Here is a 55,370-nt window from a genome sequence, read left to right on the forward strand (position 1 = left end):
TCCATACTCAACTGCACAAATGAGCGGGCCATTCCATCCTCCTGAAATCATGGCCATTATTGTCTTCGTTGCATTTGAAATTGGAATCTGCCCCCTTACACACGCAGATCGCATAATATGCATTATGGAACTCGCCGGCTTTGCTTCCCGCCACGAGAGCGTCGACCTCGTGGCGTTGCGCAGCTACAGCTACTTGAACCTGAAGACGTATGGCGATGCTTCGCGTTTTCGAGACTGCGCCCGCAATCGCGACGCAGCGCGCAGCTTACGGATGTAGGGAGCGTCATCCATCCCGCGGTACGATAATGTAAACATTGATTTGCTCTTAGCCGTTCCGGCCTTGTGATGGTTTCTCGAGGCCGGTTTCCGATTATCCCACGCGTCTGGCCCTTGAATTAATGGCTTCCTTTCAACCCTCGAGACGACATGTTCCCTCGCGCGCGGTCAAACCGACTAGCAGCGAGGTCGGGAACTTCTGGCCTGCGCCGATGTTAGTCGTGAAGTCCTATCGATTGAGAACACTATGAAGGCCTTCCTTGCATCAACATTAATTATCGTCGCAGCCATGCCCGCGATGGCTGCCGACGACGTAGCGACAAAACACGCCACCGACTTCGCCACGAAAGCTGCACTGTCTAATCAATTCGAAATGGAAGCGGCAAAGATCGAAATCGCCAAGGGCAAGGCTTCCGACGCCAAACAATTCGCGCAGGACATGCTGACAGACCACGGCAAGGCCGGCCCGCTCTTGGCAGAGGCTGCAAAAAAGGACGGCATCGCACTGCCGACGGAGCTTGATAGCGAATATCGCCTGAAGGTCGAAGCTTTGCAGAATGCCGATGCAGCCAACTTGGATCAAGCCTATCTGTCGACGCAGGTGACAGCCCACCAACAGGCAGTCGAGCTCTTCGATCAGTTTTCGAAGCAGGGCCCGGATGGCGAGCTTAAGAAAACTGCTATGAAAATTCTGCCGGACCTGCACATGCATCTGACGCGCGTTCAGGCCCTAGCTTCGAAATAGGGGGCATTGCCCGGGCAGAGCGGTCGTACTGTTCGATACCTGTCATTAACGCCCTGCTGCTGATCACACAGGTTCCCCTTTAGAGGACGGGCGTCGTGCTGGGGGGCTGAAACCTCGGTTTCATGGCTTTAAACTTAGGTTCCAACAAAGTCGCATGCGACGTCTGCCGACTACGATCGAAGGACGAACCGAACATGTCGGCTGCCACGAAATGTTGCATTGGCTCGAGCGCAGAAGGAACAATGGTGGGGCCCATCGGTTTGACCTTTCGCAATCCTGTCAGGAGAGATCGACAAATGTCAGAAGAAATCCGGCGCCCGAAGCCCCCGTATCCAGAACAGCAGCAACAACCGCCGGGCAGCACGGCAAAGATGCAGCCCGTTCCTGATCACGGCGAACGGTCCTACAAGGGCAATGGCAAACTCGAGGGCAAGGTCGCGCTGATCACCGGCGCCGATTCGGGAATTGGAAAAGCCGTGGCGATCGCGTTCGCCCGCGAAGGCGCCGATGTCGTCATTTCGTATCTCAACGAGGACGAGGACGCCCGCGACACAGCCAAGTGGGTCGAACAAGCGGGACGCAAGGCGGTTCTCGCACCCGGCGACATCAAGTCGGAAGACCATTGCAAGGCTTTGGTCGAAAAGGCCGTCAGCGGCTTGGGAGGAATCGACATCCTCGTCAACAACGCCGCCTTCCAGCGCACCTATGCGCAGATCGGCGACATTTCTGCTGAGGAGTGGGACGAAACCTTCCGCACCAACATCTATGCCCCCTTCTTTCTGTCGAAGGCTGCGGTTGCGCACATGCGACCGGGAAGCGCTATCATCAACACGACCTCGATCCAGTCGCGCCAGCCCTCGCCACAGCTTCTTGCCTACGCATCGACGAAAGGGGCAGTCCTGAATTTCACGGCCGGCCTGGCTGAAATGGTCGCCGACAAGGGGATCAGGGTCAATGCTGTGGCCCCGGGTCCTATCTGGACCCCGCTCATCCCCTCCACGATGCCGGCGGAAAAGGCGGCGAAGTTTGGCGAGCAAACGCTGATCGGCCGCGCCGGCCAGCCTGCCGAACTGGCGGGCGCCTATGTGCTTCTGGCGAGTGACCTCGGCAGCTATATGACAGGTGCTGTCATCCCGGTCACCGGCGGCGAAATGATGATCTAGCGGTCACGGCTCCGGTTGAACAAGCTGGAGCCTTGACGCAACTGCAGGGGCAGCGCGAAGATCCGATCTCCCATCATGGGCAGGGCGCGATCCGGAGCCTGCGCGAGCGTGGAATAAAGCGAGAAGTCCCACCGCTGCCAACCGCTCGATGGAAGACGTTACCGCAACCTCGGGCGGCGCTCGGTTGCCCCTCCGCCTTTCCCGCCAAGCCTCTCTTCGACGTCAGGAACTCATCATGAGATTCATTGCGATCAGCATACTATGCGTCGGCCTGCTGGCAGGTTGCACCTCTTCGACCGTCCAGGGCGAGGGACTTTCTCCTATCCCCGGCAGCATCATCTATAAGGGCCAGCCGCACAGCAGGCTGACCCGCTCCCCAGTCGGGTCGACTTTCCCCCATGGCTTTACCGACGAATGGGGACGGCGGGTTGAAGAAACCTATATCATTCGCCCCGACAGGACCCTGGCCATCGTCAACCGTCAATACCTGCCGGATGTGTCCCGAAACAATTAAGCATCAAGGGCTGAGGCACCGCTCTCAAGGCGAAGGCAAAACCGGGACAAGTGCGCCGTTCCCTGCCGTTTTATACAGGCGGCCCCGATAGGATCGGCGCTTTCCGTACGGTGGAGGACAAACACGCAAGGTGGGCTGTATCGTCGGAACCCCGGCGGCCGGCGGTGGTTAGCGCCCTGCAACGAGAACTGATTACTCGCTGCAACAATGACCAACCAAAGGTGATAGTCATGATTCTCAAAATCCTTGCAACATCGGCGCTCGCGCTCACGCTTGCTACGTCGGCCATGGCCCAGTCTTCGGGAGGCTCGGGAGGAGCCGGCGGCGGCACGTCTGGCGGCGCGTCGTCGGGTAGCAGTGCATCCGGCACCAATAGCGGCGGCGCGGGCAATGGCACGACGGGCGGCAGTAACATGAGCGGCAACTCGGCCGGCAGCAATTCGACTGGCTCCGGGGCGGATGCAGGCAATCCGTCGGACAATACGACCACGTCCGGTGCATCGGGTGGGGATCCAAACGACTGCCAGCGTACGACAGGCAGCGGCAACGGAAACCCTGCCCCCACAAGTTCCGCCCAGTCCGGTGCGGCCAACGCCTGCTGACCAGATAGCGGCAGCGCATTTTCTCCCGGCCCGTCACCCGTATTGCGGGCCGGCGGGTCGGCAAGTCAAGACGATTGCCCGGGACATCGCCGCCCGGCAAGCCGGCCATTTTCAACGCCCTCAGGCCAAGCGCGTCGCAGATCTTTCTCTGTCGCCTCGAACCAATCTCTTCCACTTTATCTCAGGAGCCGGGTGCCGTCTCCTCGAAGACCGGCCCAGCTGCTCCCTCTTTTGGTACGGTATCGGACGCTCGTCGAGGCCTGTTGCGGGTCTGGGAACAACCGCGCCATGGCGATGGAAAACCAGGCGCTGAGTATCATGAAGCCGCAGCTCAGCCGCATCGAAAATTATCCGGAAGTGGCCGAGAAGCTCGACCAGCACATTACCGAGACACAGGGGCAGATCCGCCGGATCGAGGAGATTCTGACTGGCCTTGGCGAGGACCATTCAACGCTGAAGGACGTGGCTCTGTCTGTGACGGGAACAATGGCCGCCCTTGGCCATACGGTGGCGGGTGATGAGATCCTGAAAAACGCCTTCGCCAACTTCGCCTTCGAAAACTTTGAAATTGCCGCTTACAAATCGCTGCTGACAGTGGCGGAAACGGGTGGTTTCATGGCCGCTGTCTCCGGGCTGAAGGCCAATCTCGCCGAGGAGGAGGCTATGGCAGGCTGGCTCGATGGCCATGTCACAATGCTGACGAAGAAGTTCCTGTCCTTGCGCATGTCGGGAAAGACCGCCAAGGTCTGATCAGCCTGCCATCCACCGTCACAGAGAGGTTTTTGCGAACGATCTCGCGATCATCCATAGCCGACGGCGCCTTGGGCCAAGCCGCGGCCTGCGAGGTAGGCGCGTCTGCGCGTCTATAGGACTGCCTGCGGATTATCAACGCTCTCCATTTCAAGGAAGGCGCGGATCGGCGCGCCCGTCGGCGAGCAGCTTGACGCGCAAGCCACGTTTCCGTCGGCGCGGAAGCGTAATTTCGCCGCTGGTGTGCAGCAATGGATCAGGGTGTGGGTAGGACCAACCACATGATCGTTCCAAAGATTGCGATGAAGGCAAGAGGAAGGGCGAGGAAACGAACCATTCCGAGGTTGGTATTGGTGCCGCCATCCCATGCGAACCACCAGTCTGGTCCTTGATTGCCATCTGCCATGGAAAACACTCCTTCGCTCGAATCATGTCCAGCCTGACGCCACGCGTCAAAGGCAACTGCCGGCGGAGAATGAGGCCGTCTGCCTTAACGCATGCGGCCCTCATTCGAGCTGGACGGATCGTAATCGAGATCCCATTCCTTCACGTGCTTGCCGCGCGGAGGCGTCTTGTGGGCGGTCGCGTCTTCCGAGCCGGTGATTACCGTTGGCTTGGCACTGGCGACGCCCGTCGCATTTCGGTCACCCTTGGACGGTGCGAACTGGCCCTCGGCATCCTTTCTTACATCAGGCATATCACTCGCCTTTCTGCTTGTAGCCGTCGGAAATCTTCTTGACCTGCGGATCTGCGTTGGTTTCGCCATTGGCATCTTCGGCCAAGTCCGGATTATCCTTTGCAGGCAGATACCCACGCGGCGTGTTTTCCTGAGGGCCTTCCCAGCGCGGTGACTGATCGGTCGTGCCGGGCGCGCCGTCCTTCGGTTTGGTCATTCCCATGAGCAATCTCCTTTCATCAAAGTCGTAACCTCGATCAAGCCATGATGTTCCCCATACGACTGTCGACTAACCGAGGGTGATCGCGGTGTGTGACATTGCTTCGCTCCGCAGGCCCCGAGCCGGCCCTACGGGCAGAACGGGAGGGATAGCGACGCATGGCCCCTCTGGAAGATCGCCGCGGTTTTGTCTCCTCGCCCTCCTGTGGCACCGCGTGATGCGCCTCCCGATCTATGGGATCGATCGTCGAACTCGTTTCGACACTTCAAGGCGCCACACATAAAGGGGTCATCACCGCTCAAAGGCGATTGGTGCCGGAACTTCGCGGGGCCCTCGTTGTTGGAAGCAGGTGAGGCAATGCCAAACAGGAGGATAGTATGCCAAACGCAGATCACAAACATATTGGTGCCGGCGCCAGGGGCAAGGGAGACGGATCGGGCGCAATGACTGATCTTGAGCCGGACGCGTTGCCCGAGAACATGGTCCTGTCCAACCGGGACAAGGCGCAGCACTCTCGCGAGCGCGGCCTAGATGACAAGGCGGTTCAGACCGAACAGTATCATGATCATGCCGCCAACCGAGATCCGGACTAGGAGGATAACATGAAGAGCAAACTTCCCCCCGTCCCGGCCGGCAACCGGTCCGACAAGGGTCCCGGCGACCACACCCGCATGGAGCAGGGATCGGTCGCAGAAACGTCGGCGAAAAACCCGGATAGGGTTGGACAACAGGGCAATAGCAAAGTCAACACGACCCATCAGGGTTATCAGCAGGACCGATGAAGCGAGGATCCATGTCGACATCATCGAAAAACCCGTCCACCATTCGCCAGGGTGGGCCGGGTGCATCACACGAAAACGGCAAGGCGCCGCTCCAGGTCAAAAGGCCGCCGGCGGCGGCCGACAGCAAGAGGCGAAGCGACGTGTCGGGAGGGGGTGGCGAACGAGATCGCCACCACACCCACGAGGACGCACGGAAGTGATCAGCCTTTGACGCGGGAAGCGTCCATGCCCCGGCTGTTCCGTTCTTCGCGCTCGACCGCGCCCTGGCCATCGTTCGTCGGCACGGCTATGGCCTTGCCAATTCAACGACCCCGGAGGGCCGCGCTGTAGCGGCTGCCGGGCTTGCCTTGGCGATTGCGAAGGCTCTGAGCGAGATCGCCTCGCGTGCGCCCGCTCGCGACCAGCCGCATTGATCGATAGCGGAATTGATCCTGCCTTATCGCCGCCGCGGCTACGCACTGTCACGCCGACGTTTTCCGCAAGCTTGCTCTGGAAGCACCGTGGTTGCCGCGAGTAGCAGGAACGTCACGCCGAACAGGCAGGTCATGATGGCCATGGGCAAGGTTAACGTGACGATGAATGGCAGGGCGATCATGAGTGCGCCAAGGACAGCCTCGATGCGCAGATGAAGGCGAAGCCGCAGAAAGGGCAGAATGCCAGCTCGGTAATCGGTCAGGACCGCGTTGAGAAGAACGAGAGTGCCAATGATCATCATCACGTGACGTGCGGGCTCCGGCTCCTGAACGACGACAGGCACTGCGAGTACGAGAGCGCCGGAACTGTAATCCGCAAGGCCGTGTACGAGTGAAGGAACAAAACGCATGAACACCCCGCATTTGACGCGTTCCAACCTGAGACGGTCGCGCGTGTTCCCCCCGAAGGGCAATCTTTCGCCGGCCAGACTGAAACTTTTGCCGCCGAAGCCTGTCTGGTGCCCAACACAGGAGAAATACAATGTCAGATGAACCCCATCACACGCAGCCAGCGCCCACACAGTTCAAGTTTCCCGGCGAAAGCCGGCGCGACGATCCGACAATGGGGATGATAAATGCCGAGCTGGCCGATAAGGGGTTTCTGGTGACAAGCACCGATGAACTCATCACCTGGGCACGAACCGGCTCGCTGATGTGGATGACCTTCGGGCTCGCCTGCTGCGCCATCGAGATGATGCAGATGTCGATGCCGCGCTACGATGTCGAGCGCTTCGGCGTCGCACCCCGCGGCAGCCCGCGCCAGTCCGATCTAATGATCGTCGCCGGCACGCTCTGCAACAAGATGGCGCCGGCGCTGCGCAAGGTCTACGACCAGATGCCGGAGCCTCGCTATGTCATTTCCATGGGCTCCTGCGCCAACGGCGGCGGCTATTATCACTATTCCTACTCGGTCGTACGCGGCTGCGACCGCGTCGTCCCCGTCGACATCTACGTCCCCGGCTGTCCGCCGACGGCCGAGGCGCTGCTTTACGGCATTCTGCTTCTGCAGAGAAAGATCCGGCGCAACGGCACGATCGAACGATAAGGCAGGCGGCCCTTGGCTGGCGTCAATGTCGACAGCTCGGTGGCTGGCGACCGAGCGATAGTGGGTCGACGGCTAAAGCCCGAGGCAACGAATGGCGACCTGATCGGTAAGCGCGCCCGTTTCTGCAAAAAGAAGCTGAGACCAAACTGGTCGCGTGGCGAAAAGAACGCCGAGGCCGAACGCGGCCCAAATAGACGCTGTCACTATTTCCTTCAACAGAGCCGCTCTGATGTCACGCATGCGTGCGCCTCCACAGCAACAGGCCGATCAGCAGCATCGCTGCGCCCCAGGCCAGAAAGCCGACATCCCAGTAGAGCCAGTGGGTTCGAGCGACGGTTTCATTGACATGATGGATCCCCAGCAACTGATGATCGACAAGGCCCTCGATCAGGTTGAAGGTTCCAAATCCCGTCAACATGGAGGCTGCCAGGCACCGCGTCGACCACCTGAAGTGAACAAGGCGCGCCGCACGCCATAAGCGGAAAAGCCCGCCCAGGATGAACAGATAGGCCGCAGAATGAAACACGCCGTCCCACAATATGTTGAACCGCAGGTTCTCGAACGACGTGATCGGATACCAGGAACTGAACAGATGGTGCCATTGCAAAAGCTGGTGGAAGACGACGCCGTCGAAAAATCCGCCGATACCGACGCCAAGGCAGAATCCGGCGAAGAAGGGAAAGACGGGCGCGATACGGGGGCTGACACTTGTCACGACAGCGCCAACATCAGGATGACGAGGGTGATAGAGGTCGCACCGATGACCATGAAACCAGCCATCAGCAGTTCGGCCGCATGGGTCGCGGCCGGATGCCTCACGCTTTCGTGGACGCCGAATATCGCCATCGCTCCGGCAGCCATCCAACTTGCTAAAGTGGCTACAGAAAAAATCGTCATCCAATCTGGCGCATGCATTGCCGCTCTCCTGTCATCTCGCCCTCGAACCTGCGTCGTCGTGACTGGTTCCCCGACACCTTCGAGGGTGCGCTAGCGTACACATGTCTCATCGAGGTCCGAACCTGATGTGAAGGGCGAGGCGGCTGCCGACACACTGCAGCTGGCTCCTTGACGAGATGGATGGCGCCCGTACCGTTGAGCCACAGGCCAGAGGGCCCGCTCGGTTCTGTGCATTAAACGAAGGGTCTGCGAGGGCAGAAGCCTTGGCCAGGAGAAAAGGAAAAGCAGCATCGAAACCAAACCGATGCAAGAGCTGCGAATAGTCAGGGCGTCCCGACAACTGCCGGATGGCGCGCACGATAGCGGTTCATAATTGCTGCAACACGGCGAACGACCGGATGTTTTTCCAGAGCCTCCAGATCCGACGAGAGCTTCGGCCTCCAGTTTGGATAGCTCTTGTCGGTGCCAGGAATATTAGTCGGCTTCTGCTCGTCCGTCAGGTCCGCCAGACGAACGGAGACAAGCATTGATGGCGTCATGGCAACGAATTCATGTGCCGCCACGGCCAGCTGTTCCGGCTTGTGGGTGCCCGGCTTTCGATCTGGTCGGGCGAGACCCAATGCTGCAAAAGCCTCGAGGACCCGCTTGCGCTCCTCGGTCCGGGTCTCTCGATGTTGGAGCGTTGTCTCTTCCGAGACAAGCGCATGTTCCAGACGAAGATCGATGTCGGCGCCCTTCCACCATCCGGTGAAGGTCTGATGATCGTGGGTGGAGACGCAGGCAAGCGCAAGCTGCGGGTAGTGTTGCGGAAGAACGAGACCATCGGCTGTCTGCTCATAGGAGAGGATGCGATAGGAAAGCACGCCGGCCGAGGCGAGGTCCTCGCGCAATCCGCTTGCGACCTCTCCAAGGTCCTCACCAATGACCAGGCATTTGAACTCGAGGGAGATGCTCGCCAGCTGCTCCAGCATGTCATCGGTTGGATAGCGAACATAGGCACCGTCTGCCGGGGTCGCATCGGTCGGAACGAGATAAAGTCTCGCAAAGGCGGCGGCATGATCGATCCTGATGGCGCCGGCATATTGCATCGAGGCGCTCATGAGGCGGGTGAATGGCGAAGGTTCGCCGACCGTGATCTTGTCGGGCCGCAGGGCCGCCAATCGCCAATCCTGTCCCTGAACGGCGAAGGGCTCGGGAGGGTTGCCAATAGCTGCTCCGCGCACGTAGGCGGGTCCCTCGCTCCAGGTAGCAGACCCGTCGAGCGCTTCCCCGACAGCGACATCAAGGTAGAGGCCGACCCGCATACCGGCCTTGCGACAGCACTCCTGTGCCTCGCATAGCTGCACGTGAGCCAGCCATTGCAGCCATTGATGGAAATCGACTTCGGCGCGATGATCCCGGGCGAAAGCGTTCACCGTCTCGCTGTGGGGCGATTGGTACTCCGAGGGCCAAGAGGCCCAGCCGGCGCCCAAACCGGCCGCTGACTGATAGTGTGACACCGTCTCGAACAACGCATGAAGCCGCAGGCTTTCACCGCCTTCCCTGACGAACCTCTCGAACGCCGGGTTGGCGGCTTTTCGACCCTCTTCCCAGAGCGAGGAAAGAACACCGAGCTTCAGGCGTGCCACAGCTTCGTAATCTACGAGCGAACTTGCGCGCAATTCTGAAAGCTGCGTGTCTACAGCAGGGTCGCTGACGAAACCACCTACCTCGTCCACGGCAATATAGAGGGGATTGAGAAACCTGCGATTGGAAGGCTCATAAGGGCTGCACCGACCGGCATCGTAAAGGAAACCGGCGTGCAGGGGGTTGAGGCCGACAAAGTCGGCGCCAAGACGACCGGCTATGGCGCAGACGGTCCAAAGATCCTTGAAGTCACCAATGCCCCAATTGCGGCTTGAAGGCAGCTCGTAGAGTTGCAGACTGAGCCCCCACGCCGGTTGCTTGACAAGATCAGCGGGTGCGTGACACCGGCTGACCTGCCCAGAGACGAAGCCATCGACATTCTCCCCGAGCGCGACAAGCATCCTGCGCAGGTTCTCGTCGGAAACCCGCACCGCACGCCCGTCGGGTGAGGGGCGGATGAGTTCGATGCCTTTTTGCCTTGCCAGGCGTCGGATCGATCCGACGGCTTCTCTCATGCTGGACCTCCAGTCGATACATACGCCTACCGTTCCGGCGGATCCTGATGGGCAGGAACGGTTGGCGGCCACAGCCCGCCTAGGCTCGGCCTTCAAGGGCCTGTCTCATCAAAAGCGTGTAGTCAGGCAGTGGCGATTTCGGTTGCTCTTGCGGCTGGTCAACCGCGGCGACCGGTTGGCAATCGGGACGAGCCACTTCAGAATAAGGCGCCGGAGGAATTTGCGGCCCGTATTGAGCTTTGCCCTTTGTCAGCTGGTTGTCAGCCATCGTTTCACTCCGAGGTGGGATCGCAGCTTAACTTCGGCCAACCCAATTCGTTCCTTGTCCGATCGCCCGTCTACAGCTGCGAACGTGTCCTCTTCTCGGCCGGTAGGCCCTCACGACACAGCTCGCGATCTCGATTAGCGCGCGCCCTGGAACAAGCGGGCCTCAAACATGTTTTGAGCCGATAACAACTGGAGCGTGAACATGAACCATATCTGGCTTTTCGTTGTCGCAGGAGGCGCGGCCGTGCTTGGTCTTGCCCTGGCCGTCGGGATGATCACTCAGGATCCGCGACGATCGGTAGGGGCGATGATCGGGGCTTTCCTGATTGCGATAGTGGCCATGATTGGCGGGCTCTATGTCTCCAGGGCCCCTACTGCGCCCATTGTGCCGCCCGATCGTGAAGGCACAGACAAGGCGTTGCCCGCGGCGCCTGCACCACCTGGCGCGCTTCCAGGACACGATAGCCAATGAGGTGCGCGTTGGCCCACGTTGTCGCTCACGCCCCACCTTTGTTCGCAAAGTGCGGTCCTTATGAAAGTCGGAATAGAACAAGGCCCGCTGCCGCGATCAGCGCGGGGTCCGGCTGCCCAAGCAGGCCGTACTGACGGCAACGCGCATCTTGGCCCTTCTCAGACACGCGAGCTCGCCACCGACAAAGTGAGCGGCAGTGGCTCTCGGTAGGCGGGTTTTCTTTCGGAACGATTCGCGATCTTCGGCGTTTCTATGCCGCAATGCGGAGGGCGCTTTCATATGAGTACGCATTTTCACCCGAAAATCATTGTTGCAGGTCGGGCCAACGAAGTCTTGGAGGTCGAGCGTTTCGCGAGCGACCACAAACTCGGCGATAAACAGACACGTGACCTACTCCGCCTGTTCGGCGCCTTCGCGACTCGTCATGAGCTTCTCACCAACTGCGTAATGCCGCGCGCCACACGCTGATAGCGATCCGGCTCCGAGGCGACACGAGCCGCTGCAGTGCGAGCTCATGAAGCTCCCGCGACCGCGTCTCGTACTGTGCCTTTCTAGCGTTGCCAAGGCCAGGGCCGAGTTGTCATTCTTCGATCCCACTAGGGACCAAGGATTTGTGAAGGAAGCTCAACGCTTTTGCAGCTGCCCGAGTGGAGATTGTATGCCCGACGCCCTCCTCCACCTCGAGTTCGACGCTCAATCCGGCCGCTCCGAGCCGCGCCGCAGCCATCGTCGAGGCAAACGCCGGTATGGTCTGATCGGCCTGTCCATGCAGGAGGAGGATCGGTGTCTGCTTGCTCTTCGAAGAGACGGGCACGGGCGGAAGAAGACCGGAAAACGAGACGAGAGCGCCGATACTCCAGCGGCCGGTGGCAACCGCGTCAAGGGCGACGATCGCACCTTGCGATATGCCAATGAAGGCGACGCGATGATGGGCATTGCGGAATCCTTCCCGGTCGATGATTTCGCCGACCACGGTGTCGAAGGCCGCTCGAACAGCCTCGATACGTTCCGGTTGGAGTTGATAGCCATCCATATTGAACCATTGATGGCCCCGCGGATGGGGAAAGGGCGCGGCGGGAGCAACGAAATTCGCATCTGGAAGGGATGAACGCCAGGATGAGGCAAGCGGCATCATCTGGGCTCCAGACGCACCGCTGCCATGGAATAATACGACGAGAAGTTCGCGCGATATCATGGGATCTGCTAGATGTTACGGTGGCAGCCGGGGCCCCCCGACGCGTGTCGGAACCGGCGAAGCCGCGCGAGGACCGATTGACGAGCGGTTACGCGAGGACGTTTTCGAGGCCACGCTAGTAGATGTGTCTCTACCGCAACGGCCGCAAGCACTCCTTTCTGCTTCGTACGCTTTGGGACAACGCCTCTTCCAGTTGCCGTCGCCATTACCCTTCCCGCCCAGATCCACGCGGCGGAGGGCAAGCGATCCGCAGAGAGCCACGGCTTTTTTTGCATTGCCCCTTGGTGTCATTGCGAAGCCTCTTGATGGTTCGCGGAGGCTTGTAAATCCTTGATCGGCAGCCCGAAAGGTCCGCCGCGCCTCTCTGCTATCCGCAAGATTCCTGCTTAGCCCGCGCCGGCGGATCGACGAGCTGCTCCACCTTGAAGACGTGAGCCTGGCGTTGTCTGCCGGTCTGTCTGTTGCGGGAGGGCATGATGTCTGCCGCACCCGCCGCCCATTGGTACATCCAGCGGGCCTCTGGCATCGATCGTCGGCATACGGACTAGTGTTGGCGGGAACAATCGCTTGATGGGCTGGTTACCCGGACCTTGCCAACCCCCCAGGAGATGTCCATGTTCTACACAGACAACAAGCTTCAATTCCCCGTACGTGTCGAAACGCCGGATCCGCAGTTTGCCCGCGCATTGCAGCAGGCGATCGGCGGCGTCGAAGGCGAAATCCGCGTCGCCATGCAATATTTCTTCCAGGCGTGCGGCGCTCGCGGCGATCCGAAGTTCCGCGATCTTCTCATGAACACCGCCACTGAAGAACTCGGGCATATTGAAATGCTTGCGACGGCTGTTGCCCTCAACCTTGAAGGTGCTCCGGTTTCGATCAAGGATGAAGTGGCGGCCGATCCGGTTGCAAGCGCGGTCCTTGGCGGCCTCAACATGAAGAACCTGCTGTCTGCCAGTCTGTCGGCGATGCCGGTCGATTCGGACGGTGTTCCCTTCGATATGTCCCATATTTACGCGAGCGGCAACATCGCCGCAGACATGACGGCCAATGTCGCCGCCGAATCGACGGGACGCGTTCTGGCGACGCGGCTCTACAATCTGACCAGCGACCGGGGCATGAAAGAGATGCTGTCCTTTCTGATCGCGCGCGACACGATGCACCAGAACCAATGGCTGGCGGCCCTCGAGGAGCTTGGCGGATCCAAGGGCGTCTTCCCGATCCCAAACAGCTTTCCACAGGAACAGGAAAACCAGGAGTTCAATTACGCTTATCTCGGCTTCCATCAGGATGGCAGCACGCCCGCTCCCGGCCGTTGGTCGGAAGGACCCTCGGTTGATGGAAAGGGCGAGTTCGTGACCGCCTTGATGAAACCGCTTGGTCCTGAACCGGCGCTCGGCCCGGCACTTCCAAACAGCGGCGCGCAACGCGAACAGATGTAATAGTAGTGGCGGGCTTCGGCCCGCCACTCCTGGCGTCAGCAAAGGTCGCCCCTGCCTTATCCGTCAACCACTGGCGAGCCCACGAGCGATAGGCTGAGGCGGCCTCATCGAGACCGAGAGCGCTGTCGCGCCGATGCCAACCGAGCGCAAGGGCCTTGGCGCGCATGGGCCTTGGCGCGGCGTCGGTATGGCCGAGTGCGGTCCACCCGCCCCTGTTGATCTTGGCGACGGCCATTTCGATGTGTCTGTGATCGCTCAGCAATTATCTTGGCGCTTCCTTGCAAAACAAGATACCGTCCCGCCCAACATCGTCCGATCTTTTCGGGAAGCCGGCCAGCCCTGGACCAAAGGATTACCATCAGCCCGCTGAGCGCTTGCGTAGCCATTTCAGCACCCGAACTTCGTCCACGTCCATCCATTCCAGAAGCCGGGTACTGCGTGTCCTGAGCCTAAGGACATCGCCCAATACGCCGGCCTGAAAGTCCTCGAAAACTGCGGGATGAATGTAGGACGAGCGGCAGACGGAGCGCGTATTTACGAGCTTTGCGGCGACACCATCGATCGCCAGATTCAGCTGGCGGGCGAGCTCGCGCTTCGTCGAGGCCGGCTCCACCGAGGCAAGCGCCTCAACCGCCAAGCAGGTGGCACCCCAGGTCCGGAATTGTCGCGAACTGAAGTCCCCACCAGTAACGTCCTTGATGTAGCTATTGACGTCATGTGAGGTGATCTGGCGACGTGCACCGTCCTCGCACACGTATTGGAACAGGTTTTGACCGGGCAGTTCCTGAAGTTTGCGCACGACATTGGCAATCCGGCGGTCGGCGTGCGAGAGGTTCCATTCTTTGCCCGATTTGCCTTTGAACCGAAACTGCACGCTACCGCCGTCGACCACGACGTGACGACTGCGAAGCGTAGTCAATCCATAGGACTTGTTCGTCTTGGCATAGGCCGGGTTGCCAACCCGGATGTAAAGATTGTCGAGCATCCAGACGACCGTCGCCAATGCCTTGTCCAGGGTAAGGCCACGGGAACGAAGGTCGATATCGACCCTGGCGCGCAGGTCGGGAAGCCGGCGAGCAAAGTCGCCCAAGCGATCGAACTTTGCCTTGCCCCGCTCCGCATGCCACTGCGGATGATAGCGATATTGACGCCTCCCGCGGGCATCGGTTCCGACGGCTTGCAGATGCGAAAAAGGATTGGTCGAGATAATAACATTCTCATAGGCGGGCGGGATTGCAAGAGCATTCAGCCGGTCGATTTCGGCCGCTTCTGTGATGCGCCTGCCCTCTACCAGGTAGTAGTCGAAGCCGTCACCCCGCTTTTGCCGGTGATGCCCGTTTCAAGTCCGGAGATGTAGGTGAGACCAGAGGCAAGTTCTGCCTCCGCGGCCATGGCATCGAGGTCGCTGACAATGTGGTTCATCTGCCGGTAACTCGTAAACATCGATCGAGATCCCTTTAGGGGCAGGCGGCGTCGCAGCGGGCACATGAGTCATCTGGCGATCCACCGTATTTGGCCGATATCGAAGGGCGCTGCAGTCAGCGAAGGCTCTTAGAGCTGGCGGGTTCGCGCTTCAGCCTGCATGCGCGCCAGGCGAAGTCTGGCAGTCTTGGCATCGCGCTGTCGTCGCTCTTCTTCCAGTGCCTCCCGTGCCGCCTGGCTTGTCCGTTCCAGGACGTCCATCCTCTGCTCGGCGTTCATGACGTTTCTCTTCCGCGCGATCTCTGTATCTGGCATGGTCGCCTCCTTCTTCAGAAGGACATAACGCGCTTGTGTCGCGCGGGATGCCGTACGCTAGCGGACGCAAAGGCCCGGTTTTCGACTTCGCCGCGATGCTTCGGACTGGGGCGAGTGCCTTGCAAGATCAGCCGATGGTGAGCGGCCATGGCAAGGGCTAAGCACGCTTCAGCGCTTTTTGCTCCGCGGCAACAAGGCAATGAAGGAACTTGCTCCATCGAGGTTCGTTGTGGTCAGGTAACGTGGAGGATCCAATGGCGTTAATCTATCATGTCGACGAACATGACGAGGGATTTGCCTATCGCGTCGCTGACGTCTGGTCCGAGACATTTCCATCTCACGAAGAGGCTCTCCAGGCGGCCCGCGCAGCTGCGAAACGGCAGCGCCTCACCGGCGAAGGAGCCGAGATCACCTTCCAGGATGAAAACGGTGCGTGGCTGACCCAGGAAGTCAGCGGCGAGGAGCGTCCTGAAACGGGCGTCGTCGACGACACGTGACGAGGCTCGCTCAAACGGCTTGCGGACGATGAAAGGACCTTTCCATGTCGAATCTTGAGGCAGAACAATCAACCTGGTTGCGCAGCTTCATGACGGAGCTCGGAATTGTTGAGCCGGTCTCGGTCGTCGAGCTTGAAGAAGACCATCGTGAAGTCATCGAGGCCTATCGCAACGGCAAGGTCACCCAGGCCATGCTCAAAGGCAGCTTGCTGAACGACGCGCGTGTCAGCGGACAACTCCAGGTTTCCTCCTCCGACAGGTAACCCGAATTCACCGCCACTGCGTTTCAAATGTCGTCACACAATGGCAAGCTCGACCCCCAAAGCTGCGCTTGCCACTATGCTGGTTCGTCATGACGACGACGATCACGTCGCCGTCACCGGCGATCTCGATACGCGTGACAGCCACGAGTGGGCGGTGGGCTGGTGCCATCAAGACAGCGTATCTGCGGTTGTGCTCATCCAGGCGCGATGGCGTTCCTCATCCTGGTGGGCCTTCATGAAGAAAGCCTTCGACGCAGGGATCGCATCCTCGTGCCGGATCGCGCGGTGATAGGCGGTGACCGTGTCGTCCTCGTTCGTCTTCATCGCCTTGAGGATCGCGGCATCGCCCCACATATCTGCAAGTGCGATCTTGCCTGTCGTCAGCATCTGCTTCATATCGCCTTCGGAGGGTATCTCGACACCCAGTTCCCGGGCCATCTCCGTCAGAACCCTAAGGTGTTGCAGATGGTCCTGTTTGAACGTCGCAATTTGCGCGCTGAGTTCCTTATTGTCGAGACGATCGATGCAGGACTCGTAGGCGGCGATCGCGTCATGCTCAAGGTAGATTAGATTCGTGACTAGCTTTTCGATGCTGGCTTCCTCGCCGACCGTCGTGACCATAGTACTATCCTCCTTCTGATGCTGGTCTCACGCAATGGTTGGGCGCCGGCTTGGTTCCGCAACGATGCTTCCGTGTGCGGTAACGTACCGGAGCGACGGCCTTAGGGCCGGGACGTTGCTGACTGGCAGCACCTGAGATGTACGCTCCTTGCGGCGAAGATTGCGCATTGGGAGCTATAGCTTAGTGATTTTCCTAGACATGAGCGGACAGCGCGGCGCGCGGATGGCAGAGCCCCGCGCCCGGATTGTGCATGCCGCGACAAGTTGCCTGGCACCTGGTGGAAGATAATACAGCAAAGGGGACCCTAACGAAGCAGAACCAAGGATAGGCGGTGCCGGCCCGCGTCAATCACGGTATCTCACCGCGAGCGACCTGGTTCAGGCGCGATTTTCGACGGCGGCAAGCATTCGACGACACATCCACCGGGCGTGTCAGGCTCGCGCTCAAAAGCAAGGAGAAGACCATATGACGAGTGAATCTTTGAAGGCGCTATTGCGCGTTCTTGGTGGTCAGAACCGGAAAAAGATCGGCAAGCTACTTCGCAATTTGCAGAACCCTCTGCGCGGAAGCGGTGACAAGCCCGCAAGTTGATCTGGCCGGTTCAGTTCTGAGCTGCTCCGCGCCCCGAGCGAATTCCATCATCGGTTGGACCCGGTGCAGGGTTCGTCTCGACTCCCTCGTGGAGCGCGACCCAAGCGAGGATTGTTCCAACGAAGATGGCCGCCACGAAAACTGCCCAACCGGAGAGGGCTTTTCCGGCTCGCGCCCCGCGCTTTCCCTGCGCCTCGTATTCGGTCGTGGCCTTGGCTGATCCGTACGGGTCCTCGTTCGTCATAGCGCTCTCCTCTGACAGGCATCCGTCACCGCCGCTCCTTCAAAGGCGAGGAAACTTGTCAGCGAATAAAAGGATCCGGTCTGCTACCGTACGGGGTCCATGGGCTCACGACGCAGCAACAGAAATGAAAGCCGGTCCTAAAACACCTCGCCCTTTCTCTCGTGATCCGTGTTTTGCGGAGCCCCTCCCGATACCGTCGCTGCGAGTTTGTGGATATTTTTCGGGTCGTCGCCGCGACCGACTATCTCCAAAAAGATCCGGAATCCGATACCCGACCGATATTGGGCGAGACTAAGGCTTGACCTAATCACGAGCGCTCGCATATCGGCGACGCCAATTCTTCCGGTTTGGTGGTTCGTACAGGAGCCGGATGTCAGCTCACCAACTGATGACCCACATATTTCCTCTTCCCGAACCATAAAAATGCCTCCGACTGGGGGAGACCGTGCCGGAGGCATTCTTCACAACGCGACGCAGCGATCGAGAGGGGCGATCTCGCCTTGCGGGAGGTCAAGGCCGCCGCGTCGATCAACGAACCTCGAAACATCTGCTTTGGTTCCAGCTCAAGCTGAAAAGAAATTCTGGGAAGCCAAGGCGGTCGGTTCTTGCGACGTCGCTGATCCGCCCCCTTCAAGCGGGATGCTTGACGTCGAGTAGATTTAGATAACGGCGTCAACGTGCGCAGCGGTCGCCCTCGCATTCCCCGCGCTCGCACCGGCCATCTCGCCTGCCGATCATGTGCTGAGGACAGCAACCCTTCGCCGATAGCGTCAGTCGGTACGTTTTCGGACAAAGCCTGCAGGCTAAGGGCGAATCATATTCAAAAGCTTCCGGGAGTTCCGTCCCACGCAAGCGAGCCTGGACCTGCCGCAATGCGGCCAGGTCCAGGTATCCATACCGACATTCGGCGGTTGAGCGACACGCTGCGCTTTCCCAGGCAGGGTCGCGGATTGCCGAGCTCCGGTCTTGAGGCCGGCCGACAATTGTCCGGCTAGCTGCGGCGGTCGCCAAGCCCGCATCACGATCGGTACCACGAGGTCACTTTGTCCTTCCCGCATTTTTGGGCGCAAGGCTCTTCAATCTTGGCGCACCTGGCGATTCGATCGGAGCGGAATTTCCGCCCCGCCTCTGCAGGCGTCTGAAGTCGCAATGTCGAGCCGACTTCGATGACCGCCAAGTCGTGGACGTTCGAGCGTGAAGCACCAGATATGCCAGATGAACTATTATACGAGCGATACACATTTCGGCGATTTGCGCGTCCTGCGCCTCGACAAGCGCCCGTTTTCCAGAATGATCGACCATGACGACGCCCTGATCCGAATTTGGAACGAGACGGTTGGCCCCGATGATGAGGTCTGGCATCTCGGAGACTTCATGTCGGCAAAAGCGGGCGACTGCGGGGCGTTGCTCTCCCGGCTGAACGGCCGGAAGCACTTGATCATCGGCAACAACGACACGCGCACGACGACTGACTCACCGGGATGGGAGAGCGTGCAGTACTATGCGGAACTGCGCCAGGACGGACACCATCTCATCCTATGCCATTACGCGTTCCGGACCTGGAACCAGATGAGCAAGAAGTCCATCAACCTGCACGGACATTCGCACGGCCGACTAAAGCCCCTCCCCCGCCAGTTCGACGTCGGCGTCGACGCGCGCGGCCTGCGGCCCGTCACGCTCGAGCGTCTGCTGACGCCTTACGGCCCAGCGGCCTGAGGCGGGATTGTCAATCAGAAGGCTTGTACGGATTGTCGGCTCCAACATCTGATTGGCGGGCCTGAAGATGAAGCCGACGAGACAACCGTGACCGAAAATTCGATCAGAAGCGGTCACGCAGCCTGGCGTACAGATCGCGAAGGTCGTCGAGCGCCCGGTCGTACCGCGAACGCGACGGCGCAGCCTTTTGGCCAGCGAACGCAAACGCACACACGCCAACGATTGCGGCGACGGTGACCAGTGTCGAGACTGGGTACAGTTTGACCGCCGCCTCGGTCTGCCGCGCCGCCTGGCGTGCCCCACCCTTCACTGCGCCGGCGGCCTCGGCGATCTGCTGGCGAAGCGTGTTCAGCTCCTTGCGCAGCGCGCTGATTTCCTTTGAAGCGTCAAGTTCCGATTGCAGCGGAATACCGATTGATGCGGTGTTCGTGTCAACGATGCCGAGCGGGACGGGCTCGCCGATCTTTGCGCCTTCATCGACCAAAATGGGCTGCTCCTTTTTCGTAGGCATCGATTGCTCCTTCTCGACAGCGAGGCCGGACTTGGTTGAAACTGCCCGGATATGTCTCGGCAGCGCCATTTGTTCCATCGCCGGAAAAGACATCCGTAAGACCCTGCAACAGTAGGGCGGACATATCGGAGGCACTTTATGATGAGGCGCTCAATGGCAGTGTCCACATGTTCAGAAAGTACGTGGGCCCCACGTCCCGACGATATCGGCGGCTCTGCACGCCCAAGCGCCGAACCGTCGAGGCTGGTTTCCTCGACACCTGAACTGCAACAGCAGGATTAAACATTGCGGGTATCAATTCGGAAACGAACGGCATAAGACCATGTCCTCGACGGCTGGCGGATCATCGAGTTAGAGGCGGTCGGGACGAGGCCGATCGCCGCTTGCTAGATCGCGGTCGTCGGTGTCTGTTGAGAGCGTTCACCGGATCGGATTTCTGACATGGGCAAGGTCATCGCCGTCGCAGCGGATTCAAGGCATAGGTTTTCGAAGACAAGAGTTGAGGCGATCCGCGTGATTGCCGGTCTCGGCGTCGAAGGCGACGCGCATCTCGGCAAGACCGTCCAGCATCTGTCTCGCGTGCGTACCGACCCGACACAGCCGAACCTCCGACAGGTCCACCTCATCCACGCCGAGTTGTTCGAGGAGCTGGCGTCCAAAGGCTTTCGGGTTTGGCCAGCCGATCTCGGGGAAAACGTGACGACGAGTGGTGTCGACCTTCTTGCTCTTCCTCGTGGTACCATTTTGAAACTTGGTCCGGATGTCGAGCTTGAGGTGACAGGACTTCGCAATCCTTGCGCCCAGATCGACCGCTTTCAGCCGGGCTTGTTGAAGGCCGTCCTGGACAGGGGGCCGAACGGCGAGCTCATCCGCAAGGCAGGCATCATGACGATCGTTTTGAAGGGCGGTATCGTGAAAGCAGGTGACGTCATCGAGCAGAGACTACCCGCCCCGCCTTTCCTGCCATTGGAACGGGTCTGAAAGGCTCGCACCGGCTTTGCCTGGTGATCGGAGGCTACCGGACCATGTTCGCTGAACGGTGCGGCGACAAACGGCGGGCAATTCTCACCGACTTCCGGATGCGCAAGGGAGTTTAAGGCTGCTGCAATGACCGCTCTGGGGTTTTCCGGCCTAGTGAAAGTTTCTCGACTTCACCTTGAGCGTATCGATGTGCAGATCGGGAATATAGATATTCCTCGCCTGCATTGCCGGCTTCGGATTATCCCGCGTGTCTGGCCCGCCACCATGCTTGACCTGGTCACCCCGTCCATGCGGCAATTGGAACTCACGTTCCCCCGCTCCTATTCCCGCGAGATTTGAAGACAGGTCGAACAGCCTCTGGGCGACAAGGTGAACGACCTCGCCTTCCCGTTGGATCTTGCCGTTGATCGCCATCATGCTTGCGCCCATCAGTATCCGCCGCTGACGCTCGAACAACGATGGCCACACGACTGCGTTGACGGTGCCGGTCTCGTCTTCAAGCGTTAGGAACATGACGCCCTTGGCCGATCCTGGGCGCTGCCTGACGAGAACAAGTCCGGCCGTCATCAGCCATCTGCCGTCCCGCTGGCTCATCGCCTCCGAACAGGTCACGATGTCCTTCTTCGCCAGTTCACGGCGCAAAAAACTGACCGGATGCTGCCTCAGCGACAAACCCGTATGCGTGTAGTCCTCGACGACCTCTCGGCCATATGTCATAGATTTCAAGGTCACTTGCGGTTCCTGCATCTCCGGGATCGTCCTTAATTCGCGCTCGGCCGCCGCTGCCCATAGTTCCAGCGGCTCATCGCGCAGCGCCCTGATATCCCATTGCGCCTGCCGGCGCTCGAGCTTCAACGACGGCAGGAACGCATCGGCTTCGGCCAGCTTCTCAAGAGCTGCGACCGGGACATCAGACCTGCGCCACATGTCATCGACCGACACGAATGGCTGGTCGGCGCGGGCTATGACGATCCTGGCGGCATCATTCGTCGCCAGCCCTTTGACCATCCGCATCCCTAATCGGACGGCAAAGCGGTCGGTGCCCTCGATCGGCTCCATCGTGCAGTCCCAGCGGGACCGGTTGACGCAGACGGGCCGGATTTCAACACCGTGTTTTCGGGCATCTTGCACGATCTGGGCGGGTGCGTAGAAGCCCATCGGCTGGCTGTTGAGCAGCGCCGTGCAGAAGGCATCCGGATGATGGCATTTCACCCAGCAGGACGCGTAAGCGATCAACGCAAAGCTGGCGGCATGGCTTTCTGGGAAACCGTAGGAGCCGAATCCTTCGAGCTGGCCGAACGTCTCCTCTGCGAAGTCCGGTGTATAGCCGTTGTTGATCATTCCGGTGATCAGCTTGTCTTTGAACTTCGAGACCCCGCCCGTGAATTTGAACGTCGCCATCGATTTCCGCAGCTGGTCGGCTTCGCCAGCGGTAAAGCCGGCGCACACCATGGCGACCTTCATGGCGCTTTCCTGAAAAAGGGGAACGCCGAGGGTCTTCTTCAGCACCGCCTCGAGCTCTGGCGTTGGGTAGACCACCTCTTCCTTGCCCTCGCGTCGGCGCAGATACGGGTGAACCATATCGCCCTGGATCGGGCCGGGGCGGACGATCGCCACCTGGATTACCAGATCATAGAAGGTTCTGGGTTTCAGGCGAGGCAGCATCGCCATCTGGGCTCTGGATTCCACCTGAAACGTCCCGAGCGTGTCGGCTTTGCGGATCATCGCATAGGTCTGCGCCTCTTCCTGTGGGACGTCGGCAAGCCCCATCGGTAGCGCCTTGTGTTCGGCAAGGAGCTCGAAGGCTCTGGACATGCAGCTCAGCATGCCAAGCCCGAGAACGTCCATTTTCATGAATTTCAACGCCTCGAGATCGTCCTTATCCCATTCGACGACTTGTCGATCGTCCATGGCAGCCGGCTCGATCGGCACCAGGTCATCCAAGCGATCCTGGGTCAGTACGAAACCGCCAGGATGTTGTCCGAGGTGGCGCGGAGCCCCCATCAGCTGCGAGGACAGTTCGAGGGCGAGACGCAAGCGATAGTCGGCTGCGTTGAGATTGTTCTCCTTGAGCTGCCGCTCGCCCACGCCTTCCGACCAGCCCCAGACGCCCGAGGACAGTTGTTCGATAAGGTCTTGCGGCAAGCCCAACGCCTTGCCCACGTCCTTCAGAGCCCCTTTGGTGCGATAGCGGGTGACCGTGCAGACCAGCGCCGCCCGGGAACGACCGTAGGTCTCATAAATCCACTGGATCACCTCCTCGCGGCGATTGTGCTCGAAATCGACGTCGATATCGGGCGGCTCGTCGCGTTCGCGTGATACGAAGCGTTCGAACAACAGGTCGGACGTCTCGGGATTGATCGATGTGATGCCCAGGCAATAGCAGACGGCCGAATTCGCGGCCGAGCCGCGTCCTTGGCACAGAATTCCCTGCGAACGCGCATATCTGACAATATTGAAAACGGTCAGGAAATATGGGGCGTATTTCATCTCCCGGATCAGGTCCAGCTCGTGAAGGATTGCCTTCCTGACCTTTCGCGGAACGCCTTCCGGATAGCGCTCGGCCGCCCCTTCCCACGCAAACTTCACCAGCGATTGCTGCGCATCGAGGCCCGGCACAATGGCTTCGTCGGGATATTGGTATTGCAATTGGCCGAGATCGAAACGACAGCGATCGACGATCTCACGCGTGCGCGCCAAGGCCTCGGGATAGTCAAAAAAAAGCCGATGCATTTCCTCCGGCGCCTTTAGGAACCTGTCGGCATGCCGTTCGCGGTCGAAGCCGACGTCGTCGATAGTCGTGCCGTGTCGGATGCAGGTGACGACATCCTGCAACTGCCGCCGTCCGGGCTCATGAAACATGACGTCGTTGGTGACGACGGTCTTCACTTGATGACGTGCTGCCATGTTCGACAGATTGTGCAATCTCAAGCGATCGTTCGGCCGGCGGCGAAGGCAAAGGGAGACGTAGGCGCGATCGCCAAAGATGGCGGCAAGCTTGCGAAGCTGACCCGCATAGCTGTCGTCTGCCTCATCGGGCACCAGGATAGCCAGAAGCCCTTCATTGTAGACTTCGACGTCGGTGATATCGAGGATGCACTTGCCCTTGCCGCCGCGACTTTTGCCGAGCGAGAGCAATCGGGTCAGTCGGGAATAGGCCGGGCGGTCCGTCGGGTAGACCAGAAGCGACATTCCCTCCCTGAGGTCGAGACGGCATCCGACGACGAGCCGAACGCCCGTCGTTTTGGCTGCCTCCCAAGCGCGGACGATACCCGCGAGACTGTTGCGGTCGACGATGCCGATCGCGTCGATGCCGTATGCAGCAGCGGTCGCGAACAGCTCCTCGGGCGAACTTGCGCCCCTGAGAAAGCTGAAATGCGTCGTCACCTGGAGTTCGGCGTATGTCATGCGAAGACCCCATGGAGAAACCATTTGTGCGAGCCCGTGGTCACATCGACGCCGTCACCGGCGCGGAAGACCCAGTATCGCTCGCCCGTTTCGTCTTCCACGACGAAGTAGTCGCGGACGGCCCGCATCTCCAACGGCGTGGTCCACCATTCGCCGAATATCCGCTCGGGTCCATCGGCCCGCTTCACACGGCGACGCTTACCCCTCCAGGTGAAAACTGCCGGCGGCTGGTCCGGCAGGACCGCGATAACCTCGATCTCCTCCGGATATGGCAGGAGACGTGATGGTCTCGGCCATTTGGCGGCCCACGCCGCCCCCGTTTCCTCAACGGTTGGCCCGATGCGGGCGACGGAGCGTTCGGGAACGTCGGAGGCGACGGGAGTGACCCGATAGAGGCACTGGCCGCGATTGCCGAGAATATCGACCAGCGGCGTGACGTCGACGACCGGCTCGTCGATGAGGGACGAGGCGATCTGCTTTTCTTCGAGGGGTTCTGCCATGATCGCGACGAGGACCATCCGCTCGATGCCGTAGCCCGGATCGATCTTCTCGATGCGGTCGCAGAGCAGTCTGGAGAGACGGTCAGGATCACGGACCGGCTTGGCAAGTCCGGCGCGGAGACATTGCCGGGTGTTATCGACGCGATGGATGACCAGATCGGAGCGCCTGACACCTAGACCACGCGCTTCCAGCTTCGTCGTCAGTTGGTTCACGAGGCGGCGGACGTATTTTGCAATGGTTTGCGCAGCCCCGATCGGTTCCTGAAAATTGCGCGACACCTCGACCAACTCGGGCGTGCGCAACGGCTCGATCGGTTCGGCGACTCTGCCGAACAACTGGTCGAGCCGCCTTCCCGGCTCCGGGCCGAAGCGCAGTGCCAGCGGAGCCCGCGGCAGAGCCGAGAGTTCGCCCACAGTTTCGATACCCATTGCCCTTAATCCGCTGACCTGTTCTGGCGAAAGCCGCAGGCAGTGGATCGGCAATGCGACCACCGCTTCGGCAATACCGCCTACAGGAACGACCGTTGTCTCGGCCGATGTCAGGCGGGCGAGTGCATGGGCCGCACCCCATGTATCTGCGACGGCTACCCTTGCGGTGAGGCCCCGCGCGCGGAGCATGTTCACCAGCCCGGACATCAGGCGTTCCTCGCCACCCTGGAGATGGTCAGCCCCTTCCGTGTCCATGACGATTCCGTCGGTTCCGTCCACCGAGACCACTGGGCTGTATTGTCGAAGCGCCCACAGTGCCAGGCGCTCGATCACAGCAGCGTCTGCGATCGGATCGGCCTCCACGACGGCGAGGTTGGAGACCATCGCCTGCGCCTTGCTCGCCGGCATGCCGATATGGAGACCGAGCTTTCGGGCGTTTCTATCTGCAGCCGAAATCCAGCGTTTCGATCCGCTTTTCGAGATCACCACCAGAGGCTGGTCAGCCGGAACGGCGTCGCCATGACGTCTGATCCGATCTGTCGGCAGAAACGGGAAGTAAACAGATACGACCCTTGGCATCACAGGCTCCTATTTCGAACTCAGCACACTCGCCTGCTTTCACGCGCATCAATTCGGCCAGCCATCTGGCGCGGCCTACTCCGGAGACGGGTAACGGCTCGGAGGGCAGAACGCTGATACGCCATCTCGTGGTGGATGCCGTCGGCTGACCGTAGTCAGAGGCCTCGGACTGTCTTCGCCACCTCCTGAGGGCGATCGCCATCGTGCCGGTCTTCTCGGCGGCCAGATGCAGGCGGCGCGACGCGGTCATCGGCAATCGCACCAGTTCTCCGATCACGGCGCCGAGCCCCCCGAACGCCAGGCCTTCTTCCATCGATGCCAGAACGCCCTCCTCGCGATCGCTTTCGCAGAAGATGACCCGATCGGGGTGCAGGCCGGCCTGCGAGACCGCCGGAAAAAATAGGTCGGGCCTCGTCAGACACCAAAGCACTTTGCCCTTCGTGCGCGCCGCTATTCCGGCCACCATCAAAGCGGCGGCCGCGCCATCCACCGTGCCGGCCCCGCCACCCGCGAACTCGTGCAGGGCACCGCAGACCAGCCCGCCCCGAGGCAGGGCCTGGTCGATCTCCGGGACGCCGAACGGTAGGACAGGCTGCTCGCGTCCTTCGTCTCTTTCGAGATGTCGAATCCGCTCCCTCAGCTCGGAAATGACAGGATTTGCGCTCGCCTGAGCCATGGCCGCTCATCATCAGATTCAGGTTTCCTAATTGCGCAAAAGCGCATATGTTCCTTATTTGTTCCTGTTGTGAATGTGAGTCAACGCGCATCTAGCGGGTGGATATTCCTATTCAGCGACAACCCACACCAGATTGGCCGCCAAAAGTCCTTTCAAATCAAACAAGAGAAGCCTACAGATCCACAGCACGCAGAAAATGTCATCCATAAGAAAAAATAGCCAGGTTCTGACGCTGCGCGAATTCCGCAGCCCGACCATTGCCGTCGAATGCCCCGCATGCGATCGCCGCGCCGAACTCGACCGCCAGGCGTTGGTCAAGCAATACGGAGCGAGCCTCAGCTTCGTGCAGCTTCGAAGACGCATCTCGATGGGTTGTCCGAGAATGGTTGCCCGAGACGGGATCGACCGGTGCCAGACGCGGTTTCCAGGTCTGATCGCCGCAGGAATGTCACTGGGGACAGCCGACATGGACGACATCGAATAACATTGTCGCTTCCGGAACGTGCTGCGGGACGCGGCGCAATGGAAAACAAAAGAGGCCCTAGCGTCGTTTCTTCTCTCTTACCCGCAGCAGTTCCGCCGGCAGCATTCATCGATGAAAGCAGGAAGGCGATCGACGCCCTCCGGCCTGTGGTAGCCAGCCTGCCGAGGTCAGCGCTTGCGGTCGCCCTTGTCGCCCTGCCCGGATTTGGCCTCGTGTTCTGCGGCATGACGTGCATCTGCCGAGAGCGACCTTGAGACGTCGACGCTCTCCTTGAACCTGCCGTTGTGGTCGCGTCGAACGTAGCGTTTATCGCTTCCCGTATCGATCAGTTCACGCTTGCTCATAGAGGGACTCCTTTCAGGTTGTCTCCTTCGAAAACGCGCGCAGCGGAAAAAAGATGCATTGGAATCATCGCTTTAAAGGGGACTCGCAACGCGCGCATTGGCGCCCGGTTAAGTCATTGAAAAATGATTCGTTTTGGCTCGGAACAATTGGATGCCGATTCGCTTGAATCGCTTGAGTTGCGTCAGGAGTGTCAGGCAATGGCAGGGCCAAGAGCGAGTTGGAAAGGCTATATCAAGTTCGGAGAGGTCTCCTGTCCGGTAGCGCTCTACACGGCTGCATCCTCATCCGAACGCATCGCCTTCAACACCCTCAATCGAAAAACGGGCAATCGGGTCAAGCGGGAATTTGTCGACGGCGAGACCGGAGATCCGGTGGAGCGCGAGGACCAGGTCAAAGGCTATGAGGTCGAAAACGGCCAATATATCGTTCTCGAGCCAGAGGAGGTCGCAGCCGCGGTGCCTGAAAGTGACAAGACCCTGAGGATCGAAGCTTTCATTCCCTGCTCGCAGATCGACACGACCTACTTCGACAAGCCCTACTATCTGGCGCCCGACAAGATGGGCGAGGATGCTTTCATTCTCCTGCGGGATGGCATGAAACAGGAACATGTGGCCGGTATCGCCCGCACCGTGCTCTTTCGCCGGATGCGCACCGTTCTCATCCGGCCGCATGGCAAGGGGCTGATCGCCTCGACCCTGAACTTCGACTACGAGGTCCGTTCGTCGGAAAAGGCATTCGAAGACATGCCGGACCTCAAAATCGAAGGAGAGATGCTCGAGCTTGCCGAACATATCATAGGCACGAAGAAGGGCAGCTTCGACGCCAGTGCGTTCGACGATCGCTATGAGGCGGCCGTTGCCGAGCTGGTAAAAGCCAAGATCGAGGGCCGCGCACTGCCGAAGAAGAAGGCACCGGTTGCGTCCAAGCCCCGCGATCTCTTGCAGGCCCTGCGCGAGAGTGCCGGGATCGCAGCGGAGGGCGCCAAGCCGAAGCGTACCGCCGCCAATGCCAACCGCGGCGCCGGCCGCTCAAAAGCTGCAAAACGCGCTGTAAAATCCAAGCAGACAGCGGCAACGCCGGCCCGTCGCGCCGGCTGATCGGAGGACGCCGCCATGGCTCTACGTCCCTACTGGCGAGGCTATCTCAAACTCTCCCTCGTTACCTGCCCGGTGCAGATGATGCCGGCCACGTCGGAGAGTGACAAAGTCCGTTTCCATACGCTCAACCGTCAGACCCAGAACCGCGTCGTCAGCCATTACGTCGATTCCGTGACAGGCAAGGACGTCACGGAAGAGGACGAGGTCAAGGGCTACCAGCGCGGAGAGAACGAATACGTCATTCTCGAAGACGAGGAGCTCGAGAATGTCGCGCTGGAAAGCACGAAGACAATCGATATTTCCACCTTCACCGCGCGCGACAGCATCGACTGGATCTGGCTGGACGCGCCCTATTATCTCTCGCCGAACGATCCGGTCGGTCAGGAAGCGTTTTCGGTCATTAGAGATGCCATGAAGGCGCAGGACATGGTCGGAATATCCAGGCTCGTCATCTCGCGGCGCGAACGCGCCGTCATGCTCGAGCCACGCGGCAAGGGCATCGTCTTGTGGACGCTGCGCTACGGAGACGAGGTCCGCGACGAGGACGCCTATTTCGAGGCTATCGGCGACGAAAAGGCGGAGCCGGAGCTGATGCCGCTTATTCAACAGCTGATCACAAAACAGACGAAGGACTGGACCCCGAAAATGGTTGCCGATCCCGTCCAGGAGCGGCTGCTCGACATCATTGCCGCCAAGAAGAAGACATTGAAAAAGCCTGCCAAAACAAAAGCGAAACCTCAGCCGTCGTCACCAGCCAACAACGTCGTCAATATTATGGATGCGCTGAAGAAATCGGTTGCGGCCGAGAAGCGGGCGGGCAGATGAGCCGCCGCGTCAAACCGCTTCTCCAGGACGACCAGGTTCTCAAGTCGAAGCCGGCCCGTTCCCGCGACCCGACGCAACCCAATCTTCCCTTCGATCCTATGCCGGAGCGAATTGAGCCTTGCCTGGCGCTCTTGAAGAAAATCCCGCCGCGAGGTCCGGATTGGGCCTTCGAGATGAAATGGGATGGCTACCGGCTCGCCGTCCACATCGAACCAAAGGGCGTGCGGATCATTACCCGCGGGGGGCACGACTGGACGCATCGGTTCCCGGTGATCGCCGAGGAAGCCAAGAAGCTCGGCGTCGCAACGGCGATCCTGGACGGCGAGGCGGTCGTTCTCGACAAGGAGGGCCGTTCGAATTTTGGCGCACTACAGCGTTCGCTCGGCGGTCGGGGCGGAAAGCGCGCCTCCATGGAATCAGTGTTCTTCGCCTTTGATCTTCTTTATTTCGATGGTCACGATCTGACGAAAACGGAGCTCTCCGTCCGACGGCACCTGCTTGAGGACTTTCTGGACGGGGCCACCGGCGCCATCCAGCTTTCGGAGGAAGTGCCCGGCGATGGCGCCGAGCTTCTGGCGAATGCCTGCTCAATGGGGCTCGAGGGCATCATCGCCAAGCACCGGGAGCGGCCTTATCGCTCCGGCCGCACCGGTGACTGGCTGAAGATCAAATGTGTCCAGAGCGAGAGCTTCATGGTCGTCGGCTATGAGCAATCAAAAGTGGCGCGCGGTGGCATCGGCAGTCTGCTTCTGGCCGCCCGCAACGGCGATGAATGGATCTATGTCGGCTCGGTCGGCACGGGGTTCGATGCCAAGAATGCCGAGGAGCTGCGCACGCTGCTCGACAAACTGAGAACCAGTCGACCGGCAGTCGCGCTCAAGGGCAAGAACCTCGTCTTTGCCGAGCCGACGTTGATCGCCGAAATCGAGTTCCGCGGCTGGACCGATGACGGTAACTTACGTCATGCATCCTATAAGGGATTGCGCGAGGTACAGGACAACGCCGCCGTCTTCGATCTCAACGAGAAGCCGGCCGCCTGACTAAAAGGCCTGACATAAAAGGCAGATCGGTCGCCGCTCCCTCGGTCGGCTGCCGTGGTTTGGATGTCTCTTCTGTTGCTTCGTCCATCAGACATCGCCTGCAAGCTGCGCTTGCCAGATCATGCGGCGCGTCGTCCTTTGGCCAAGCGCTTGATCGCCTGCTCCAGCGGCCGCTCGCCGTCACAATAGTCCTGCCAGGCGGATGTTTTAGCAAGAAGCGCCGGCACGCTACGTAAGGTGAACTGTTTCGGGTCGAGGTTGGATTTCACCTGCGTCCAGGTGAGCGGCATCGATATGGTGGCGCCCGGACGCGCGCGCGGCGAGAGTGGTGCGACGGCTGTCGCCATGCGATCATTGCGCAGATAATCGAGGAAGATCCTGCCGCCTCGAAGGCTCTTGGTCATCTTGATCAGATAGAGGTCGGGGTTGTCGCGCGCCATCTCCTGACAGACGTCGTGTGCAAAGCCCTTGGCTTCGGCCCAGGACAATGGTTTTCGTTTGCTGACGGCGAGCGGGGTCACAACATGCAATCCCTTGCCGCCAGTGGTCTTGCAGAAGCTGACCAGACCGAGCTCGTCGAGCCGATCGCGCATTTCGCGGGCCGCCGCCACCACGGTCGAAAACGGAACATCAGGTCCGGGATCGAGGTCGAACACGAGCCTGCCGGGCACTTCCGGCTTGCCGGGCTCGCAATTCCAAGGATGTAGTTCGATCCCGCCGATCTGGGCGATGGCTGCGAGTCCTTCGATCCGATCGATCTGCAAGTAAGGCTTCTTATCCCCGAAGACCTTCACCAATTCCAGAAGGTTGGAGGTGCCAAGCATTGCGTGGCGTTGAAAAAACTGCTCTCCGCCGATACCGTCCGGCGCCCGAATGATCGAACACGGCCGGCCCCTGATATGCTCGATCAGCCAGGCGCCGACCGCTTCATGATAGCGGGCTAGGTCTTCCTTGGTGACGGGCTCGCCGTCGCCGGCGTCCGGCCAGAGCTGCTTATCGGGATTGGAAATCAGAACGCCCATGACTTCGGCCTTAGCGCCCTTGCGGCGGGCAGACTTGCTCTTGACCGTGCGGGCAGGTCCGGCCGTATCGGTCTGAGCAGGCGATGCAGGTTTTTCGGCCTCGACCTCTTTCGCCGGCTTATCCTCGCGCAGGCCCTTGAAGGCAGCCTGTCGCACGAGGCCGTCTGCCGTCCAGCCTTCGAATTCGATTTCAGCGACCAGCTCCGGTTTCACCCAGACCACTTCAGCCTGCTTCTTCGGCGCCCCGATACCGGTGAAGGGCGATTTTCCCGTCTCAAGCGCCTCCAGTTTCGCAAGCAGAGTCTCGACCTTCCTGGCGCCGTAGCCGGTCCCGACGCGACCGACATAGACGAAGTGATCGCCACGATGGACGCCGACCAGCAGAGACCGAAACTTGCCATTGGTCTTGGCGTAACCGCCGATCACCACTTCATGGCCGGCCCTGCATTTTGACTTTGCCCAGGTGTCGGTGCGGCCGGATTGATAGGGTGCATCCATTTGCTTGGAGACAACGCCCTCGAGATGCAGCTTGCAGGCTGAACGAAGCACGGCATCGCCGCCGGATTCGAAATGTTCGACATAGCGGATGCGCGGATCGCCGTCCGCGGCGTCGATAAGGTTTTGGAGCCGTTCCTTGCGCTCGATAAGGCGCATCGGCCGCAAGTCCTCGCCGCCGTCGAAAAGCAAGTCGAACGCGAAATAGACGAGATCGGCGGTCTTGCCTTCAGATAGAGCAGCTTGAAGCGCGGCAAAATCGGGTGCGCCGTTTTCGTCGAGCGCGCAGATCTCGCCGTCGATGATGCAGTCGGGAAGATCGGCGGCCGCAGCGGCAATTTCGGGATATTTTCCGGTCCAGTCGAGGCCCTTGCGCGTCTTCAGCGTCGCCGCTCCATCGGCGACCCGCATCTGGATACGGTAACCGTCGAACTTGATCTCGTGCAGCCAATCGTCGCCGGCGGGCGGCCGATCAAGCCTTTCGCATAGTTGCGGATCGATGAAATCCGGCAGATCGGCAGCGGTGGACGTCGCGACATCCTTGCGCGGTCGCTTCTTGCGCTCGGCCGCCGCCAGGCCGTGCGTGCTGTCCCAGACGGCGTCGGCCTCGACATCCGCGTTCGCCATCATGAACGGGCTTGGCTTGCGGCCCTTGCCGTTGGCGATTTGGTCCATGGTGCGGCCGGAGGCGACAGAGGTCGCGTTCTCCTCCAAGACTGCGGCGCCGTTTTCGTCGACGGAATAATCGTCGTGATGCTTGATCAGCAGCCAGTTCGTCCGCTTGCCGCCGTCCCGATCGCCGTGCATCCTGACCAGGACGAAACTGCCATGCAGCCGCTTGCCCTCGAGCGTGAACTTGAAATCGCCTTTCCTCAAAGCCTCCTGCGGCGACTTCCTGCCTTCCGGCTCCCAATAGCCGCGATCCCAGAGCATGACCGTACCGCCGCCATACTGGCCCTTGGGGATCGTGCCCTCGAAGTCACCGTAGTCGAGTGGGTGATCCTCGACCTCGACGGCGAGCCGCTTGTCATGCGGATCGAGTGATGGTCCTTTGGTCACCGCCCAGGATTTGAACACGCCGTCGAGCTCAAGCCTCAGGTCGTAGTGAAGCCGCGTCGCATCGTGCTTCTGGATCACGAACCGCCGGCGGTTCGAGGGCCTGACCTGCGTTTCACCGCTCGGTTCGCTGGTCTTTTGAAAATCGCGTTTGGCGCGGTATTTCGACAGATTATCGGCCATGCTCAGCGGCTCGATACCCGCAGGGCGCCGGCCTCCTCAAGACAACGCTCGACAGCGCCGACCTGGCTGCGTTTGACGTCCGCCGAAACCTCGATCTCGCCTTTGAGCGGCGCATCGCGACGTGCGCCCTCCTCATGCGAGGCGTCGCCCCCCGAGGGCACCAAGCCGGCGGAATTGCGGCCGGCGGCGGGCTCGATGAAGATGTCAGGGCGCGAGATGCCATACTGCTGAACCAGATGCTCGACCGCAATATCGGTCGCTTCCCGTGTTTCGAACGTGGCTCGGATTGTCGTCGTGCTGTCGTCGCCCATTGGCTCTCTCCTGATAACGTTCTCTAAAGCATCACAACGCGTCTGGCGGCTGGTGGTTTCGCTTCTCAGAGCTCGATACCCACGGAAATTGCTGAACTTCCGCCTTGGCAGGTGTCGCAGCGACCGGAGGTTGGTGACGTACCCTCAAACTGCGTGCGCGTGCGGTCCCGCTCGGGAACTTTCATCATCAGGCGAAGTTCATGGAACTGTCGGTTGAAGAGCAAATCCTCGCCATTTGGCGATGGTACCCGCACCGGCCTTACCCGGCAGTTCGTTGAAGGAGAAGATGCGTTTGATCACCACAACAGTCTGTCATTAATCAAGGATCTCGGCGGTGAAGCATTCAACAACAAGTGCGATGATCCTCCTTGTCGCTACATTGGTCATCGGCTGCAGCACGCCAGAGGCCACAGCGCGACCGGGTCCCACTCCTTTACCGGGGAGCCTGACTTACGGCGGAAAAGTCGTCCATTCTCGTTACAAGCCTGGGACGATCGTCAAAAACACCTTTCTCGGGCAGTTCGGGTACCGTGTCTTCGAACGGTATGTGGTTCAGCCTGACGGGACCTTGCGGCTGACCTATCAGACAACCGGGCCGGATTTTCTCTGGGACTAAGCTATGCTGCGTCATGAGGCCCGCCTCCTGATGCTGGCCGCTATAGGATTGTCCCCAGATGACCCAAGCCCCTCCGCGGCACGGGCGCTGGCGCGCTATCGCCGCCAGCCTGCCGGGTAGACCAGTACCAACGCATCTAGCTGTTGGATATTATCCTCGGCTCGCGGCCGATCTACCGGACCCGACCGGACCGAGTGGTGCCGACCTTGTTCCTCAGTCTGCAAGCGAGCAAGGCGCGACCTTGCGTTTTGGCTTTGCGCAACCGCCGATCCCATTCGAGGGCGTCGTGCGCGGCTTCGTTCGCTTTCTCCAACCGATCTTTAGTTTAGCGGTGACAACGCGATAGACTACCGAACGCTGGCCCCGCCGTCATCAGTTCCTCGTCAGCATCGTCCCTGGCCATGTTCTCGCGCGACGACGTCTTCGGCGGCTCATGGTCGCTCCTCAGTCACGCGCTTATTAAAGCGTTGATATCGCCCCGAACCCTGCTATGTTCTCTCTTTGTTTCAACGTGATTTTTTTGCAGCCGATCCATCGCAATCCGTGAAGTTGGAATGCAGAACGTAAGCTCCTTTCCCGTCCGGAAAATCGTCCATGTTGACATGGATGCATTTTACGCATCGGTCGAGCAACGCGATAATCCGGAGCTGCGCGGCAAGCCGATCGCCGTCGGCGGATCGGCTGCACGCGGCGTGGTGGCGGCGGCAAGCTACGAGGCTCGCGCCTTCGGCGTTCACTCGGCCATGCCGTCGGTGACGGCCAAGCGCAAATGTCCCGAGCTGATCTTCGTGCCGCCGCGCTTCGACGTCTACAAGACAGTGTCGCAGCAGATCCGAGATATCTTTGCCGAATATACGCCGCTTATCGAGCCGCTCTCGCTCGACGAGGCCTATCTCGATGTCACGCAAAATCTCAAAGGCATGGCAGTCGCCACCGAGATAGCGTCGGAAATTCGGGCCAAGATCAAACAGGTGACCGGGCTCAACGCGTCGGCCGGTATTTCCTACAACAAGTTCCTCGCCAAGATGGCAAGCGACCTCAACAAGCCGAACGGCCAGGCTGTCATCACACCGAGAGACGGGCCGGTCTTCGTCGAAGCCCTCCCCGTCAAGAAGTTTCATGGCGTGGGTCCGGCGACGGCCGAAAAGATGCGCCGGCTCGGGATTAATACCGGCGCTGATCTTAAGGAGAAGACGCTCGAATTCCTTGTCCAGAATTTCGGCAAGTCCGGACCCTATTTCTTTGGCATCGCCCGCGGCATTGACGAGCGCCAGGTCAAGCCGGACCGGGTGCGCAAATCGGTAGGCGCCGAAGATACGTTCTCCGAGGACCTTCATGCCTATGAGCTGGCCCGCCAAGGGCTCCAGCCACTGATCGAAAAGGTCTGGGGTTACTGCGAGGCCAACCGGATCGGTGCTAAGACGGTGACGCTCAAGGTCAAATATGCCGACTTCAACCAGATCACCCGCAGCAAGACGGTTTCCGCACCTCTGTCGGTGATCGGCGACCTCGACGAAATCGTCGATCTGCTGCTCGCACCAATCTTCCCGCCGCGCAAGGGCATCCGCCTGCTCGGCGTCACCTTGTCCTCGCTGGAACGCGCTGCGGAGGCGGAGCCACAATTGCGACTGGCGCTCTAGCTTGCCAGCGCCGGCTGATCGGACGCGCGTGAAGTATCTTTGACACGGAACGTCCCCTCAGGTAGCGGGCGCAGGATTTCGTCCTCCGGCACCCTTCCATCGAGCCATGCCATCCTTTGATCCCGTCTGAGCACCGCCATCTGGCGGTCTTGGTAAGGCGCGAGATCAGGATTTGCCTCGATCGTCAGGATCGCAAAGCCCTCAGGCCAATCTTCTGCAGCAGGCCGCCAGATCCCCGCGAAATAGAACCAGTCGCCATCGGCGAGCGAAAAACTGAAGTTCTTGTGACGAAACTCGGACGCTGGCACCAGGCAGCGATGGGTCGGGAACCGTCGGCCTTCGGATCGGACGACACTGACGGCGCGGGCACGGCCATCGCGGGCTCGTAGCCCCCACGGCAGTTCCACCATCTCCACATCGCTGCCGTTGCGCCTGACGACGATCCGGCGCTTGTCGAGAGGGGCATCGGACTGAAAAACGGTCGCATTCATATCCAAGAACATACCAGGAACGCAATCAGCGGACAAGATCGAGCTCTTGCTTGGGCCTTCCGTCTGCCGAGGGTGGAGGCCGAAGATCTCCTTGTTGCGCTGGCGAGCGCGCGATCCGACCATATATTGCACCTGCAGCGGCTCGCCGTTACCGATCGATGCCTCGAAGGGAGGAACCATGTGCAATGATTACCGATTGATGGTCGATACCGCGTCGATCGCAAAGGACTTCGCCGATCTCAAGATCAGGATCCGGTTCGATGAAGGCATACCGAACCTCCAGGCGCGCGAGGATATCAAGATCACAGACTTCGGCCCTATCATCCGCACGATCGGCGGAGCCCGCGATGAGACAGAGCTCGTGCAGCGACGCTGGAGTTGGCCGGGGCCGAACAAGCGGCCGGTCTATAATTTCCGCTCTGAGGGACGGGAGTTCACGTCCAATCGCTGCCTGATCGTCGCCGATGGCTTCTACGAGTTCACGGATCCGAAAGACCCAAAAAAGAAGCGCAAGGACAAGTGGCTGTTCACGAAGAAGGGCGAGCCGATCTTCTGCATCGCCGGCATCTGGCGCGATACGCCGGATGTGGGTCAGGCTTTCACGATGCTGACGATGGAGCCGGGACCGGACATCCTGCCCTACCACGATCGCCAGATCGTCATCCTCGAGCGTGACGCATGGGCAGAGTGGCTCGATCCGACTGTGTCGGCGACCTCTTTGATCAAGCCGCTTCAACCGGGGACGTTATCGGTGGAGCAGGTCGGCTAGGTTGCGGGCGCCTGCACCACGGCCCCAGGTGCGATCTTTCGCGGAAAACGATAGTTTGTACGGTAAGAGTCCAAAGCCACGTTCTTGACGAAGCGAGCTTGATTCGCGGCTGTCAAGTTGAAAACATGCCCTTGCGTTCCAAAACGAGACGAGGTCGCCATGACAGTTGCTTTGGCTCACGGCATTTTTTCTCACTATGACGTGCAGGTGATGCGGCAGGTCTTCACGAAGATCAGCTCGGAACCATGGTTCTCGCCCGGCGCGGGTAACAGGGCCGCACTTGCGAGCTGCGTCATGAAAATGTATCGGCGCGGCCTGGTATGCCCGGAGCGTCTGGAAGCGCTTTGTCGCCTCGTTGCGCACAAGAAGTTCTCGCTCCAATCGGCTCTCGGAGGTTATCGGTTCCTGCTTGCGGAAGATGATTACCACGTCGCGGCGGATGCCAGACAGCGGTTGAATTCGCTCGGAGCCGAAGTTCTGTCAGTTTCCTCCGTTTCCGCGGCACTCGACATCGCCGAACACGAACATGGCCTCGATGGCGCATTGCTTGATGTCAATCTGTCAGGTGAAATGGTCTATTCGGTCGCGGCAGTCTTGAAGATGCGACACATCCCCTTCGCCTTCGTCACCGGATCCGACGACAGGCTCCTCCCGCCATTCTACCGCAACGACAAAATCTTCATGAAACCCACCGACTGGGCCATCGCTGCAAAGCATGTCGTACGTCGCCAGCGACTTCTGGCAGTGTGAAACGACAGAACGCGAACTCCCCGTGCAGGCGGCATGGTGCCGGGAACTGTGGGTCGAGCCATATTGCTTACCAACGCACTGAGCAGGCGCCACGATGGTCCCCTGCGTTCGCCAGACGTACTCATTTTCTGCCTAACCTTGAGAATGGTCGCCGACGCGACTTCGCCGGTGCCGACGGTCAGAGATGAAGGCGACGAAGGAGCCAACGAAGATCTAGAGCGATGCCCTCAGATTGCTACGGTTGGAGTGGCCCCCAGACTTGGCCCCGCGTCGGATGCGCAACTCATCGCATCACGACAAGCACCTGTCTGAGCTGGAGCACCGAGTAATCCCTCTTCATATGATGTGGTCGCGGTGCCATCTCCCGCCCGCTCCGTCATCGCTTCGACCGCGCGAGGAAGTCCTGCACGATGTCGGACATGTCTATTGAAGAGCTGCACCGGAGGGGCGGGAATTGAGCAATCGTCTTCAGCCTAAAGAGCATCGTTTGAGCGTCGGGGCAACGCGCAGCGACGCAGACCGCGGGCACCTACTCCGGCAGGGCTGTCTGCCGGAAAAACGACACCGTTGCCTCGTCCGGCGGTCCAAACCACGTCGTGAAGAAGGTTCGGAAGTCCTGCGCGGCATAGGTCTCGCTTAATGCACGGTCGACAGCCAGACGGAAGTCCTCATCGCCACGTGCCAACTCGAGACCGAGCGGTTCGTAGGTGAAATGGCGCTGTAGGACGATGAGATTGCCGGAATTATCGCTGCGGGCGGCAGCATCCATGAGGATCGGCATATCACCGAAAAGCACTGCCGAACTGCCGTCCAGCACACGCTCTATACCTTGCTGATAGGTGTTGACCGGCATGGCGGTCGCCGCGAGCTGGAAGGTCTTGATCCTATCGGTCAGCCAGCTTTCGCTCGTGGTTCCGGCGATCGAAGAGAACGTCTTATGTTCTAGGATCGTGCGAGCCGGCGAACCGCGCCAGACGGGACGGCTAGTCGGCTCGCCATATTGCAGCACTTCCCGCAGCGCCAGCGGAGAGTTGGTACTGAGCAGCGCGCCGGTGCCGCTCGGGAAGATCGGGATGGAGAAGGAGACCTGCTGGCGACGCGTCAACGTCACCGGCTCTGCGCCGCAGACAAGATCGGCCGCGCCGCTTTCGATCGCATTCACCTTGGCATCGCCTGGAAGAGGCACCCATTCCACATCGAGCTTCGGCAGGTTCAGCTGTGCCCTCAAGCTATCGGCGATCTTGTCGCACAGCGCCACGGCATATCCATCCGGCCTGCCCTGCTCGGCATTGAAGGAGAATGGCCTGGCTTCCGGATCGTAGCCGAGCTTCAGTGCACTGTTCGTCCTGACGCGATCGAGCGTCTGGGCTTGCGCGGGCGCGATGAGCGCGGATGCTGCCATGGCGGCGAGAGCGAAGGCGGCGATAACCGCCCGGTGACCATTTCTCTTTGGCATATCTGGTCCTCCCTCTGTTATTCGGCCGGAGCCTGGTTCGCGCCACCCGAAAAACGCGGCGCGATCAGGCCGTAGATGATGAAACCGATGCCTGTCACGATCATGCCGCCGAGCACCGCATCCTTGCCGGAGGCGTAGATTGCGAAGACGCTATAGGCCATGCCGACAAGCGCGATCGCCGCATTCAGGTTGTATTTAGCCGGAGGCACACGGGCGACCTTCATCATGACAAACAGCGCCGACAGCGCGATGATGTACGGCAGCACGTTGGTGACAACAGCGAGGTTGACGAGCGCGGAGAACTGTTCGCTCAGCGTCGGGGATATGGTCATCAGGGCAAGGCAGGTCTGCACGATACCGAGGATTATCATGCCGCGCACAGGCGCTCCCATCTCGTTCACGCGCGAGAATATAGAAGGGAACATCCGCTCGTCGGCAGCGGTCTTCGCCGTCTGGGCAATGGTGAATTGCCAGCCGAGCAACGAGCCGAGGCAGGCGAGCACCGCAAGCGCCATGATGATCGAACCAATCGTCGGATTGAACATCGTGGCATAGGCGAGCGCGAACGGCCCCGTCGAAGTGGCGAGATCCGCATTCGGCACGATGCCCTGAATGACCGTCGTCGACAGGATGTAAATGACAGCCGCGCCCAGTGTGCCGAACATGCAGGCGAGCGGCACGTCACGTTTGGGATTTTCGACGGCATCAGAATTCTGCGCTGCAGACTCCATGCCAAGGAAGGCCCAGAGGGTCAGCGAAATGCTTGATCCCATCCCCTGCGCAAGCGACAGGCCTTTCGGATTCCAGGCGGCTGCGAATGTGCTGGAGCTGAACCACAGCCAGCCGATAATCGACAGCAGCCCGACGGGCAAGATGACGCCCCAGACGGTAATAGAGCCGATGCGACCGGTGATCCGCGGACCGCCGAAATTGGCGGCCGTCGTCAGCCATAGAAGGATGATCAGCGCGAGGCAGGTCATGATGGGGGTCGAGGTCAAGCCAGGAAAGAAGCCGGCGAGATAACCAACGGCCGAAATGCCGATTGCCACATTGCCGACCGCGAGCGACAGGAAGTACAGGAAGAACACCAGAAAGTAGCCGTCTTTCCCATAGGCATCTTCCGCATAGGCGGACATGCCACCAGGGCGCTGGTTGAAAAGGCCGGCCTGGGCAAAACCATAGGCGATCGCCATCGAGCCGACGGCGGTCACGAGCCAGGACAGCAGCGAGATCGCGCCCACCTGGGCCATGTTGGCGGGAAGCATGATGATGCCTGAACCCATCATGTTGACGGCGACGATGAAGGTGAGTTGCACCAGGTTCATCTTCTTCTTGGCAGTGGTCTCGGCCGCGAGATGCATCGTGTTATCGGTCATGACGAAATCCTCCCTACCCCCTACTCGCGCACGACATATGTGTAGAATTTGATCCGCCCATCGATCCGCTCCTGGAACACGCCCTGGACCTCATAGTTGAAGCCCGGGAACCGGTTGAAGGATTCTTCGAAGGCGAGGAAATAGTCCCGCATAGGCCGCGCCCGGTCATCCCAGCGTTCTCCGGGCACGATCACGCCGATGCCGGGCGGATAGATCAGCGCCAACGTCGCCGAAACGCGGCCGGCGGCCTCCGCCAACGGCACATAGTCGACATTGTTGGCGACCAACCATTCATAGGCCTGCTTGGGAGCCATCGCTGGCTTCGGAAAACTCTCGGAGCGGAAGCAGAGACGCTGCAGCTCCTTGACCCCTGCTTCGCGATAGAAGGAGTGCATCTCCCTGCAGGCTTGGCGGACGGTATAGCGGGCATACCGTTCGCGATTGGCCGCGAAGACGGTCGGCAGCACTTCCTGCAGCGGCGCATCGCGATCCCAGAGGTTCTTGAACTTGACGAGTTTGGCGACCAGCGTATTCAGCTTGCTCTCGTCCTCGGCGGGGGTGAGCAGGAAGAGAAGGCTGTTCAAGTCGCATTTTTCCGGAACCACCCGCTGCTCGCGCAGATAGTTGGCGACGACCGTGGCGGGGATACCGAACTCGCGATATTCGCCCGTCTTTCGGTCGATGCCGGGCGTCAGCAGCGTGAGTTTGTTGGGATCGACCATGGTGTAATCAGGCGCATAGCCCGAATAGCCATGCCATTTTGCCTCCGGATCGAACCGCCAGCATTGTTGCTCGTGCTTCAGCACCTCGGTCGGCACATCTTCCCACCTGGTGTCGATGAGATCGCTAGTGTGCTTCGAGCCCGAGACCGAAACCTTGTCCGGCACGAAGGGATCGAAGAACCATTGTTCTTCGGCGCTCGTCGCCTTGCTCTCGTAGTGCTCGACGAAGCCGCGCAGCTTCTTACGAACCTCGATGCCGAGTTCGATGCAACGATCCCAGAGCATCTCGCCGGCCTTGCCCTCATGCACCTTGGCATTGACATCGAGCGACGCGAAGAGCGGGTAGAAGGGGGAGGTCGAGACATGCATCAACAGCGATTCATTGAAGCGCTTGTGCTCGATAAACCGGCGCTGGCCGCTGATATGTTCGTCCCGCTTGTGGATCTGCGACGCCTGCGAGAAACCGGCACCCTGCTTGTGGACCGACTGGGTGGAGAACAGTCCAGGCATATCCCCCCGCAAGTCCTTGAGACGCATGGGGCTATGGCCCTCGAAAAGCGGGTGGAAAGCGTTGTAGCCGATCCAAGCCTCATCCCAGAGCACGTAGTCGCAGAGATGGCCGATCTTCTCCATCACATGGCGGACGTTGTAGATCGTACCGTCATAGGTCGCGAGCTGGATGCAGGCGAGGCGAAAAGGCCTTTCCGCCTGCGCCTGGCTTTTGTCGGTGACGAGCGGGTGTTCCTCTATCTTTTGCCGCAGCCAGGCCTCGTCCCAGGCTGCCCAGTCGACAGCGCCGATCATGCCGAACGAATTGCGGGCGGTCGGCAGATAGATCGGGATCGCGCCGGCCTGCACGAGTGCGCCCTGATGCAGAGACTTGTGATTGTTGCGGTCGAAGAGCACGAGATCGCCGCTGCGCAGCACCGCATTGGCGACCACCTTGTTAGACGTGCTCGTCCCGTTCAGGATGAAGTAGGTGCGGTCTGCGCCGAAGATGCGCGCTGCCTGTTTCTGGGCTTCGACGGCAGGGCCCTCATGGATCAGCAGATCGCCGAGATCGACGTCGGCGTTGCAGAGATCGTTGCGGAAAATGCTCTCGCCGAAATATTTGAAGAAGAGCTGTCCGGCCGGCGACTTGCGATAGAACTGACCGCCCTGGTGCCCTGGGCAATCGAAGGCGATATTCGCCTCACCGTCATAAGCCATCATGCCGCCGAAGAATGGCGGCAAGAGCGATTTGCCGTAATTGACGGCACTGGAGACGATCTGCTTGGCATAGAAGGTCGGCGTCTGCTGGCCGAGATAGACAAAGCCGTCCACCTCGCCGGCCATCTCGACGACATCCATATCCGCAATCGTCAACGTATCCGCCATCGCCCAGATCGGTGTTCGAAAGCCAAGATCCCTGACGGAACGAAGGAAGCTGCGCGCCGCCGGCAGCTTGCCGCCCTCGACCGAGCCGATATAGGCGCCGACATCAGCATCCTCGGAGACATCGGCGGAATAATCGTCGCGCAACTCCACCTCGAATCCGTCAGCGGTGATCTGTGACACCAGCGCCTGTGCCTGAGAATTGTCGCGGTCGATGATCGCCACGATCTTCAGCATCTTGTGGAAGGGTATGGCGACCGTCGGAGACTTCACATCACGCGGGATCATTCCTGCCCCTCCCCTGCAATGCAATCGACAAGGTAACGGCGTCCGCCATCACCGGGCGCGAAGCGAAGGCCGTGAATATCGGTTTCGAAACCGGGGAACTTGCTGTCGAAGTCGCGGGCGTAAAGCAGGTAATCCTGGATGGACTTCGTCGACTGAGTGATCCGCTCGCCCGGCATGATCAAGGGAATTCCCGGCGGATAGGGAACGATCATCACCGCAAGGGTGCGGTTCATGAGATTGTCGATCTCGACGCTTTCGATCTTGCCCTTTACCAGCCGGTCATAGGCATCGGCGGGACGCAGGGCCATTTCAGGCAGCACCGTGTACATCTCGCGCTGCGCCTTCGGCACATCGTCCTTACGATAGATCGCATGGATCTGCTCACAGAGATCTTTCAGGCCCATGCCGCCATAGGCCTCCGGATGGGCTGCGGCGAGCGCCGGCAGCGCCCGGGTCAATGGCGCATTGGCGTCATAGAGATCCTTGAAATTGAGAAGCTCGGTGACGAGCGTGCTCCACTTGCCACGGGTAATGCCCATCGAGAAGAGAACGAGGAAGGAATAGAGGCCGGTCTTTTCGATCTCGATGCGCCGTGACGACAGGAACTTGGTGATGACCGCTGCCGGTATCCCGTGCTCGTCCATCACTCCGCTTGCCGACAGGCCCGGCGACAGGATGGTCACCTTGATCGGGTCGACCATGACGTGGTTTTCGGCAAGCCCGGTAAAACCATGCCAGGCGTCATCGGGCTTCAGAACCCAGTCGGCATGGGTATCGCTCGGCGTCTGTTCAGCGACCGTCGGTTCCCAGACATCGAACCACCAGGTGCCTTCTGTCTGTTCCCTGACGGCATTCATCGCCCTGCGGAAGCTGATTGCCTCGTCGAGCGTCTCCTGCACCAGCGCACGGCCCGCCGGCTGCTCCATCATCGCGGCCGCGACATCGCAGGAGGCGATGATGCCATATTGCGGCGAGGTCGAGGTGTGCATCATGAAGGCTTCGTTGAAGCGGGTGATGTCGAGACGCTTGTTCTCGGCATGTTGGATATGGATCATCGATGCTTGCGAAAGCGCCGCCAGCAGCTTGTGCGTCGAGTGCGTGGCGAAGGTAATGGCGTTCTGCGACCGCGCGGGCTGGTTCGACGAGATGCCGTGGAAGCCGTCGTAGAACTCGTGAAAATTCGCATAGGCGTACCAGGCCTCGTCGAAATGCAGCACCTCGACCGCATCCCCCAGTGACGCCTTGATGGCGTCGACATTGTAGCAGAGCCCGTCATAGGTCGAGTTGGTGATGACCATCAGCCGAACTTTGCCGCTGGTCTGCCCGGCAAAGGGGCTGGCGGCAATCTTGCCGGCGATCGATTCCGGCGTGAACTGATCCTTGGAGATCGGGCCGATAATGCCGAGCCCGTTGCGCGAGGGCGTCAGATAGATGGGTGTCGCGCCCGTCATGATGAGCGAGTGCAGGATCGACTTGTGGCAGTTTCGGTCGCAAAGCACGAGATCGCCGCGCCCGACCATGCCGTGCCAGACGATCTTGTTGGCGGTCGACGTGCCGCCGACGACGAAAAGGGTCTCATCTGTACCGAAGATGCGTGCCGCGTTGCGCTCGCCCTCGGCGATCGGCCCCACATGGTCGAGAAGCGAACCGACGCTGCCGACCGATACAGAGATATCGGAGCGCAATGTGTTTTCGCCGAAGAACGTGTAGAAGAGCTGACCGACCGGGCTCTTGCGGAAAGCGACGCCGCCGCCGTGGCCCGGCGTGTGCCAAGAATAGGCGCCTTCCAGCGTGTAAGCCATCAGGGCCTTGAACATCGGCGGCGGTAGTCGGTCGAGATAGTTGCGGGCGGTCTGCGCAATCGCGCGCGCCATGAATTCTGCGCTGTCCTCAAACAGCCGAAAGAAGGCATTGGCATGCCGAAGCACTGTGGCCGGTACATCTTCCGCGGTCGTATCGTCCCCGAAGAGGAAAATCGGCATGCGGTCGTTTCTCCGCCGTTTGGCAGCGAGAACCTCTCCCAGCACCTGCCAGCGCGTCGCTTTGTCCTCGGTGCCGTCGACGGAAACCAGCCAGCAGGATTCGGTGTTGAAGATATGCACGAGACGGCGTGCATCCTCGTAGGACACGCCGGAGACGATCCGGAATCCCTCCTTCTCGATAGCGGAAGCCAGATCGCGCATACCGCGCCCGGCAGCGCTCTTGCCGTCAAAATCCTCATCGATAACAGCGATAGGAAATGCCGTCTGGAATTCCATGCCTTCCTCCAGAACCGGGGTGTCAAAGGCTGCGGCCGCCCTGCAGCCGCCTGCATCTCAGGGGAAGGATCGTATATGACGGCTCGCGCAGCGTCGTTGATTGCAATCAACGTGACACAGAGCTTTTCGATGCCGCTCCAGCAGTCGGGGTTCCTGCTCGCCTATTCGGCCCACTCCGCATCGGCGGTGAAGGCAATCGTCAGCCAGCGATTAGCGCTTTCGTCGCCGATCGCATTGCCTATTTCGTCGCGCAGCGCATCCCACTCCTCCACGGTCTTTGCGGGAAGCCCTTCCGGCACGATGAAATAGAGCTCGATCTGCTTTGCGCGGCCGACCTGGGCGACATAGGCGCGGTGCGAAACGAAACCGAGGCGGCGAACCGTGTCCGAGGCAATGCGATCGACATGTTCCTGCAGATCGAGAGGCGCAATCAGCAATATCTCTTTCAGCGCTTTCCAGACTGTGCCGATCGGTAGCGGGATCATGACAAGGCAGACGAGCGTCAGGACGGCCGGGTCCATGTAGGCGGCAAGCCAGGCCAAGGGTGTGGACCGCGCCGCCATTCCGATCAGAAATGCGATGAGCAGCGCGAGCGCAATGCCGCCCGACATGATCCAGGCCTTGACGTCGAGCGAGATGAAATCGGATTTGATCCGGCGATTCAGTCTGATGCCCAAAACAGCCATGACAGCGCAGACGAGCACGGTCGCCGCCGAATAGGCGATGGCCATGCCGAAGCGCAGTTCGTGGCCGCCGTTCAGGATGCTGATGATCGCACTGATAAGCGCGTAGACGCCGACCGTCATCAGCAGGCAACCGTTGAGCATCAGCACGATCGGCTCCAGGTGCCAGAAGCCCATGGTAAAGCGGTTACGGATCCTGCCGGAGCGGGCGTCGCTCTGGGTCGATTTTATGATGAGGCTGGAAACCCAGAGCGCAAGCGCTGTCATCGCTGCGTCGGCCAGCGAATAGACACCATCGAAAGCGATCGAAAAGGATCCGGAAAGGATCCCGAAAACAACCCCAAGCGTTGCGACGACGACGGTCGCAGCAATCGAAATCCTGAGAACGCCTTGCTCGCTTAACATTTCGGGCAACCTCCGGCGGGTCATGCCAGCTCGTTTGTGCCGATCATGAAGCGAAGCAAGGCCTGGAACAATGGCAACCCTAAGCCTTTGCCGGCTCGCTCGTCTGGGTAATAAGGTATTACGTGCCGATTATCGGGAGCAACAGGGCGGCGGGTCTTTGCCTCATAGTCTCAGGCGCAGATGTGCGTTATTTGGTATAGAAGGTCATATTACCGTTGCGCGCGCGCGAAACCCATTCGATGTCATTTGCACTGAGCTTCTTGGCCTTGAGCTGGGCCACCAGCCATTTGTTGGAGCGAATGGCGTCCCTGATGGCTTTGACATGCTCTTCGCTTCCCGGTTGAGGGTGCGAGCCGGTTTCGGAGAAGCCTGCGACTCTGTAGCTGACAATTGTGAATCGCTTGTCGTGGTAGGCTCGCACCGCGTCGGGCAGGTTCTCGCTCCAGTTCATTCTCCGATATTCACGTCGATCCTGCTGCGCTTCGACCGGGGCAATTCCAGCAGCAGCAGTCAATACGGCAAGTCCAATGATCACGAACATTTTCATCGCTCTAACTCCCGAGACCAAAAATGATGCTCAGTTCTCAAAATAGCTGACGCAACGGTGGCAGGCATTGAGCAGGATCAACGTGTTCGAACAGCGATTTCGACACTGACCGCCCCCGATCCCGCGTGCGCAGAACACCCTCCGGGACGCTCACGACTACGCATTGAACCGGATTGCGGCACCCCATCTTTGGGGGGAAGATCGCTGGAATGGATCGCCATCCGAGCCCTGATCGGCAACGGATCAGGCCGCCTCGCGGGAGGGAACAACATGACAACGCCGCCAAATGGCAAGAGCCTGGGACTTGCTGCCTGCACCGCCATCGTAGTGGGAAACATGGTGGGGTCGGGCTTCTATCTTTCGCCTGCCGCCGTCGCGCCTTACGGCAACCTTGCGATCATCGTTTGGATCCTCATGGGTGCTGGCGCGATCTGCCTCGGCCTCACCTTCGCGCATCTTGCAAGCCTCGTGCCCGCAGTCGGCGGTCCTTATGCCTACACGAAGCTCGCCTATGGCGATTTCGCCGGTTTTCTTATCGCCTGGGGATACTGGATCTCGATCTGGACATCCCTGCCGGTCATCGCGATCGCCTTTGCCGGCGTGATGGTGGACCTCTTCCCTGCCCTTGCCAATCGCTTCACCGCAACCGTACTGACACTGGGGGTAATCTGGGCGATCGTTCTCGTCAACCTTCGCGGCGTTCACGCAGCAGGCTTGTTCGCGCAGGTGACGACCTTTGCCAAGCTGCTGCCTTTCGGCGCTGTAGCCATAATCGGCCTCCTCTATATCGATAGCTCACATTTTGCCGAATTCAATCCGAGTGGCCAGCCGCTGCTGCAGTCGTTCGCGACGCTGGCGCCGCTCACCATGTTTGCCTATCTCGGGCTGGAATCGGCGACCGTCCCTGCGGGTGATGTCGACAATGCCGAGCGCACCATCCCGCGATCGACCGTGCTCGGTATCTCCATCGCCGCCGCGCTTTACGTGCTCGGCACAATCGTCGTGATGGGCCTCGTGCCGCGCGAACAACTCATTCATTCGGTCGCGCCCTTCTCCCAGGCCGCGGGAATCATGTGGGGGCGCCCTGGAGAGCTGGCGATCTCGATTGCAGTCCTGGTCTCCTCGATCGGTGCGTTGAACGGCTGGACCTTGCTGATGGGACAGGTTCCGATGGCAGCGGCGCGAGACGGTCTGTTTCCGCCGCTCTTTGCCCGGCTCTCCTCCCATGGCGTTCCGGCATGGGGCATGATCATCTCAGCCTCGTTTGCAACGATCCTGGTGATCGTCCAGGCGCTTGGCTCAGAGGGCTTCGCCGCAGTCTATCGGCTGATGGTGGGGCTCAGCACAATGGCTGCCGTCGTGCCTTACGCCTTCTGTTCGCTTGCCGGAACCCTCGTTGCGGGCGTGACGCTCGGGCGAATGCCAAGGGTCAGCGCAATTGAAGCCATCGCATTTGTTTTTGCGATCTTCACCCTTTATGGCTCCGGCGCCGAACCGGTACTCTACGGACTGGTGCTGCTGATGCTCGGTATCCCCGTTTATGTCTGGCAGAGGCGAAATGCGGCTGAAACGGCAAACAAAGACACGGCAGCGGGTGCGGCATCGCGCCCGGCCGTCTCGGGATGAGTTTGCCTTGGAACGTTCAGTGCCAGTCCAAGCCTGCAAAACTCTCACTGATGATTGTTCCGCGCTCGCCGCGCACCATCCCGGCAATATCGGAGAGAGAACCGATTGCGGCCGTCTTGCCGTTGGCACGCGCGAAATGGCAGGCCGCATCCACCTTTGGCCCCATAGAGCCGGCCGGGAAGGAGAACTGTTTGAGATCATCGGGGCGAGCACGATGGATCGCCTTCTGAGATGGTTTACCCCAGTCTGTGCAGACGGCCTCGGCATCCGTCGCCATAATCAGCAGATCTGCATGAAGTTCGCGTGCCAGCAACTCCGAGCATAGGTCCTTGTCGATGACGGCTTCGACACCGATCAGTTTTCGATCTGCGCCCTTTTGGTACATGGTCGGTATACCGCCGCCGCCTGCACAGATGACGATGGTGCGCTCTTCCAGCAGCCAACGAACCGGCCGGATCTCGAAAATGCGCTTTGGCACGGGCGAGGCCACGACGCGACGCCACTTTTCGCCATCCTGCTTGAAGACCCAGCCCTTCTCCCCACGGATCCGGTCGGCCTCCGCCTGATCATAGACCGGGCCGACGAACTTGGTTGGATTCTGGAACCCAGGATCATCGGCATCGACTTCCACCATGGTCAGCAGCGTCGCGAGAGGCTGCTCGAACGGCAGGAGATTGCCAAGTTCCTGCTCCAGCATATAGCCGATCATGCCTTCGGTCTCGGCGCCGAGAACATCGAGCGGATAGGCTTCCTCGGGTTTGTAGGCTGCGCCCTGAAGCGCGAGCAGACCCACCTGCGGACCATTGCCATGCGTTATGACGATCTCGTGTTCGGCGGCAAGCGGCGCGATCGCCTCAGCGGCGATGCATGCGTTCCGCCTCTGGATATCGGCGGTCATGGCTTCTCCGCGCCGGAGAAGCGCATTGCCGCCGAGCGCAATAACCATACGCATGCTAATCTCCTAATGTCGCGACCAGCAGGGCCTTGATCGTATGCAGGCGGTTTTCTGCCTGCTCGAAGGCGACATTGGCCTCGGATTCGAAGACGTCATTGGTGACTTCGAGCCCGTTTTCCATGCCGTAATCTTCGGCGATCTGTTTGCCGAGCGTCGTTTCGGTGTCGTGGAATGCCGGCAGACAATGCATGAACTTGGTCTGTGGATTGCCGGTGGCCTTCATCAGGTCCTGATTGACCTGATAGGGAGTGAGCAGCTTGATGCGTTCGCGCCAGACATCTTTTGGCTCGCCCATCGAAACCCAGACATCCGTGTGGATGAAATCGACGTCCTTGACCGCCTCTTTCGGATCTTCTGTGATCAGCAAGCGTGCGCCCGAGGCCTGCTGCAGATCCTTGGCGATCTTCATATACTCCTCCGACGGCCACAGCGACCGCGGGCCGCAGATGCGCACATCCATCCCGAGCAGGCAGCCGACGATCAGCAGCGAATGGCCCATATTCGAACGCGTATCGCCGATATAGGCATATTTTATCTGCGCGATCGGCTTGTCGCTGTGTTCGCGCATGGTCATGACGTCGGCTATCATCTGTGTCGGATGGTATTCGTCAGTCAGGCCGTTGTAGACCGGCACCCCGGCGTACTTTGCGAGGGTCTCGACGCCTTGCTGTGCCGACCCACGATATTCGATTGCATCATACATGCGGCCTAGCACCCGTGCCGTATCCTTGAAGGATTCCTTGTGTCCGATCTGCGAGCCGGAGGGATCGAGATAGGTCACATTGGCACCCTGGTCCGAGCAGGCGACTTCGAAGGCGCATCTGGTTCTGGTCGAAGTTTTTTCGAAGATCAGGCAGATTTCCTTGCCTTTCAAATGTTCCTGTTCGGTGCGGGCATATTTTGCCCGCTTGAGATCCCGGGCAAGATCGAGGAGATAGCGAAATTCCCGCGGGGTATAATCCTGCACGGTGAGAAGCGAGCGATTGCGCAGATTGAAGCTCATGGTCTTGCTCCGTCGGTCTGTTGTCTTGGATGGGACTGTCAGTAAGCCGGGTCGCGCCAGATGGGGCATGTCATGCAATGCCCGCCACCGCGGCCGCGGCCGAGTTCGGATCCGCGTATGGTGATGACCTCAACGCCCGCCTTGCGCAGCAGCGTGTTCGTGTAGGTGTTGCGGTCGTAGGCGACGACGACGCCAGGCTCGAGCGCGACGACATTGTTGCCGTCGTCCCATTGTTCGCGCTCGGCCTGATAGGAATTCCCGCCGGTCTCGACGGTACGCAGTTGCGGCAGATCGAGCGCTTGGGCGACGACGTCGAGCATCGGCTCGGTTTCGGGACGGATTTCGAATGTGCCGTCATCGCCCACCGGATACATGCTGTAGCAGCGGATTTGGCCAACGACTTCGGCAAACAGCGTGACGAGATCGCGGTCGCAAAAGCTGAAGACGGTATCGAGGTGCATGGCCGCGCGGCTCTTCGGCATCAGGCACCCGATCACTCGCTTCGCAGCCTTGTTCTTGAACAGCGCCTGCGCCACCTGGCCCACCGCCTGATAGGTCGTTCGCTCGCCCATCCCGATCAGGACGGTGCCGTTGCCTATCGGCATGACATCGCCGCCCTCCATAGAAGCGTTGGCAAACTGATGATCGGAATCGCCCCACCAGATGCGAAAATCACCCCCATGGAAGATCGGATGGAACTTGTAGATCGTGCGCTGGATCAGCGTCTCGGCGCGTCTCGCCGGCCAGAACATCGGGTTGCAGGTCACGCCGCCATAGATCCAGCAGGAGGGATCGCGCTGGAACAGTGTGTTGGGAATCGGCGGGATGACGAATTCGGTTTCCGGCAGGGCGCTGAGCATCAGCGACTTCGCCTTGACATCAGGCAGGTCTGAAATCGCAATACCGCCGATCATGAATGCGGCGAGCTGCTTTTCCGGCATTGCGTCGAGCCAGGGCCGCATCGCTTCGGCGATCTGCGAGCCGAGCACGTTCGGAGTGACGCGTCGATCCAATACGAAATCACGCGCCTGCTTGTTGGAGAGTGCCTGAGCGAGCAAGTCGTGTAGCTCAAGAACTTCCACCCCTCTTTCCTGCATCTTCAGGACAAAATCATAGTGATCCTTCTGGGCCTCATGCACCCATATGACATCGTCGAAAAGCAGATCGTGGCAGTTTGCGGGCGTCAGGCGCTGATGAGCCAGGGACGGCCGGCAGACCAAAACGGTTCTTAGTTTTCCCACCTCAGAATGGACACCGAAACCGCGCATGCCGTCCTCCTTCCTGCCACGGGGATAGCGGCCGGGCCGCCGGCTCTTCGAACAGCTTCAGATTATTTTGGCGCCCCGGCTGCTGTCATTGATTCCAGACAAGGTGCGGTGCAGCATTTGCGACCCACTCTCCGAGATCCGGCAGACCTGTTTGGGTGGAGATCAACCCCTCCGCGCCGCAGCATTTGCCGGGCGCGCCAATGGGGTCGGATAAACGTTCGGGACCATGCCTTTTCGCCGTTGCGGAAGGCATAGCAACCGAGGAGCAGGCAGATTACATGCGTCAGCACGGGGTTGCTTTCAGACAGGCTTGGTGGTTTTCGAAGGCACTCACAGCTGAAGAGTTTTCGAGTTCCACGCCGCATCGGTCGCAACGCACGGCCGGGTTCGGGAAGTCGTCCGAGTACCGGCATGATGTTCCATGCACGCCTAGGATAACGCAATCCCCTTGAGCAGGACGCGCGATGCGTTCGATCGCGCACGCGGATCCGATGTGACGCTTTCCTTTGCGGGCGCGAGTTAAAAGATTTTATTGCGACAATCGCGAAGCGTGCATCTAATAGAGCCGACTTGCAGAAACTTGCGGCGGTGGTTCACATGGCGGAGTTAGACAGGCAGGCAAGCATCCCTCCAAATCTGGCCCCAGAGGAGGTGCGACATCAGCTGGAGCGTATTCTCGTATCGAGCGATCTCAATCGATCGAAGCGGATCCAAACTCTGCTTAGCTTCGTGGTTACCGAAACTCTTGAAGGGCGGTCAAAATACCTGAAAGCATATTCGATAGCCCTGGCTATCTTCAACCGCGACAACAGTTTTGATCCACAAACCGATCCTTGTGTTCGGACTGCTGCTATGCGGCTAAGAAGCGAGCTGGAAATGTATTATCTGACACTTGGAAAAGAGGATCCTGTACTCATCGACATCCCTAAAGGAACCTACGTTCCGGTATTTGCACGGAAGGCATGCGAAGGTTGCCAGGTTGCTTCCGACGCGCACCGGAAATCACAAGGTGATTGTCCGTTCCATCCATTGCCGGCGCGCGTCCCCCTGCGTCTGCCCCCGATGCTCAACCGGCGTTTGGCTTTAGCAAGCATGGGCATGCTGCTGCTGGCAGTCGCTTCAGGGAGCTTCGGGCCCGCATCCGTCAGCAGCGTTCCCGCGACAACTTACGGACTGCCGGTTGTCCGCGTGGAACCATTTGAAGCACTACCTGAAACTGCACCAAACTTGATGTTTGCACAGGGCCTAACAGATAGCGTCGTAGCAAAACTGGCGCAGGATCCGAAAATGGTTGTGCAAGTCGTCATCGGCGTCAAGGCACCACCCCCGACTTACCGGCTCGAAGGCAGGGTTCGCACCGAAGAAAGTGCAGTGTGGACGTCGCTGCGGCTTACTCGAAATGCGGATGATACGATCGTCTGGGCCACTACTGTGAAAGGCAATGTCCAACAAGGCAACTTCTGGGGGACGCAAACGCAGCTTTCACAGGAGGTAGCAGCGCGCATTGCGGGAAATCACGGGATTATCAATTAAGCGTCGGCTCGCTACAACTGAGGTCGGCGCTGCCACCGTTCTGTCACTGGCAGAAATCGCAGCGCGGTCGGGAAAAAGCGAGGGCGAGCTGGTCGAGAGCATGCTGGCAAAAGGCGACGCAGCAAGCGGTCGCAACTGACGAGCACGTTGCAAATGACGACAATCTGTCGAGGAGACGTGTTGAGGCGAACGATCTCACCGATAAAAATTCCATCATCGGACATCCGGAAGGTCACACGGTGGTCGCAGCCGAAGACAAGCAACAACGAAGGATATCACCGATGCGGCATCGATGTTATCAAGGCATTTCGGTTTGCGGGACGTGTAGAAACCGTGGACAGACGCTTAGGGCGAGGATGAGCGCGACGCACAGGCGCCCCCGCCGCTACGATGCGATTGATCGGCGGCAATCGATTTCATCCATTTCGTAGCCCAAGGTCATCCCTACGCGACGGACAAGTGGTTCCCACTGCCGACGTTGATCGACATAGCGGGCGGCGTCCGGCTGCGTTTCAATGCCGGCTTTTTGCAAGACTTCCACGGCAACGGAATAGCTCCGATGGAAATAGTCTGGCCGGCTGGCGCCGTCGGTTTCGTCGACTGTGGGGAAATTTCGATCCAACGTCGCGAGCAAGAGGCGAGCACATTGACGCAGCGCATCAACTGACGCCGCTCCGATTGTGACCTTGTACTTCTTTCGGTCCAGCGTTGTGTCGATCAGCGTGGTAAGATCGAGCAAAATGAAACTCATGCGCGATACGGAATAAGAGGGCTCTTTGAACCGGAAATAAAACAGCAGCGGGTAAAAATGGTGGGCCTCTTTCGTCGCGGCGAGCGACCGCAACAGGTTGCCAAACTCGCTCGCGGCGCTGGCGAAATCGCCATCGGGCCCGAGTCGGGCCAACATCTCGGCCGCATCACCAGTGCCGCCTGTCAACAGATCGATCGTAAGCGCCAACGCGTTGCGCTCACGCAGAGCCGAATAAACCTGCACGAGATAGCTCAACACCAACGACAGGACCGAGGCGCCGATGAGGGAGTTGGTCAGAAAGAGGATGCGGGTTGCCGACGTATGCGGTGCATAATCCCCGCCTCCCACGATCGAGAGACTGTTGCCCGCCACAAGCAAAGCGGCGACGAAGTCGGTTGGTGTGTCACCGCTGCTCGGCCGGATCGCGGTACCGAGCTCAGGATGAATGACGAGAGCTGCCCCGATTGTCAGCCCAACAGCCCAGAACGCGATCAGTGCGACAACAATGATCGGCCCGGCAAAGCACAGGATGTGAGAACGGGCGCGGCCAAAGGGCCAAGCAAAGGCCTTGATGCAAGTCCAAACGAGGCGGTCCCAAACAGGGGCGAGCAACCCTGTGCCGGCGCGCGCGTAAAGGACAGTGGAGAAGATGTCGGCGAGGAAGACGAACATCAACCCGACGCCGAGGAGCTGTTCAAGATCCAACTTTCCCCTCCCGCTGGGGATCTGCGAAGCCTTTCGAAGGTGATCGCCTCCAACGCTTCAGTGGCTCGTTCCCGCCGGCTTGCCCAGGCGCTCCTGCGATCAATGCTTCATATCGTGACCGGCGCCGGCCTGCCTTGTGGCAGGCCTGCTTTTGTTGTCGGAAGTCGCCCGCAAATCCTCGAGCTGTCTGCGGGCGGCGCCGCGCGATGCCTCCACCCCATTCGGGAAACCGCTGCGGTCAGCGTAGTCCCGTCGCTGAACTTTGTAGCGGGCATGGCGGATCGTGCTCGTCCCTCTTGCCGCGATGTCGAGAAGCGTGATGCCGGCAACCATGATCAACGCCAGTGCTGCATTGCCCCGCTTGTCATTGTCGGGTCGCATGGCCGCTGCCAAGGTGGCAATATCGAGCCCGTCACCGGCGATCCGGCTGGTAAGCCCCACCTGTTTGTCGACCGACAACGTAAGGAACCCCGATGTTATCTCCCGCAATCCGAAAGCGAGGACCAGATTTTCCTGGCCGCGCAGGCCGATCGCACGGGTGATCTTCCTGGCCGCAAATATTTCGACGATCCCCAATCCAATGCTGAACCAACCAAGATTGCGCGCCAGCCGATCGGAGGAGCTGAGCGAACTTGGCCCTGACTTGATGACTTTGGGGTCGCCTTCTGAACGGGTGATGCTGCTGAGAAATGCCATGTCGGAACCCTCCTTAAGGTTTCAGGACGACCTTGATGCAGCTGTCCTGCTTGTCGCGAAACACCTTGTACATTTCCGGCCCGTCTTCGAGCCCGACGGTATGGGTAATGACGAAGGAGGGATCGATCTGACCATCCTCGATGCGCCGCAGCAGATCGTCCGTCCACCGGCGTACATGCGTTTGCCCCA

General features: G+C 59.9%; 58 protein-coding genes and 1 pseudogene (1 of these 59 running past the window's edge). 27 read left to right on the forward strand and 32 right to left on the reverse strand.

Translation table 11 applies throughout. The features are described 5' to 3' along the window. The 6 genes from FHX08_RS31295 to FHX08_RS30940 all read left to right on the forward strand — a co-directional run. Window positions 1-277: hypothetical protein (locus tag FHX08_RS31295; protein ID WP_210288448.1), on the forward strand; the 277-nt coding region annotated here is incomplete at its 5' end. A 246-nt stretch (window positions 278-523) separates the two neighbouring features. After that, entirely contained in the window at window positions 524-1,021 is a 498-nt protein-coding gene (locus tag FHX08_RS30920; RefSeq protein WP_184328193.1) for a DUF4142 domain-containing protein, read from the forward strand. Window positions 1,022-1,317: 296 nt separating this feature from the next. Beyond that, window positions 1,318-2,184, forward strand: coding sequence for an SDR family oxidoreductase (locus FHX08_RS30925; protein ID WP_165911991.1), 867 nt, complete (start codon window positions 1,318-1,320; stop codon window positions 2,182-2,184). 235 nt (window positions 2,185-2,419) lie between these two features. Next, window positions 2,420-2,698 carry a hypothetical protein gene (locus tag FHX08_RS30930; protein ID WP_184328194.1) on the forward strand — a complete coding sequence of 93 codons (279 nt, stop codon included), beginning with the start codon at window positions 2,420-2,422 and terminating at the stop codon, window positions 2,696-2,698. Between the two features lie 230 nt (window positions 2,699-2,928). Continuing rightward, on the forward strand, window positions 2,929-3,300 hold the full coding sequence (locus tag FHX08_RS30935) for an oxidoreductase (RefSeq protein ID WP_184328195.1): 372 nt from the start codon (window positions 2,929-2,931) through the stop codon (window positions 3,298-3,300). 288 nt (window positions 3,301-3,588) lie between these two features. Beyond that, a complete protein-coding gene (locus FHX08_RS30940) occupies window positions 3,589-4,050 on the forward strand; it encodes a ferritin-like domain-containing protein (protein ID WP_184328196.1) in 462 nt (153 codons plus the stop codon). Between the two features lie 256 nt (window positions 4,051-4,306). Here FHX08_RS30940 and FHX08_RS30945 read toward each other — a convergent pair whose 3' ends face one another. The 3 genes from FHX08_RS30945 to FHX08_RS30955 all read right to left on the reverse strand — a co-directional run bounded on the left by FHX08_RS30945 (window position 4,307) and on the right by FHX08_RS30955 (window position 4,949). Then, window positions 4,307-4,456: a hypothetical protein gene (locus FHX08_RS30945; RefSeq protein WP_184328197.1), complete on the reverse strand. Its 150-nt coding sequence runs from the start codon at window positions 4,454-4,456 to the stop codon at window positions 4,307-4,309. A gap of 84 nt (window positions 4,457-4,540) precedes the next feature. Next, window positions 4,541-4,747 (reverse strand): hypothetical protein, encoded by a 207-nt coding sequence (locus FHX08_RS30950; RefSeq protein ID WP_132658267.1) that lies wholly within the window; start codon window positions 4,745-4,747, stop codon window positions 4,541-4,543. A 1-nt stretch (window position 4,748) separates the two neighbouring features. Further along, window positions 4,749-4,949, reverse strand: a complete 201-nt coding sequence (locus tag FHX08_RS30955) for a hypothetical protein (protein WP_184328198.1) — start codon at window positions 4,947-4,949, stop codon at window positions 4,749-4,751. Between the two features lie 374 nt (window positions 4,950-5,323). Here FHX08_RS30955 and FHX08_RS30960 point away from each other — a divergent pair, with 374 nt between their 5' ends. Genes FHX08_RS30960 through FHX08_RS31805 form a run of 3 tightly spaced genes read left to right on the forward strand, consistent with a single transcriptional unit; the run spans window position 5,324 to window position 5,928 of the window. Further along, on the forward strand, window positions 5,324-5,539 hold the full coding sequence (locus FHX08_RS30960; protein ID WP_184328199.1) for a hypothetical protein: 216 nt from the start codon (window positions 5,324-5,326) through the stop codon (window positions 5,537-5,539). Window positions 5,540-5,548: 9 nt separating this feature from the next. Next, complete coding sequence (locus FHX08_RS30965; protein ID WP_184328200.1) at window positions 5,549-5,728, forward strand: hypothetical protein; 180 nt, start codon at window positions 5,549-5,551, stop codon at window positions 5,726-5,728. Between the two features lie 11 nt (window positions 5,729-5,739). Further along, window positions 5,740-5,928, forward strand: coding sequence for a hypothetical protein (locus tag FHX08_RS31805; RefSeq protein ID WP_246698431.1), 189 nt, complete (start codon window positions 5,740-5,742; stop codon window positions 5,926-5,928). A gap of 251 nt (window positions 5,929-6,179) precedes the next feature. On the opposite strand, the gene FHX08_RS30970 is transcribed toward FHX08_RS31805, so the two are convergent. After that, window positions 6,180-6,551 (reverse strand): hypothetical protein, encoded by a 372-nt coding sequence (locus FHX08_RS30970; protein WP_184328201.1) that lies wholly within the window; start codon window positions 6,549-6,551, stop codon window positions 6,180-6,182. A 131-nt stretch (window positions 6,552-6,682) separates the two neighbouring features. Between FHX08_RS30970 and FHX08_RS30975 the strand changes: the two genes are divergently transcribed. Further along, window positions 6,683-7,246, forward strand: coding sequence for a NuoB/complex I 20 kDa subunit family protein (locus FHX08_RS30975; protein WP_281412399.1), 564 nt, complete (start codon window positions 6,683-6,685; stop codon window positions 7,244-7,246). A 232-nt stretch (window positions 7,247-7,478) separates the two neighbouring features. Here FHX08_RS30975 and FHX08_RS30980 read toward each other — a convergent pair whose 3' ends face one another. The 3 genes from FHX08_RS30980 to malQ form a co-directional block, all read right to left on the reverse strand. Next, on the reverse strand, window positions 7,479-7,961 hold the full coding sequence (locus tag FHX08_RS30980) for a DUF2243 domain-containing protein (RefSeq protein WP_132658253.1): 483 nt from the start codon (window positions 7,959-7,961) through the stop codon (window positions 7,479-7,481). Beyond that, a complete protein-coding gene (locus FHX08_RS31810) occupies window positions 7,958-8,107 on the reverse strand; it encodes a hypothetical protein (RefSeq protein ID WP_246698432.1) in 150 nt (49 codons plus the stop codon). The genes FHX08_RS30980 and FHX08_RS31810 overlap by 4 nt, the downstream gene beginning before the upstream one ends. A gap of 359 nt (window positions 8,108-8,466) precedes the next feature. Beyond that, window positions 8,467-10,284, reverse strand: a complete 1,818-nt coding sequence (gene malQ, locus FHX08_RS30990; RefSeq protein WP_184328203.1) for a 4-alpha-glucanotransferase — start codon at window positions 10,282-10,284, stop codon at window positions 8,467-8,469. Between the two features lie 469 nt (window positions 10,285-10,753). Between malQ and FHX08_RS30995 the strand changes: the two genes are divergently transcribed. Both FHX08_RS30995 and FHX08_RS31000 read left to right on the forward strand, forming a co-directional pair. Next, window positions 10,754-11,023, forward strand: coding sequence for a hypothetical protein (locus tag FHX08_RS30995; protein WP_184328204.1), 270 nt, complete (start codon window positions 10,754-10,756; stop codon window positions 11,021-11,023). Between the two features lie 279 nt (window positions 11,024-11,302). Continuing rightward, entirely contained in the window at window positions 11,303-11,491 is a 189-nt protein-coding gene (locus FHX08_RS31000; RefSeq protein WP_184328205.1) for a hypothetical protein, read from the forward strand. 112 nt (window positions 11,492-11,603) lie between these two features. On the opposite strand, the gene FHX08_RS31005 is transcribed toward FHX08_RS31000, so the two are convergent. Next, window positions 11,604-12,218: an alpha/beta hydrolase gene (locus tag FHX08_RS31005; RefSeq protein WP_184328206.1), complete on the reverse strand. Its 615-nt coding sequence runs from the start codon at window positions 12,216-12,218 to the stop codon at window positions 11,604-11,606. A gap of 614 nt (window positions 12,219-12,832) precedes the next feature. Here FHX08_RS31005 and FHX08_RS31010 point away from each other — a divergent pair. Beyond that, a complete protein-coding gene (locus FHX08_RS31010) occupies window positions 12,833-13,657 on the forward strand; it encodes a manganese catalase family protein (RefSeq protein WP_184328207.1) in 825 nt (274 codons plus the stop codon). A gap of 358 nt (window positions 13,658-14,015) precedes the next feature. Here FHX08_RS31010 and FHX08_RS31015 read toward each other — a convergent pair. After that, window positions 14,016-15,079: pseudogene (locus tag FHX08_RS31015) on the reverse strand (DNA topoisomerase IB). Window positions 15,080-15,208: 129 nt separating this feature from the next. Continuing rightward, window positions 15,209-15,394: a hypothetical protein gene (locus FHX08_RS31020; protein WP_132658240.1), complete on the reverse strand. Its 186-nt coding sequence runs from the start codon at window positions 15,392-15,394 to the stop codon at window positions 15,209-15,211. Between the two features lie 254 nt (window positions 15,395-15,648). Here FHX08_RS31020 and FHX08_RS31025 point away from each other — a divergent pair, with 254 nt between their 5' ends. Both FHX08_RS31025 and FHX08_RS31030 read left to right on the forward strand, forming a co-directional pair. Beyond that, a complete protein-coding gene (locus FHX08_RS31025; protein WP_132658238.1) occupies window positions 15,649-15,891 on the forward strand; it encodes a DUF2188 domain-containing protein in 243 nt (80 codons plus the stop codon). Window positions 15,892-15,935: 44 nt separating this feature from the next. After that, window positions 15,936-16,154, forward strand: coding sequence for a hypothetical protein (locus tag FHX08_RS31030; RefSeq protein ID WP_132658236.1), 219 nt, complete (start codon window positions 15,936-15,938; stop codon window positions 16,152-16,154). A gap of 7 nt (window positions 16,155-16,161) precedes the next feature. Here the strand turns inward: FHX08_RS31030 and FHX08_RS31035 are convergent, their stop codons facing one another. Together FHX08_RS31035 and FHX08_RS31040 are read right to left on the reverse strand one after the other, a co-directional pair. After that, complete coding sequence (locus FHX08_RS31035) at window positions 16,162-16,323, reverse strand: hypothetical protein (protein WP_184328208.1); 162 nt, start codon at window positions 16,321-16,323, stop codon at window positions 16,162-16,164. Further along, window positions 16,323-16,775, reverse strand: a complete 453-nt coding sequence (locus FHX08_RS31040; protein WP_184328209.1) for a DUF2383 domain-containing protein — start codon at window positions 16,773-16,775, stop codon at window positions 16,323-16,325. Before FHX08_RS31040 ends, FHX08_RS31035 begins: the two co-directional genes overlap by 1 nt. A 2,051-nt stretch (window positions 16,776-18,826) precedes the next feature. Here FHX08_RS31040 and FHX08_RS31045 point away from each other — a divergent pair. Next, window positions 18,827-19,327, forward strand: a complete 501-nt coding sequence (locus tag FHX08_RS31045) for a hydrolase (protein ID WP_184328210.1) — start codon at window positions 18,827-18,829, stop codon at window positions 19,325-19,327. Window positions 19,328-19,430: 103 nt separating this feature from the next. Here FHX08_RS31045 and FHX08_RS31050 read toward each other — a convergent pair whose 3' ends face one another. Continuing rightward, complete coding sequence (locus FHX08_RS31050; RefSeq protein WP_132658312.1) at window positions 19,431-19,838, reverse strand: hypothetical protein; 408 nt, start codon at window positions 19,836-19,838, stop codon at window positions 19,431-19,433. A gap of 441 nt (window positions 19,839-20,279) precedes the next feature. Between FHX08_RS31050 and FHX08_RS31055 the strand changes: the two genes are divergently transcribed. Next, window positions 20,280-20,819 carry an MOSC domain-containing protein gene (locus tag FHX08_RS31055; RefSeq protein WP_184328211.1) on the forward strand — a complete coding sequence of 180 codons (540 nt, stop codon included), beginning with the start codon at window positions 20,280-20,282 and terminating at the stop codon, window positions 20,817-20,819. A gap of 150 nt (window positions 20,820-20,969) precedes the next feature. Here FHX08_RS31055 and FHX08_RS31060 read toward each other — a convergent pair whose 3' ends face one another. From FHX08_RS31060 to FHX08_RS31070, 3 genes are read right to left on the reverse strand one after another with little or no spacing between them, the layout of a single operon-like run. Then, on the reverse strand, window positions 20,970-24,227 hold the full coding sequence (locus FHX08_RS31060; protein WP_184328212.1) for an error-prone DNA polymerase: 3,258 nt from the start codon (window positions 24,225-24,227) through the stop codon (window positions 20,970-20,972). Then, entirely contained in the window at window positions 24,224-25,735 is a 1,512-nt protein-coding gene (locus FHX08_RS31065; protein WP_132658226.1) for a DNA polymerase Y family protein, read from the reverse strand. Before FHX08_RS31065 ends, FHX08_RS31060 begins: the two co-directional genes overlap by 4 nt. Next, on the reverse strand, window positions 25,656-26,411 hold the full coding sequence (locus tag FHX08_RS31070; protein ID WP_132658224.1) for an ImuA family protein: 756 nt from the start codon (window positions 26,409-26,411) through the stop codon (window positions 25,656-25,658). Before FHX08_RS31070 ends, FHX08_RS31065 begins: the two co-directional genes overlap by 80 nt. A 196-nt stretch (window positions 26,412-26,607) precedes the next feature. Between FHX08_RS31070 and FHX08_RS31075 the strand changes: the two genes are divergently transcribed. After that, window positions 26,608-26,895 (forward strand): hypothetical protein, encoded by a 288-nt coding sequence (locus tag FHX08_RS31075; RefSeq protein ID WP_132658222.1) that lies wholly within the window; start codon window positions 26,608-26,610, stop codon window positions 26,893-26,895. Between the two features lie 167 nt (window positions 26,896-27,062). On the opposite strand, the gene FHX08_RS31080 is transcribed toward FHX08_RS31075, so the two are convergent. Beyond that, window positions 27,063-27,239, reverse strand: coding sequence for a hypothetical protein (locus tag FHX08_RS31080; protein ID WP_132658221.1), 177 nt, complete (start codon window positions 27,237-27,239; stop codon window positions 27,063-27,065). A gap of 198 nt (window positions 27,240-27,437) precedes the next feature. Between FHX08_RS31080 and FHX08_RS31085 the strand changes: the two genes are divergently transcribed. The 3 genes from FHX08_RS31085 to ligD (FHX08_RS31095) are packed head-to-tail and all read left to right on the forward strand — an operon-like array spanning window position 27,438 to window position 30,202. Then, window positions 27,438-28,337, forward strand: coding sequence for a Ku protein (locus FHX08_RS31085; RefSeq protein WP_184328213.1), 900 nt, complete (start codon window positions 27,438-27,440; stop codon window positions 28,335-28,337). 15 nt (window positions 28,338-28,352) lie between these two features. Continuing rightward, the gene (locus FHX08_RS31090) at window positions 28,353-29,162 is read left to right on the forward strand and encodes a Ku protein (protein WP_184328214.1); all 810 of its coding nucleotides are present in this window, start codon (window positions 28,353-28,355) and stop codon (window positions 29,160-29,162) included. Beyond that, window positions 29,159-30,202: a non-homologous end-joining DNA ligase gene (gene ligD, locus FHX08_RS31095; RefSeq protein ID WP_132658215.1), complete on the forward strand. Its 1,044-nt coding sequence runs from the start codon at window positions 29,159-29,161 to the stop codon at window positions 30,200-30,202. The genes FHX08_RS31090 and ligD (FHX08_RS31095) overlap by 4 nt, the downstream gene beginning before the upstream one ends. 119 nt (window positions 30,203-30,321) lie before the next feature. On the opposite strand, the gene ligD (FHX08_RS31100) is transcribed toward ligD (FHX08_RS31095), so the two are convergent. Both ligD (FHX08_RS31100) and FHX08_RS31105 read right to left on the reverse strand, forming a co-directional pair. Continuing rightward, complete coding sequence (gene ligD / locus FHX08_RS31100) at window positions 30,322-32,958, reverse strand: DNA ligase D (RefSeq protein WP_132658213.1); 2,637 nt, start codon at window positions 32,956-32,958, stop codon at window positions 30,322-30,324. 2 nt (window positions 32,959-32,960) lie between these two features. Further along, the gene (locus FHX08_RS31105) at window positions 32,961-33,269 is read right to left on the reverse strand and encodes a hypothetical protein (protein ID WP_132658211.1); all 309 of its coding nucleotides are present in this window, start codon (window positions 33,267-33,269) and stop codon (window positions 32,961-32,963) included. A 358-nt stretch (window positions 33,270-33,627) separates the two neighbouring features. Between FHX08_RS31105 and FHX08_RS31110 the strand changes: the two genes are divergently transcribed. Then, entirely contained in the window at window positions 33,628-33,885 is a 258-nt protein-coding gene (locus FHX08_RS31110; RefSeq protein ID WP_132658310.1) for a hypothetical protein, read from the forward strand. A 554-nt stretch (window positions 33,886-34,439) separates the two neighbouring features. Beyond that, window positions 34,440-35,525, forward strand: a complete 1,086-nt coding sequence (dinB, locus tag FHX08_RS31115) for a DNA polymerase IV (protein WP_132658209.1) — start codon at window positions 34,440-34,442, stop codon at window positions 35,523-35,525. Here the strand turns inward: dinB and FHX08_RS31120 are convergent. Further along, on the reverse strand, window positions 35,522-36,016 hold the full coding sequence (locus FHX08_RS31120) for an SOS response-associated peptidase family protein (protein ID WP_132658309.1): 495 nt from the start codon (window positions 36,014-36,016) through the stop codon (window positions 35,522-35,524). The genes dinB and FHX08_RS31120 overlap by 4 nt on opposite strands. Before the next feature lie 178 nt (window positions 36,017-36,194). Between FHX08_RS31120 and FHX08_RS31125 the strand changes: the two genes are divergently transcribed. Next, entirely contained in the window at window positions 36,195-36,785 is a 591-nt protein-coding gene (locus FHX08_RS31125) for an SOS response-associated peptidase family protein (protein WP_132658207.1), read from the forward strand. A gap of 159 nt (window positions 36,786-36,944) precedes the next feature. Next, window positions 36,945-37,535, forward strand: coding sequence for a hypothetical protein (locus tag FHX08_RS31130; RefSeq protein ID WP_184328215.1), 591 nt, complete (start codon window positions 36,945-36,947; stop codon window positions 37,533-37,535). 529 nt (window positions 37,536-38,064) lie between these two features. On the opposite strand, the gene FHX08_RS31135 is transcribed toward FHX08_RS31130, so the two are convergent. The 6 genes from FHX08_RS31135 to FHX08_RS31160 all read right to left on the reverse strand — a co-directional run bounded on the left by FHX08_RS31135 (window position 38,065) and on the right by FHX08_RS31160 (window position 46,644). Further along, entirely contained in the window at window positions 38,065-38,991 is a 927-nt protein-coding gene (locus FHX08_RS31135; protein WP_184328216.1) for an amino acid ABC transporter substrate-binding protein, read from the reverse strand. A gap of 17 nt (window positions 38,992-39,008) precedes the next feature. Then, a complete protein-coding gene (gene potE, locus FHX08_RS31140; RefSeq protein ID WP_184328217.1) occupies window positions 39,009-40,367 on the reverse strand; it encodes a putrescine-ornithine antiporter in 1,359 nt (452 codons plus the stop codon). A 20-nt stretch (window positions 40,368-40,387) separates the two neighbouring features. Then, entirely contained in the window at window positions 40,388-42,751 is a 2,364-nt protein-coding gene (gene speC, locus FHX08_RS31145) for an ornithine decarboxylase (protein WP_184328218.1), read from the reverse strand. Beyond that, window positions 42,748-45,009, reverse strand: coding sequence for an Orn/Lys/Arg decarboxylase N-terminal domain-containing protein (locus FHX08_RS31150; RefSeq protein WP_184328219.1), 2,262 nt, complete (start codon window positions 45,007-45,009; stop codon window positions 42,748-42,750). Before FHX08_RS31150 ends, speC begins: the two co-directional genes overlap by 4 nt. Window positions 45,010-45,170: 161 nt before the next feature. After that, window positions 45,171-46,097, reverse strand: a complete 927-nt coding sequence (locus FHX08_RS31155) for a cation diffusion facilitator family transporter (RefSeq protein WP_184328220.1) — start codon at window positions 46,095-46,097, stop codon at window positions 45,171-45,173. Between the two features lie 187 nt (window positions 46,098-46,284). Further along, a complete protein-coding gene (locus FHX08_RS31160) occupies window positions 46,285-46,644 on the reverse strand; it encodes a hypothetical protein (RefSeq protein ID WP_184328221.1) in 360 nt (119 codons plus the stop codon). A 270-nt stretch (window positions 46,645-46,914) separates the two neighbouring features. Between FHX08_RS31160 and FHX08_RS31165 the strand changes: the two genes are divergently transcribed. Continuing rightward, window positions 46,915-48,270: an amino acid permease gene (locus tag FHX08_RS31165; protein ID WP_184328222.1), complete on the forward strand. Its 1,356-nt coding sequence runs from the start codon at window positions 46,915-46,917 to the stop codon at window positions 48,268-48,270. Window positions 48,271-48,286: 16 nt separating this feature from the next. On the opposite strand, the gene arcC is transcribed toward FHX08_RS31165, so the two are convergent. Genes arcC through arcA form a run of 3 tightly spaced genes read right to left on the reverse strand, consistent with a single transcriptional unit; the run spans window position 48,287 to window position 51,496 of the window. Next, on the reverse strand, window positions 48,287-49,222 hold the full coding sequence (gene arcC, locus FHX08_RS31170) for a carbamate kinase (RefSeq protein WP_184328223.1): 936 nt from the start codon (window positions 49,220-49,222) through the stop codon (window positions 48,287-48,289). Window position 49,223: 1 nt separating this feature from the next. After that, window positions 49,224-50,228: an ornithine carbamoyltransferase gene (locus tag FHX08_RS31175; RefSeq protein ID WP_184328224.1), complete on the reverse strand. Its 1,005-nt coding sequence runs from the start codon at window positions 50,226-50,228 to the stop codon at window positions 49,224-49,226. 38 nt (window positions 50,229-50,266) lie between these two features. After that, window positions 50,267-51,496, reverse strand: a complete 1,230-nt coding sequence (gene arcA / locus FHX08_RS31180; protein ID WP_184328225.1) for an arginine deiminase — start codon at window positions 51,494-51,496, stop codon at window positions 50,267-50,269. A 597-nt stretch (window positions 51,497-52,093) separates the two neighbouring features. On the opposite strand from arcA, the gene FHX08_RS31185 reads away from it, so the two are divergent. Continuing rightward, on the forward strand, window positions 52,094-53,029 hold the full coding sequence (locus FHX08_RS31185) for a hypothetical protein (RefSeq protein ID WP_184328226.1): 936 nt from the start codon (window positions 52,094-52,096) through the stop codon (window positions 53,027-53,029). Window positions 53,030-53,414: 385 nt separating this feature from the next. Here FHX08_RS31185 and FHX08_RS31190 read toward each other — a convergent pair whose 3' ends face one another. From FHX08_RS31190 to FHX08_RS31200, 3 genes are all read right to left on the reverse strand, one after another. After that, on the reverse strand, window positions 53,415-54,485 hold the full coding sequence (locus FHX08_RS31190) for an ion channel (protein ID WP_184328227.1): 1,071 nt from the start codon (window positions 54,483-54,485) through the stop codon (window positions 53,415-53,417). Window positions 54,486-54,584: 99 nt separating this feature from the next. After that, window positions 54,585-55,181, reverse strand: coding sequence for a hypothetical protein (locus FHX08_RS31195; RefSeq protein ID WP_184328228.1), 597 nt, complete (start codon window positions 55,179-55,181; stop codon window positions 54,585-54,587). A 13-nt stretch (window positions 55,182-55,194) separates the two neighbouring features. After that, window positions 55,195-55,370: the final stretch of a zinc-dependent alcohol dehydrogenase gene (locus FHX08_RS31200; RefSeq protein ID WP_184328231.1), read on the reverse strand. It continues 1,000 nt past the right edge of the window; the window shows 176 of its 1,176 coding nt (coding positions 1,001-1,176); its start codon lies beyond the right edge, outside the window; it ends in the stop codon at window positions 55,195-55,197.

The sequence above is a fragment of the Rhizobium sp. BK529 genome, from assembly GCF_014194105.1.
Lineage (GTDB): Bacteria > Pseudomonadota > Alphaproteobacteria > Rhizobiales > Rhizobiaceae > Rhizobium.

Coding starts and splice junctions, on each gene's coding strand:
- FHX08_RS31120 (WP_132658309.1), bottom strand. CDS start 36,016: ATGAATGCGACCGTTTTTCAGTCCGATGCCCCTCTCGACAAGCGCCGG.
- FHX08_RS31195 (WP_184328228.1), bottom strand. CDS start 55,181: ATGGCATTTCTCAGCAGCATCACCCGTTCAGAAGGCGACCCCAAAGTC.
- FHX08_RS31175 (WP_184328224.1), bottom strand. CDS start 50,228: ATGAGCTTCAATCTGCGCAATCGCTCGCTTCTCACCGTGCAGGATTAT.
- FHX08_RS31025 (WP_132658238.1), top strand. CDS start 15,649: ATGGCGTTAATCTATCATGTCGACGAACATGACGAGGGATTTGCCTAT.
- FHX08_RS30930 (WP_184328194.1), top strand. CDS start 2,420: ATGAGATTCATTGCGATCAGCATACTATGCGTCGGCCTGCTGGCAGGT.
- FHX08_RS31005 (WP_184328206.1), bottom strand. CDS start 12,218: ATGATATCGCGCGAACTTCTCGTCGTATTATTCCATGGCAGCGGTGCG.
- FHX08_RS30995 (WP_184328204.1), top strand. CDS start 10,754: ATGAACCATATCTGGCTTTTCGTTGTCGCAGGAGGCGCGGCCGTGCTT.
- FHX08_RS30965 (WP_184328200.1), top strand. CDS start 5,549: ATGAAGAGCAAACTTCCCCCCGTCCCGGCCGGCAACCGGTCCGACAAG.
- speC (WP_184328218.1), bottom strand. CDS start 42,751: ATGATCCCGCGTGATGTGAAGTCTCCGACGGTCGCCATACCCTTCCAC.
- arcC (WP_184328223.1), bottom strand. CDS start 49,222: ATGCGTATGGTTATTGCGCTCGGCGGCAATGCGCTTCTCCGGCGCGGA.
- dinB (WP_132658209.1), top strand. CDS start 34,440: ATGCAGAACGTAAGCTCCTTTCCCGTCCGGAAAATCGTCCATGTTGAC.
- malQ (WP_184328203.1), bottom strand. CDS start 10,284: ATGAGAGAAGCCGTCGGATCGATCCGACGCCTGGCAAGGCAAAAAGGC.
- FHX08_RS30970 (WP_184328201.1), bottom strand. CDS start 6,551: ATGCGTTTTGTTCCTTCACTCGTACACGGCCTTGCGGATTACAGTTCC.
- FHX08_RS30955 (WP_184328198.1), bottom strand. CDS start 4,949: ATGGGAATGACCAAACCGAAGGACGGCGCGCCCGGCACGACCGATCAG.
- FHX08_RS31080 (WP_132658221.1), bottom strand. CDS start 27,239: ATGAGCAAGCGTGAACTGATCGATACGGGAAGCGATAAACGCTACGTT.
- FHX08_RS31125 (WP_132658207.1), top strand. CDS start 36,195: ATGTGCAATGATTACCGATTGATGGTCGATACCGCGTCGATCGCAAAG.
- FHX08_RS31085 (WP_184328213.1), top strand. CDS start 27,438: ATGGCAGGGCCAAGAGCGAGTTGGAAAGGCTATATCAAGTTCGGAGAG.
- ligD (WP_132658215.1), top strand. CDS start 29,159: ATGAGCCGCCGCGTCAAACCGCTTCTCCAGGACGACCAGGTTCTCAAG.
- FHX08_RS31010 (WP_184328207.1), top strand. CDS start 12,833: ATGTTCTACACAGACAACAAGCTTCAATTCCCCGTACGTGTCGAAACG.
- FHX08_RS31055 (WP_184328211.1), top strand. CDS start 20,280: ATGGGCAAGGTCATCGCCGTCGCAGCGGATTCAAGGCATAGGTTTTCG.
- FHX08_RS31075 (WP_132658222.1), top strand. CDS start 26,608: ATGTCATCCATAAGAAAAAATAGCCAGGTTCTGACGCTGCGCGAATTC.
- FHX08_RS31070 (WP_132658224.1), bottom strand. CDS start 26,411: ATGGCTCAGGCGAGCGCAAATCCTGTCATTTCCGAGCTGAGGGAGCGG.
- FHX08_RS31805 (WP_246698431.1), top strand. CDS start 5,740: ATGTCGACATCATCGAAAAACCCGTCCACCATTCGCCAGGGTGGGCCG.
- FHX08_RS31160 (WP_184328221.1), bottom strand. CDS start 46,644: ATGAAAATGTTCGTGATCATTGGACTTGCCGTATTGACTGCTGCTGCT.
- FHX08_RS31045 (WP_184328210.1), top strand. CDS start 18,827: ATGAACTATTATACGAGCGATACACATTTCGGCGATTTGCGCGTCCTG.
- FHX08_RS31050 (WP_132658312.1), bottom strand. CDS start 19,838: ATGCCTACGAAAAAGGAGCAGCCCATTTTGGTCGATGAAGGCGCAAAG.
- FHX08_RS31150 (WP_184328219.1), bottom strand. CDS start 45,009: ATGGAATTCCAGACGGCATTTCCTATCGCTGTTATCGATGAGGATTTT.
- FHX08_RS31185 (WP_184328226.1), top strand. CDS start 52,094: ATGGCGGAGTTAGACAGGCAGGCAAGCATCCCTCCAAATCTGGCCCCA.
- FHX08_RS31090 (WP_184328214.1), top strand. CDS start 28,353: ATGGCTCTACGTCCCTACTGGCGAGGCTATCTCAAACTCTCCCTCGTT.
- FHX08_RS31000 (WP_184328205.1), top strand. CDS start 11,303: ATGAGTACGCATTTTCACCCGAAAATCATTGTTGCAGGTCGGGCCAAC.
- FHX08_RS31040 (WP_184328209.1), bottom strand. CDS start 16,775: ATGGTCACGACGGTCGGCGAGGAAGCCAGCATCGAAAAGCTAGTCACG.
- FHX08_RS30945 (WP_184328197.1), bottom strand. CDS start 4,456: ATGGCAGATGGCAATCAAGGACCAGACTGGTGGTTCGCATGGGATGGC.
- FHX08_RS31135 (WP_184328216.1), bottom strand. CDS start 38,991: ATGCCAAAGAGAAATGGTCACCGGGCGGTTATCGCCGCCTTCGCTCTC.
- FHX08_RS30935 (WP_184328195.1), top strand. CDS start 2,929: ATGATTCTCAAAATCCTTGCAACATCGGCGCTCGCGCTCACGCTTGCT.
- FHX08_RS31020 (WP_132658240.1), bottom strand. CDS start 15,394: ATGCCAGATACAGAGATCGCGCGGAAGAGAAACGTCATGAACGCCGAG.
- FHX08_RS31030 (WP_132658236.1), top strand. CDS start 15,936: ATGTCGAATCTTGAGGCAGAACAATCAACCTGGTTGCGCAGCTTCATG.
- FHX08_RS31060 (WP_184328212.1), bottom strand. CDS start 24,227: ATGACATACGCCGAACTCCAGGTGACGACGCATTTCAGCTTTCTCAGG.
- FHX08_RS31065 (WP_132658226.1), bottom strand. CDS start 25,735: ATGCCAAGGGTCGTATCTGTTTACTTCCCGTTTCTGCCGACAGATCGG.
- potE (WP_184328217.1), bottom strand. CDS start 40,367: ATGACCGATAACACGATGCATCTCGCGGCCGAGACCACTGCCAAGAAG.
- FHX08_RS30920 (WP_184328193.1), top strand. CDS start 524: ATGAAGGCCTTCCTTGCATCAACATTAATTATCGTCGCAGCCATGCCC.
- FHX08_RS30960 (WP_184328199.1), top strand. CDS start 5,324: ATGCCAAACGCAGATCACAAACATATTGGTGCCGGCGCCAGGGGCAAG.
- FHX08_RS31110 (WP_132658310.1), top strand. CDS start 33,628: ATGATCCTCCTTGTCGCTACATTGGTCATCGGCTGCAGCACGCCAGAG.
- FHX08_RS31035 (WP_184328208.1), bottom strand. CDS start 16,323: ATGGCACCAGCCCACCGCCCACTCGTGGCTGTCACGCGTATCGAGATC.
- FHX08_RS31130 (WP_184328215.1), top strand. CDS start 36,945: ATGACAGTTGCTTTGGCTCACGGCATTTTTTCTCACTATGACGTGCAG.
- FHX08_RS30940 (WP_184328196.1), top strand. CDS start 3,589: ATGGCGATGGAAAACCAGGCGCTGAGTATCATGAAGCCGCAGCTCAGC.
- FHX08_RS31155 (WP_184328220.1), bottom strand. CDS start 46,097: ATGTTAAGCGAGCAAGGCGTTCTCAGGATTTCGATTGCTGCGACCGTC.
- FHX08_RS30975 (WP_281412399.1), top strand. CDS start 6,683: ATGTCAGATGAACCCCATCACACGCAGCCAGCGCCCACACAGTTCAAG.
- FHX08_RS31105 (WP_132658211.1), bottom strand. CDS start 33,269: ATGGGCGACGACAGCACGACGACAATCCGAGCCACGTTCGAAACACGG.
- FHX08_RS30925 (WP_165911991.1), top strand. CDS start 1,318: ATGTCAGAAGAAATCCGGCGCCCGAAGCCCCCGTATCCAGAACAGCAG.
- FHX08_RS31165 (WP_184328222.1), top strand. CDS start 46,915: ATGACAACGCCGCCAAATGGCAAGAGCCTGGGACTTGCTGCCTGCACC.
- ligD (WP_132658213.1), bottom strand. CDS start 32,958: ATGGCCGATAATCTGTCGAAATACCGCGCCAAACGCGATTTTCAAAAG.
- FHX08_RS31810 (WP_246698432.1), bottom strand. CDS start 8,107: ATGGCTGCCGGAGCGATGGCGATATTCGGCGTCCACGAAAGCGTGAGG.
- arcA (WP_184328225.1), bottom strand. CDS start 51,496: ATGCGCGGTTTCGGTGTCCATTCTGAGGTGGGAAAACTAAGAACCGTT.
- FHX08_RS30950 (WP_132658267.1), bottom strand. CDS start 4,747: ATGCCTGATGTAAGAAAGGATGCCGAGGGCCAGTTCGCACCGTCCAAG.